This window comes from Streptomyces sp. NPDC002640, from assembly GCF_053592575.1.
The window spans coordinates 55,300-112,970 of the sequence record NZ_JBSFVZ010000010.1 but is presented as its reverse complement, the minus strand read 5'-3'; the positions used below and the strand labels follow the sequence as shown (position 1 = coordinate 112,970).

At 76.0% G+C, this 57,671-nt stretch carries 18 protein-coding genes (2 of these 18 only partly in view); 13 read left to right on the top strand and 5 right to left on the bottom strand.

Translation table 11 applies throughout. The features are described 5' to 3' along the window. The 5 genes from ACWD3O_RS15570 to ACWD3O_RS15550 all read left to right on the top strand — a co-directional run. On the top strand, positions 1-14,702 hold the 3' portion of the coding sequence (locus tag ACWD3O_RS15570) for a non-ribosomal peptide synthase/polyketide synthase (RefSeq protein WP_451416206.1). The gene continues 4,063 nt to the left of window position 1, outside the view; only the last 14,702 of its 18,765 coding nucleotides appear in the window; its start codon lies beyond the left edge, outside the window; the stop codon is at positions 14,700-14,702. 14 nt (positions 14,703-14,716) lie between these two features. Next, positions 14,717-35,260 (top strand): non-ribosomal peptide synthase/polyketide synthase, encoded by a 20,544-nt coding sequence (locus tag ACWD3O_RS15565; protein WP_451416205.1) that lies wholly within the window; start codon positions 14,717-14,719, stop codon positions 35,258-35,260. Positions 35,261-35,374: 114 nt separating this feature from the next. Next, positions 35,375-35,578 (top strand): MbtH family protein, encoded by a 204-nt coding sequence (locus ACWD3O_RS15560; RefSeq protein ID WP_451408881.1) that lies wholly within the window; start codon positions 35,375-35,377, stop codon positions 35,576-35,578. 123 nt (positions 35,579-35,701) lie between these two features. Further along, positions 35,702-36,232 (top strand): GNAT family N-acetyltransferase, encoded by a 531-nt coding sequence (locus ACWD3O_RS15555; RefSeq protein ID WP_451408880.1) that lies wholly within the window; start codon positions 35,702-35,704, stop codon positions 36,230-36,232. After that, complete coding sequence (locus ACWD3O_RS15550) at positions 36,229-37,080, top strand: thioesterase II family protein (RefSeq protein ID WP_451408879.1); 852 nt, start codon at positions 36,229-36,231, stop codon at positions 37,078-37,080. Before ACWD3O_RS15555 ends, ACWD3O_RS15550 begins: the two co-directional genes overlap by 4 nt. Here the strand turns inward: ACWD3O_RS15550 and ACWD3O_RS15545 are convergent. Together ACWD3O_RS15545 and ACWD3O_RS15540 are read right to left on the bottom strand one after the other, a co-directional pair. Further along, complete coding sequence (locus ACWD3O_RS15545) at positions 37,061-37,858, bottom strand: VOC family protein (protein ID WP_451408878.1); 798 nt, start codon at positions 37,856-37,858, stop codon at positions 37,061-37,063. The two genes, ACWD3O_RS15550 and ACWD3O_RS15545, sit on opposite strands and share 20 nt — an antisense overlap. 97 nt (positions 37,859-37,955) lie before the next feature. Further along, entirely contained in the window at positions 37,956-40,820 is a 2,865-nt protein-coding gene (locus ACWD3O_RS15540) for a glycoside hydrolase family 3 C-terminal domain-containing protein (protein WP_451408877.1), read from the bottom strand. A gap of 359 nt (positions 40,821-41,179) precedes the next feature. On the opposite strand from ACWD3O_RS15540, the gene ACWD3O_RS15535 reads away from it, so the two are divergent. From ACWD3O_RS15535 to ACWD3O_RS15515, 5 genes are all read left to right on the top strand, one after another. Continuing rightward, positions 41,180-42,868: an extracellular solute-binding protein gene (locus tag ACWD3O_RS15535; protein ID WP_451408876.1), complete on the top strand. Its 1,689-nt coding sequence runs from the start codon at positions 41,180-41,182 to the stop codon at positions 42,866-42,868. A 26-nt stretch (positions 42,869-42,894) separates the two neighbouring features. Continuing rightward, positions 42,895-43,950 (top strand): ABC transporter permease, encoded by a 1,056-nt coding sequence (locus tag ACWD3O_RS15530; protein WP_451416204.1) that lies wholly within the window; start codon positions 42,895-42,897, stop codon positions 43,948-43,950. After that, complete coding sequence (locus ACWD3O_RS15525; protein WP_451408874.1) at positions 43,947-44,927, top strand: carbohydrate ABC transporter permease; 981 nt, start codon at positions 43,947-43,949, stop codon at positions 44,925-44,927. The genes ACWD3O_RS15530 and ACWD3O_RS15525 overlap by 4 nt, the downstream gene beginning before the upstream one ends. Positions 44,928-45,167: 240 nt before the next feature. After that, the gene (locus ACWD3O_RS15520) at positions 45,168-47,153 is read left to right on the top strand and encodes a beta-galactosidase (protein WP_451416294.1); all 1,986 of its coding nucleotides are present in this window, start codon (positions 45,168-45,170) and stop codon (positions 47,151-47,153) included. Next, a complete protein-coding gene (locus ACWD3O_RS15515; RefSeq protein WP_451416203.1) occupies positions 47,150-49,390 on the top strand; it encodes a glycosyl hydrolase family 95 catalytic domain-containing protein in 2,241 nt (746 codons plus the stop codon). The genes ACWD3O_RS15520 and ACWD3O_RS15515 overlap by 4 nt, the downstream gene beginning before the upstream one ends. 114 nt (positions 49,391-49,504) lie before the next feature. Here the strand turns inward: ACWD3O_RS15515 and ACWD3O_RS15510 are convergent, their stop codons facing one another. Beyond that, entirely contained in the window at positions 49,505-51,559 is a 2,055-nt protein-coding gene (locus tag ACWD3O_RS15510; RefSeq protein WP_451416202.1) for a glycoside hydrolase family 31 protein, read from the bottom strand. A 98-nt stretch (positions 51,560-51,657) separates the two neighbouring features. Further along, positions 51,658-52,812 (bottom strand): LacI family DNA-binding transcriptional regulator, encoded by a 1,155-nt coding sequence (locus ACWD3O_RS15505; RefSeq protein ID WP_451408871.1) that lies wholly within the window; start codon positions 52,810-52,812, stop codon positions 51,658-51,660. 599 nt (positions 52,813-53,411) lie between these two features. Here ACWD3O_RS15505 and ACWD3O_RS15500 point away from each other — a divergent pair. After that, entirely contained in the window at positions 53,412-56,072 is a 2,661-nt protein-coding gene (locus ACWD3O_RS15500; protein WP_451416293.1) for a cellulose binding domain-containing protein, read from the top strand. A 90-nt stretch (positions 56,073-56,162) separates the two neighbouring features. Here ACWD3O_RS15500 and ACWD3O_RS15495 read toward each other — a convergent pair whose 3' ends face one another. Beyond that, positions 56,163-56,576: an organic hydroperoxide resistance protein gene (locus ACWD3O_RS15495; protein ID WP_356131637.1), complete on the bottom strand. Its 414-nt coding sequence runs from the start codon at positions 56,574-56,576 to the stop codon at positions 56,163-56,165. A 111-nt stretch (positions 56,577-56,687) separates the two neighbouring features. On the opposite strand from ACWD3O_RS15495, the gene ACWD3O_RS15490 reads away from it, so the two are divergent. Both ACWD3O_RS15490 and ACWD3O_RS15485 read left to right on the top strand, forming a co-directional pair. Then, positions 56,688-57,179, top strand: coding sequence for a MarR family winged helix-turn-helix transcriptional regulator (locus ACWD3O_RS15490; RefSeq protein ID WP_451408870.1), 492 nt, complete (start codon positions 56,688-56,690; stop codon positions 57,177-57,179). 402 nt (positions 57,180-57,581) lie between these two features. Continuing rightward, positions 57,582-57,671: the 5' portion of a glutathione S-transferase C-terminal domain-containing protein gene (locus ACWD3O_RS15485; RefSeq protein ID WP_451416201.1), read on the top strand. The gene runs 834 nt beyond the window's last position; the window shows 90 of its 924 coding nt (coding positions 1-90); its start codon is at positions 57,582-57,584; the stop codon falls past the right edge of the window.

Sequence of the window (57,671 nt, the reverse complement as noted above, 5' to 3'; positions counted from 1 at the left end):
CCGTCACCGGCCCCGCCGTCACCGCGGACACCGTGGTCCTCGCCGGGGAGGCGCTGCCCGCGCAGACCCTCCACGACCTGCGCCGCACGATGCCGGGCTGCGCGATCGCCAACCTCTACGGCCCCACCGAGGCCACCGTCTACGCCACCGCCTGGTTCGCGGGCGACGAGGCGCCCGAGCACGCGCCGCCGATCGGCAGGCCGGTGGCCCGCACCCGCGCCTACGTCCTCGACCACCTGCTGCGGCCCCAGCCGCCGGGCGCCCCGGGCGAGCTGTACCTCGGCGGCGAAGGACTGGCCCGCGGCTACCTGCGCCGCCCGGGACTGACCGCCGCCCGGTTCGTCGCCGACCCGTACGGCGCCCCCGGCGACCGCATGTACCGCACCGGTGACCTGGTGCGCCGCACCGCCGACGGCGAACTCGAGTATCTGGGCCGCACCGACGACCAGGTCAAGGTGCGCGGCTTCCGCATCGAACTCGGCGAAGTCGAGGAGGCGCTGCGCGGCTGCCCCGGCGTCGCCGAGGCCGCGGCCGCCGCACCGGCCGGCGACGGCCACCGCCGTCTCGTCGGCTACGTCGTCCCCGTACCGGGCGTCACGGTCGACTCGGAGACCGTCCGCAGGACCCTCGCCGGCACCCTGCCCGACCACATGGTGCCCTCGGCCGTCGTGGTGATCGACGCCCTGCCGCTCAACCCCAACGGCAAGCTCGACCGCGGCCGGCTGCCCGACCCGGCCCCCACCGGACGCGCCGCGGCCCACGTGGCGCCCCGCACGCCCACCGAGCGGACCCTCGCCGCCGTCTGGGCCGAGGTGCTGCGCGTCGAGCGGGTCGGCGCCGACGACAACTTCTTCTCCCTCGGCGGCGACTCGATCCTCAGCATCCAGGTCGTCGCCCAGGCACGGCAGGCGGGCCTCGCCCTCACCTCCCGGGACCTCTACCGCCACCAGACCGTCGCCGCCCTCGCCCGGTGCGCCGACGCCGCCGCCAAGGACCGCCCCGCCGAACCGGCCGCCGGAGCCGTGCAGGCCACCGGGGCCGCGCCGCTGACGCCGATCCAGCACTGGCTGTTCGACACGGCGGGCGAGCGGGCGGGCCACTTCGCGCAGACGCTCTCCCTGGAGGTCGGCGACGGCGTCGACGAGGCCGCCCTGGAGGACGCCCTCAACGACCTGACGGCCCACCACGACGCCCTGCGCTCCCGGTTCCTGCCCGGGGACGACGGCGACGGCGGCCACGGAGTGCGGTGGCGCATCGAGGAACACGCCCCCCGCCTCGTCCTCGCCCGCCACCGCGGGCCGGACACCGACCGGCCGCACCACGGCCCCTTCGACCTGACCCGCGGCCCGCTGCTGCGCGCCGTGCTCCACGACCGCGGCCCGGGCCGCGCGCCCGTGCTGCACCTCGCCGTGCACCACCTGGTCGTCGACGGCGTCTCCTGGCGCGTCCTCCTCGACGACCTCGACCGCGCCTACCGCGCCCGCCGGGACGGGCGGCACGGCGCCACCGCGCTGCCGCCCAGGACCTCGCCGCTGCGGCAGTGGGCCCAGCGCCTCGCCGCGTACACCGCCCAGGGAGGGTTCGCCGAGGAGGCTGCCTACTGGCGCGGCGCCACCTCCGGGGCGGGCCACGCCCTGCCCGCGGACCGGGAGGGCGCGAACAGCTACGCCTCCGCCCGCGCGGTCACCGTCCGGCTGACCGCCGAGGACACCGCCGCGCTGCTGCGCACCCTGCCCGAGACCTACCGCACCCGCGCCAACGACGTGCTGCTGGGCGCGCTCGGCCGGGTGCTGTGCGCCTGGAGCGGCCACGACCGGGTCCTGGTGGACGTCGAGGGCCACGGCCGTGAGGAACTCTTCGCCGACGTCGACACCAGCCGCACCGTCGGCTGGTTCACCACCCGCCACCCGGTCGCCCTCGCCGTGCCGCGGGACGCCGGCTGGGACACCGTGCTCAAGCAGGTCAAGGAGCAGCTGCGGGCGGTGCCCCGGAACGGCATCGGCCACGACGCGCTGCGCCACCTCGCCTCCGGCCCCGGCGCCCTGCCCGACGGCCCCACCGCCCAGGTCAGCTTCAACTACCTCGGCCGGTTCACGCCGCCCGGCGACCCCGACGGCCTGTACCGCGCCGTGTTCCGCCCGCTGGAACTGGACGCCGACCCCGACGCGCGACGCCCCCACCCCCTGGAGGTCGTCGGCCTGCTCGACGAGGACGCGCTGGAGTTCACCTTCTTCCACTCCGCCGAGCTGCACGACGAGCACACCGTCACCGCCCTGGCCCGGCAGTACGCCGACGCGCTCGCCGCGCTGGCCCGGCACGCCGCCCGCCCCGGCGCCGCCGGCCGCACCCCCTCGGACTTCCCGCTCGCCCGCCTCGACCAGGCCGCCGTCGACCGGATCACCGGCGACGACCCGGCCGGCGTGGAGGACGTCCACCCGCTCACCCCGACCCAGGCCGGGATGCTCTTCCACGGCATCTCCCAGGAGGACAGCGGGGTCTACTTCCACCAGCTCACCTTCGTCCTCGACGGCGTCCCGGGCCCGGAGGCGCTCGCCCGGGCCTGGCAGCAGGTGACCGACCGCACCCCGGTGCTGCGCTCCCACGCCGTCTGGCAGGACGTGCCCGAACCACTGCTGGTGGTGCGCCGCCGGAGTGCCGTGCCGGTCACGCACCTGGACTGGAGCGAGCTCGGGGAGGACGCCCGCGAGGAGCGGCTGACGCGCCTGCTGGACGCCGAACGCGAGCGCGGCATCGACCTCGGCCGGGCCCCGCTGCAGCGGCTGACGCTGGTGCGGCTCGCGGAGGGCAGCGTCCGGGTGGTGTGGTCGTTCCACCACCTCGTGCTCGACGGCTGGAGCCTCTTCCACGTCCTGTCCGACGTGTTCGCCGCCCTCTCCTCGCCGGACGGCGCGGCCGGACCCGAACGCCGGCCGTTCCGGGACTACGTGGCCTGGCTGCGGGACCGCGACCGGGACGAGGCCGAACGGCACTGGCGGGAGCGGCTGGCCGGCCTCGCCGAACCAACCCCCCTGCCCTACGACCGCGAGCCGCGCGAGAGCCACCGCGCCGAGTCCCGCGCGGCCCACCGCGCCGTCCTGCCCGCCGCGACCACCCGGGCCCTGCGGGAACGGGCCAGGAACGCCGGCATCACCCTCGGCACCCTGGTGCAGGGCGCCTGGGCGATCCTGCTCGGCCGCCACGCCGGCCGCGACGAGGTCGTCTTCGGCACCACCGTCTCCGGCCGCCCGCCCGAGCTCGACGGGGCCGAGGCCATGACCGGCCTGTTCATCGCGACCCTGCCCACCCGCACCACCGTGCCCCGCACCGGGACGCTCGGCGACTGGCTGCGCCGCCTCCAGCACGCGCAGGGCGAGGACCGCCGCCACGACGGCGTGCCGCTCACCCGCATGCAGGCGTTCACCGGCCTGCCCGAACGGACCGCCCTGTTCGACAGCATCGTCGTCTTCGAGAACTACCCGGTGGACGACCGCCTGGCCGCCGCCCACGGCCTGACGATGAGCGGCCTGCGCGGCGTCGAGACCACCAACTACCCGCTGAGCCTGGTCGTCGAGCCCGGAACCGAACTCTCCCTGACCCTGGGCCACGACCCCGCGCTCTTCGACGCCGCCACCGCCGAACGGCTCGCCGGCCACCTCACCGTCCTCCTCGAGGGCATGGCCGACGGCCTCGACGACGCCCCGGGCCGCCTCCCGCTGCTCACCCCCGCCGGCCGCGACCGGGCGCTCCACGACGGGCGCGGCCCCGCCGCCGCACCCGCCACCACCACCGCCGCCCTGTTCGCCGCGCAGGTACGGCGCACCCCGGACGCGGTCGCCGTGGACGCGGTCGCCGTGGACGCCGGCGCCGGCACCGTGACGCTCACCTACCGCGAGCTCGACACCCGCGCCCAGGCGTGGGCGGCCCGCCTGGCCGCGCTCGGCGTGGCGGCGGAACGCCCCGTCGGCGTGCTGATGGAACGCTCCGTGCCGCTGGTCGTCGCCCAGCTCGCCCTGGCGCGCACCGGCGGCGTGTACGTGCCGCTGGACGGGCGCGCGCCGCGGGAACGGCTGCGGCGGATGCTCGCCGAGGCCGGTGCGGACCTGCTGCTCACCGACGCGGCGCACGAGGCCACGGCGCGGGAGGCGCTGCCCGCGGGGCGCGTCGTCCGGGCGGACGGCCTCCCCGAGGGGCCCGGCGGCCCGCTGCCGGCGCCGCCCCACCCCGACAACGCGCAGTACCTGATGTTCACCTCCGGCTCCACCGGCGTCCCCAAGGGCGTCGCCGTGCGGCAGCGGGACGTGGCCGCGCTCGCCCAGGACAGCGCCTTCGCCGGGCACGACCGCGTGCTGGTGCACTCGCCGCACGCCTTCGACGCCTCCACCTACGAGCTGTGGGTGCCGCTGCTGCGCGGCGGCACCGCCGTGCTCGCGCCGCCCGCCGAGATCGACGCCGCCGTGGTCCGCCACGCGGTCGCCGAGCGAGGGGTGCGCCACCTGTGGCTGACGGCCGGCCTGTTCCGGCTGCTCGCCCAGGAGGACCCCGGCTGCCTGCGCGGCGTCCGCGAGGTGTGGACCGGCGGCGAGGCCGTGCCGGGCGCGGTGGCGCGCCGCGTCCTCGACGCCTGCCCCGGCCTGACCGTCGTCGACGGGTACGGCCCCACCGAGACCACCACCTTCGCCACCCGCCGCCCCTTCACCGCCGACGACCCGCTGCCCGCCGTGCTGCCCATCGGCCGCCCGCTGGACGGCACCCGGGTGTACGTCCTCGACGACGCCCTCCAGCCGCAGCCGCCGGGCGTCCCCGGCGAGCTGTACATCGCCGGCGCGGGCGTGGCCCGCGGCTACGCGGGCCGCCCCGGCGCGACCGCCGCCCGCTACCTCGCCGACCCGTTCGCCGGCCGGTCCGGAGAGGCCGGCGGCCGGATGTACCGCACCGGCGACATCGTCCGCCGGACCGCCGACGGCGAACTGCGGTTCGTGGGCCGCGCCGACGGCCAGATCAAGATCCGCGGCTTCCGGATCGAGCCCGCCGAGATCGAGGCCGCGCTCACCGCGCACCCGGCGATCGCCGAGGCCCTGGTGTCGCCGTACGAGCACGCCGGCGTCAAACGGCTCGCCGCCCACCTGGTGCCCGCCCCGGGCGCCGACGTCCCGGCCGCCGCCGACCTGCGCGACCACCTGTCGGCCGCCCTGCCCGACTACATGCTGCCCGCCGCGTTCGTCACCGTGCCGGAACTGCCGCTGACCGCGAACGGCAAGGTGGACCGCCGCCGCCTGCCCGACCCCGTCCTCCCGGCCCCGGGCGACGCCTACCGGGCCCCCGCCGACGGGGCCGAGCGGATCCTCGCCGACGTCTGGGCGGAACTGCTCGGCGTCGAACGGGTCGGCGCCGACGACAACTTCTTCATGCTGGGCGGCGACTCGATCCTCGGCATCCAGGTCGTCAGCCGGGCCCGCGCCGCCGGACTGGCCCTCACCCCCCGCGACCTCTTCCGCCACCCGACCGTCGCCGCCCTCGCGGCCGCCGCCCGCACCACCGGCGACACCGCCCCCGCCGTCGCCGGCACGGAGCCGGTCACGGGGGACGTCGGCCTCACCCCCGTCCAGCACTGGTTCCTCGACGGCGACCCGCGCCGCCCCGAGGTCTTCGACCAGTGCGTGACCGTCGAGACGCCCGGCGACGTCGACCCCGGCGCCCTCGACCGCGCGCTGCGCGCCCTGTGGACGCACCACGACGCGCTGCGCGCCCGCTTCACCCGGGACGCCGACGGCGCCTGGCGGCAGACCTGCGCCGCACCCGACGAGGAACCGCCGCCGCTGCTCGAGGTGCACGACCTGACCGGCCTCGACGAGGAACGGGCCCGGCAGGAGCGGGCCCGCGTCACCGACGCCGCGCACCACGGGTTCCGGCTGGAGAGCGGACCGCTGCTCACCGCCCGCCTGTTCACCGGGACGCCCGCCCCCCGGCTGCTGCTCGCCGTGCACCACCTGGTGGTCGACGGCGTCTCCTGGCGCATCCTCCTGGAGGACCTGGAGACCGCGTACTCGCAGGCCCTGACCGGGCAACCCGTCCGGCTGCCGGAGCGCACCACCTCCGTCGCCGAGTGGGCCCGCCGGCTGCGCGACCACACCGCGCGGGGCGGTTTCGCCGCCCGGCGCGACCACTGGGAGACGGCCGCCCGGCACTGCGCCACGCCGCTGCCGGTGGACGCCGACGGCGGCAACACGGTCGCCGACACCGCCACCGTCACCGTGCGGCTGGACCGCCGGCACACCGAGGCCCTGCTGCGCCAGGTGCCGGGCGTCTACCGCACCCGCGTCGACGACGTCCTGCTCACCGCCCTCGGCCGGGTGCTCGCCGACTGGACCGGGCGCGACGGCGTCGCCGTCACCCTGGAGGGCCACGGGCGCGAGGACGCGCTCTTCGACGACGTCGACCTCTCCCGCACGGTCGGCTGGTTCACCACCCTGTACCCGGTGGTCCTGAGCGTGCCGGAGGGCGACTGGGGCGCCGCCCTGAAGTCCGTCAAGGAGCAGCTGCGCGCCGTCCCGGACCGCGGCCTCGGCCACGGGGCGCTGACCCGCCTCACCCGCGACCTGCCGGCCACGCCCACCCCCGGCATCAGCTTCAACTACCTGGGCCGCTTCGACTGGAGCGCCCGCGACGGCGCCCTGGTGCGGTCCGTGCCCGGCGGTCTGGACGGCGCCGACGCCCCCGAGGCCGAACGGCCCCACCTGCTGGACGTCGTCGCCCGGGTGGAGGACGGCGAGCTGGAGATCGGCTGGCACCACAGCCGCGGCCGCCACCACCGGGAGACCGTGGACCGCCTGGCCCGGGGCATGGTGCGGGCCCTGGAGGAGATCGTCGCCCACTGCGCCCGCCCGGACTCCGGCGGACGCACCCCGTCGGACTTCCCGCTGGCCCGCCTCGACCAGGCCACCGTCGACCGGGTCGTGGGCGACGGCCGCGCGGTCGCCGACGTCCTCCCGCTCACCCCGATGCAGGCCGGCATGCTCTTCCACGGCCTGATGGACCCCGACAGCCGCACCTACCTGAACCAGGTCCAGTTCACCCTCACCGGCGTCACCGACCCGCGGGCCCTCGCCGACGCCTGGCAGGCCACCGCGGACGCCAACCCGGTGCTCCGCACCCGCCTGGTGTGGCAGGAGACCGCCGAGCCCCTGCAGGTGGTGCCGCACCACGCCGCCGTGCCCGTCGTCCACCACGACTGGACGGGCCGCGGCGAGGAGTGGTGCGCCGCGGAACTGGACCGGCTGCTCGCCGAGGACCGGCGGGCCGGCGTCGACCTCGCCGCCGCGCCCCTCATGCGGCTCGCGCTGATCAGGCTCGGCCCCGACCGGGTGCGGGTCGTGTGGACGTTCCACCACGTGCTGCTCGACGGCTGGAGCGCCGCCCAGGTCTTCGACGAGGTCGCCGAACGGTACGCGGCGTCGGCCGCCGGGCGCCGCCCCGACCTGCCCGAACGCGCGCCGTTCGCCGGCTACCTGGGATGGCTCGCCCGCCAGGACACCGCCGCGGCCGAACGCCACTGGCGCGAGACGCTGGCCGGGTTCACCGCCCCGACCGAACTGCCCCGCGACCGCCGCCCCGCCGAGGCGCACCGCGCCTCCTCCTCCGAGACCGTCCACGTCACCCTCGACGCGCGGGTCTCCGCGCGGCTCCGCGACATCGCCCAGCGGGCCGGACTCACCCTCAACACCGTGCTCCAGGGCGCCTGGGCGCTGCTGCTGTCCCGCTACGGCGGCGGCGACGACGTGGTGTTCGGCTCCACCGTCTCCGGACGCCCCGCCGACCTGCCCGGCGTGACCGGCATGGTCGGCCTGTTCATCAACACCCTGCCGACCCGCGTCCGCGTCGACGGCGGCCGCCGGCTGCTGGAATGGCTCGGCGACCTGCAGGCCGCCCAGTCGGAGTCCCGGCGGCACGAGTTCGTCTCCCTCGCGCAGCTGCGGAGCTGGAGCGACGTCCCCGGCGGCACGCCCCTGTTCGACAGCATCGTCGTCTTCGAGAACTACCCGTTCGACGGCGACGCGCTGTCCCGCCTGGGGCTCGCCCTCACCCAGGAACGCGACATCGAGCCCACCGAGTACCCGCTCGGCGTCGTTGTCGCCCCCGGCGACACCCTGTCCGTCTCCCTCGACCACGACCCGGCCGTCTTCGACCGGGCCACCGTGGAGAGCCTGGGCGCGAGCCTGCGCACCCTGCTGACCGAGATGGCCGCCGACCCCGACCGCCGCCTGGACGACCTGCCGCTGCTCGCCCCGGGCGAGGACCGCGCCCTGATCGAGCGGTACGCCGGGGCGCCGACCGGGGCGCCGACCGGGGGGACGGCCGGGGCGGACGCGCCGCGCCGCACCCTGCCCGACGCGTTCGCCGGGCAGGCGGCCCGCACCCCCGACGCGCTCGCCGTGCTCGCCGGGGACGAGGAGCTGACCTACCGTGAGCTCGACGAGCGCTCCAACCGGCTCGCCCGGCTGCTGATCGAGGCGGGCGCCGGACCGGAACGCTTCGTCGCGCTCGCCCTGCCGCGCACCGCCGAGCTGATCGTGGCGCTCCTCGCGGTCCTCAAGAGCGGCGCCGGCTACCTCCCCGTCGACCCCGGGCACCCGGCCGAACGCGTCGCCCTCCTCCTCGACGACGTGCGGCCCGCCGTCGTCGTGACCGGCACCGCCACCGCCGGACGGCTGCCCGACGGGCCCTGCCCGCGGCTGACCCTCGACGACCCGGAGACCGCCGCCCGCCTGGCCGCCGCGTCGCCCGGCCCGGTCGGCGACCACGAGCGGCGCGCTCCGCTGCTGCCGCAGCACCCGGCGTACGTCATCCACACCTCCGGCTCCACGGGCCGCCCCAAGGGCGTCGTGGTCGCCCACTCCTCCCTGCCGGCGCTGACCGACTGGGCCGCCGCCGAGTTCGCCGGGCGCGGCCTCGGCCACGTGGTGGCGTCCACCTCGCTCACCTTCGACGTGTCGGTGTTCGAGATCTTCGCCCCGCTGGTCACGGGCGGCACGGTGGAACTCGTCCGCGACCTGCTCGCCCTCGCCGAACGCCCCGGACCGTGGCGGGCCGGCCTGATCAGCGCCGTGCCCTCCGCGCTCGGCCGGCTCCTCGCCGAGGACACCGTCCACGTCGGCGCGGACACCGTCGTCCTGGCCGGCGAGGCCCTGCCCGCGCGCACCGTGCGGCAGGTCCGCGCGGCGGTGCCCGGCTGCCGGGTGCTCAACGTCTACGGCCCCACCGAGGCCACCGTCTACGCCACCGCCTTCACCTGCGACCCGGCCGACCCCGACCGCGAACCGCCCATCGGCCGCCCCGTCGGCGGCACCCGCGCCTACGTGCTGGACGCCCGGCTGCGCGCGGTGCCGGCCGGCGCCCCGGGCGAGCTGTACCTCGCCGGGACCGGCGTCGCCCGCGGCTACCTTCACCGCCCGGGCCTGACCGCCGCCCGCTTCCTCGCCGACCCCTACGGGCCGCCCGGCGCCCGCATGTACCGCACCGGCGACCTGGTGCGCCGCGCCGCCGACGGGGAACTGGTCCACCTCGGGCGGACGGACGACCAGGTCAAGGTGCGCGGCTTCCGTATCGAACTCGGCGAGGTGGAGGCCGCGCTGGCCCGCCACCCCGACGTGGCCGCCGCGGCCGCCCGGGTCGTCGACCACGAAGGACACCGGCGACTGGTCGGCTACGCGGTCCCGCACCGCTCCACCGGGGCCCTGGACCCGGCCGCGGTCCGCGACCACCTCGCCGGCACGCTCCCCGCCCACCTGGTGCCCTCACTCGTCGTCCCGCTGGAACGGCTGCCGCTCGGAGCCACCGGCAAGCTGGACCGGCGGGCCCTGCCCGAGCCGGTGTGGTCCGCCCCGGACACCGCCGGATCCTCCCGCCCGCCCCGGCCCGGCGCCGAGCAGACCCTCGCCGCGATCTGGTCCGAGGTGCTCGGCGTGCCCGAGATCGGCGCCGAGGACAACTACTTCGCGCTCGGCGGCGACTCCATCCTCGGCATCCAGGTCGTCTCCGCCGCCCGCCGCGCCGGGCTGCGCCTGACGCCGCGGCACCTGTTCACCCACCCCACCGTCGCCGACCTGGCCGCGGCGGCCGAGCGGGCACCCGCCGACGCCGGGACCGCCGCCGAACAGGGCCCGGTCGCCGGCCCGACGCCGCTCACGCCCGTCCAGCACTGGCTGCTCGACACGCTCGGCGGCGACCCCGCCGACTTCACCCAGTCGGTCTCCTACCACGTCGACCCCGCCACCGACCCGGACCTGCTGCGGGCCGCGCTCGCCGCCGTCCTGGACCACCACGACGCGCTCCGCATGCGCTACGAACCGGACGCCGCCCCCGGACACCGCCAGCACGGCACGGAACCCGGCGCCGCACCGCACCTCGAGGTGCACGACGCGCCGCCCGAGGAGGTCGCCCCGGCCCTCGCCGCCGGCTTCGACCTGCGCACCGGCCCGCTGCTGCGCGCCGCGCTGTGCCGCCCCGGCGACGGGAGGCGGCCGGTCCTGCTCCTCGCCGCCCACCACCTGGTGGTGGACGCGGTGTCCTGGCGCATCCTCCTGGAGGACCTGGACGCCGCCTACCGGGCGCTGCGCGCCGGGGACACGCCCGACCCGGGGCCGAAGACCACCTCGTTCCGCGCCTGGGCGACCCGCCTCGCCGCGCACACCGCGGCCGGCGGCTTCGACGCCGAACTCCCGTACTGGCGCGGCGTCGACACGACCGCCCTGCCGACCGACCGGGACGGCCGGAACACCGTCGCCGACGAGGAGTCCCTGACCGCCGCCCTGGACGAGGAGGACACCCGCCGCCTGCTCCAGGAGGTCCCCGAGGCGTACCGCACCCGCGTCAACGACGTGCTGCTGTGCGCCCTGGGCCGGGTCCTCGCCCGCTGGACGGGCCGCGACCGGGTGGCCGTCGCCCTGGAGGGCCACGGCCGTGAGGACCTCTTCGACGGCGTCGACCTCTCCCGCACCGTCGGCTGGTTCACCGCCCTGTACCCGGTCGCCCTGGACGTGCCGCGCTCCGCGGACACCGGCGGCGCGCTGAAGTCCGTCAAGGAGAACCTGCGGGCCGTCCCGCACGGCGGCATCGGCCACGGGGCCCTGCGCCACCTGCGCGGGACGGACGGGGGGAGCGCCCTGCCGCGGCTGCCGCAGATCTCCTTCAACTACCTGGGCCGGCAGGACTGGCAGACCACCCCGGGCGGCCTGCTGCACTCCCCGTACGACGGCCTGGCGGGCGGCATGGACCCGCGGGCGCCGCGCCCGCACCTCGTCGACGTCCTCGGCCGGGTCACCGACAAGCGGCTGGAGTTCACCTGGTCGTACTCGCGCGAGGTGCACCACCGCGACACCGTGGCCCGGCTCGCCGCCGAGACCGTCGAGGAACTGCGCGCCCTGGTGCGGCACTGCGCCACCCCGGGCGCCGGCGGCCGCACCCCGTCCGACTTCCCGCTGGCCCGCCTCGACCAGGCCACCGTGGACCGGCTGGCCGGCACCGGACGCGACGTCACCGACATCCACCCCCTCACGCCCACCCAGGCGGGCATGGTCATGCACGCCCTGGACGAGCCCGGTGAGGGGCTGTACGTCGAGCAGATCACCTTCGTCACCGACGGCGTGCGCGACCCGGCGACGCTGGCCGCCGCCTGGCAGCACGTCGTCGACCGCACGCCCGTCCTGCGCACCTCGGTCGTCCTCCACGGCGTTCCCGAGCCGCTGCAGGTCGTGCACCGCGCCGCCCGGCTGCCCGTCGCCCACGAGGACTGGTCGCACCTGACGGGGGAGGAGCGGGAGGAGCGGCTGGCCCGGCTGCTGGCCGAGGACCGCGCCCGCGGCATGGCGCTGGAACCGGCGCCGCTGACGCGGATCGTCCTGGTCCGGCTCGGCCCGGACGAGGTGCGCGTGGTGTGGACCTTCCACCACCTGCTCCTGGACGGCTGGAGCGTCTTCCACGTCCTCGGCGACGTCCTGACCGCCCACGCGGCGCTCGCCCGCGGGGAGGAACCGCGCCTGCCCGACCGCAGGCCCTTCTCCGACTACGCCGCCTGGCTCGCCGCCCGCGACACCGCCGGCGCCGACGAGCACTGGCGGCGCGTCCTGGGCGACCTGACCGCGCCCACGCCGCTGCCGTACGACAGCAGGCCCGCGCCGGGGGCCCCGGCCCGCTCCGGCACCTGGCTGTCGCACCACCTCGGCGAGGAGGACAGCGCCCGGCTGCGGGAGTTCGCCCGCCGCCACCGCCTCACCCTGAACACCGTCGTGCAGGGCGCGTGGGCGCTGCTGCTGTCCCGGCTGAGCGGCACGCATGACGTGTGCTTCGGCACCACCGTCTCCGGCCGCCCCGCGGACCTGCCCGGCGCGGACACCGTCACCGGGCTGTTCATCACCACCCTGCCCGCCCGGGTCGCCGTCGACGGCCGGGCCCCGTGCGCCCGGTGGCTCGAGGAGCAGCAGCGGGCGCGCGCCGAGGACCGGCGCTTCGAGCACCTGCCGCTGACCCGGATGCTCGCGGCGAGCGGACTGCCCGACGGCACGCCGCTCTTCGACAGCCTGATCGTCTTCGAGAACTACCCCGTCGGCGACGCGACGGCCGGAGCGCAGGGCGTCCGGGTGCGCGACCTGGACGCGCGGGAGGCCACCAACTACCCGCTCACCGTGGTGGTGTCGCCCGGCGACCGGCTCGCCGTCGAACTCGGCTACGACCCGCGCTACTTCGAGGAGACCACCGCCGCCGCCCTGGCCGGACGGCTGCTGCACCTGCTGCGCCGCCTCGCCGACGCCGACGGCTCCACCCCGCTCGACGACCTCGACGTCCTGCCGCCGGAGGAACACGCCCGGGCGCTCGACGGACCCGCGCGGCCCGACCTCGCGCCGGTGACCCCGGCGACGCTGCCCGCCCTCGTCGAGGCGGCCGCCGACCGGTGGCCCGACGCGCCGGCCCTGAGCGCGCCCGGCCTGGAACTGACCTTCGCCGACGTCGAGGCACGGGCCGACCGGCTCGCGCACCGGCTCATCGCGCGCGGCGCGGGTCCCGGCACGCTCGTCGCGCTCGTCCTGCCCCGCTCGGCGGAGATGGTCCTCGCCCAGCTCGCGGTGGCCAAGACCGGCGCGGCCTTCCTGCCGGTCGACCCCGGCTACCCCGAGGAGCGGATCGCGCTGATGCTGAGCGACGCCGCACCCGCCCTCACCCTCCACGCCGAGGAGGTCGACGCCCTGCTCACGGCTCCGGGGGGAGCCGCGTCCGGCGACGTCCCGGGCCACCGGCCCACCGACGCCGACCGGACCCGCCCCCTCGACCTCGACGACCCGGCCTACGTCATCTACACCTCCGGCTCCACCGGCACCCCCAAGGGCGTCGTGGTCACCCACCGCGGCCTCGCCGCCTTCGCCGCCGCCGAGGCCGCGCACTACCGGGTCGGCCCGGGCGACCGCGTCCTGGCGTTCGCCACCCCCAGCTTCGACGCCTCCGTGCTGGAACTGTGCATGTCCCTGCCGCACGGGGCCCGGCTGGTCGTGCCGGAACCCGGTCCGCTGCTCGGCGTGCGGCTCGCCGAGGTGCTGCGCGAGCGGCGCATCACCCACACCCTGCTGCCGCCGGCCGCGCTCGCCACCGTGCCGCCGGACACGCCCGGCACCCTGCCCGACCTGAAGACCCTGGTGGTCGGCGCCGACGCGTGCCGGGCCGAACTGGTCGCCCGGTGGGCCCCGCACCACCGGATGGTCAATTCCTACGGCCCCACCGAGGCCACCGTCGTCGCCACCTGGTCGGACCCGCTGCGGCCCGACGGCACGGCCCCGCCCATCGGCCGCCGCCTCCCCGGCACCCGCGCCCGCGTGCTGGACGCGCGCCTGCGTCCCGTCCCCGACGGGGTGCCCGGCGAACTGTGGCTGGCCGGGGACGGCCTGGCCCGCGGCTACCTCGGCCGGCCCGGCCTGACCGCCGCCCGGTTCACCGCCGACCCGTACGGCCCGCCCGGCAGCCGCATGTACCGCACCGGCGACCTGGTCCGCCGCGACGCCCGCGGCGAACTGCACCACCTCGGCCGCACCGACCACCAGCTCAAGCTGCGCGGCCACCGCATCGAGGCCGGCGAGGTCGAGGCCGTCCTGGTGCGCCACCCGTCCGTCCTGGACGCCGTGGTCAGCGTCCGGGAGGACGAGCCGGGGCTGCCCCGGCTGGTCGCCCACGTCCTCGCCGCCCCCGGCGCGCAGCCGCCCGCCGCCGCGGCCCTGCGCGCCCACGTCGCCCGGACGCTGCCCGGCCCCATGGTGCCGTCGGCGTACGTGGTGATGGACCGCTTCCCGCTGACCGGGAACGGCAAGACCGACCGGGCCGCCCTGCCCGCGCCCGAACCCGGGCCCGAGCAGCCGCGGGCGACCGGACAGGTCGCCCCGCGCACCCCCACCGAGGAGGCGCTCGCCGCCATCTGGGAGGACACCCTGGACACCCCCGTGGGCGCCGAGGACGACTACTTCCTGCTGGGCGGCGACTCCCTGCGCGCCCTGCGGATCGTCACCCGCGCCAACGACGCCTTCGGCGTCACCCTCACCCCCCGCGACGTGCTGGTGTCCCGCACCGTCGCCGCGCTGGCCGAGCTGGTGGAGGACCAGGTGCTCAGCGAACTCGAGGCCGCCGCCCGTGGCGCCGGCGCATCCGACGAACTCCCGAACGAGCGGTGAAGGACCCCACCACCATGACGTCTTCGAAGCAGAACCGCGCCGACGCCCTCCCCGACGACCTCCGCGAGGCGCTGCGCCGCCGGCTCGCCGGAGGGGCCGCCGCCGGGTCCGCCGCCACCTCCCGGCGGGCGATCCCGCGCGCCGACCGCACCCGCCCGCTGCCGCTCTCCCACGCCCAGCAGCGCCTGTGGTTCCTGGACCGCCTGCGCCCCGGCGACGCCCGCTACAACAGCGCCGTCGCCCTGCGGCTCACCGGCGCACCGGACCACGACGCGCTGAGCCGGGCCCTGGACCTGGTGACCGCCCGCCACGAGGCGCTGCGCACCACCTTCGAGGAGGGCGAGGACGGCCGCCCCGTCCAGCGCGTCCACGAACCCGCCCCCGTGCCGCTGCCGGTGCGCGAGGTCACCCCGGCGGAGACGGAGTCCGCCCTGCTCGCCGAGTACGCCCGCCCCTTCGACCTGCGCACCGGACCGCTGCTGCGCGCCCTGCTGCTCCGCGAGGCCCCCGACGCGCACGTGCTGCTGCTGACGGCCCACCACATCGTCACCGACGGCTGGTCGATGGGCGTCGTCCTCGAGGAGCTCTGCACCGCCTACGAGGCGCTCGCCCACGGGGAGCCGGTGGACCTGCCGGCGGTGGCCGCCCAGTACCCGGACTTCGCCGTGTGGCAGCGCGAACAGCTCTCCGGCGACCGCCTCGAGCGCGAACTCTCCCACGGGGCGGGGCGGCTGCGCGGCGCCGTGCCGCCCGCGCTGCCGCTGGACCGGCCCCGCCGCGGCGAGGAGTCCGGCGCGGGCTCGGTGCACGCCTTCACGGTCCCCGCCGACGTCACCGCCCGGCTGCGCGCCCTCGCCGCCGAACAGCACACCACCCTGTTCACCGCCCTGACCGCGGCCTGCCAGGCCCTGCTGGCCCGCTGGTCCGGGCAGGACGACATCACGGTCGGCTCCCTCACCCCGGGCCGCCCCCGCACCGAACTCGAGCGGGCCGTCGGCTTCTTCGCCTCCACGGTCGTCCTGCGCACCCCGGTCGACACGGCCGGCTCCTTCCGCGACCTGCTGGCGGCCGCCGCGGACACCGTCAACGACGCGTTCGCGCACGGCGACACGCCGTTCGACCGGCTGGTCGAGGCCGTCGGGGCGCCCCGCGAGGCGGGCCGCAACCCGCTCTTCGACGTGATGGTGCTGCTGCACCCTGCCCCGCCCGCCGCCCCCGCCGTGCGCGGCCTGGCCACCGCGCCGGTCACCGTGCCCCGGCGGGCCGCGACCTTCGACCTCAGCGTCGAGTTCGTGCCGGACGGCGAGGCCCTGACCGGGCTGCTGGAGTACCGCACCGACCTGTTCGACGCGGACACCGCCCGCCGGACCGCCGACCAGCTGGTGCGCCTGCTCACCGGGGCCGCCGCCGAACCCCACCGCCCCCTGGGCACGCTCCCGCTGCTCTCCGAGGAGGAGGTGCGCCGGGTGGTCCGGGAGTTCAACGACACCGCCCACCCGGTCCCCGCCGCACTCCTGCCCCGGCTCTACGAGGACCGCGCCGTCCGCACCCCGCACGCCACCGCCCTGGTGGCCGGCGGCGAACACCTCGACCACGCGACCCTCGACGCCCGCGCCGGCCGCCTCGCCCGCCACCTGATCGCCCGCGGCGCCGGCCCCGAGCGGCTGGTCGCCCTGCGCCTGCCCCGGACCGCCGACATGATCACCGCGATCCTCGCGGTGTGGAAGGCGGGCGCCGGCTACCTGCCCCTCGACCCCGCCCTGCCCGAGGACCGCGTCCGGTACCTCCTCGAGGACGTCCGCCCGGCCCTCGTCCTCGACGAGGCCGCCGTCCGCGCCGCCCTGAGCGAGGAGCCCGCGGAGACCTCGGAGCCCGTGGCCCGGTTCCCGGAGCCCGACCCCGAGCACACCGCCTACGTCATCCACACCTCCGGCTCCACCGGCCGTCCCAAGGGCGTCGCCGTCTCCCACCGCTCCCTGGCCAACCTGCTCGCCGCGCACCGCGCGGGCTTCGTCGCCGACGCCGGCGGCGGGCCGCTCACCGTGGCCCTGACCGCCTCCTTCTCCTTCGACACCTCCCTCGAGGGCGTGCTGCTGATGGCCGACGGCCACCCGCTGCACCTCGTCGACGAGACGACCCGCAGGGACCCGGCCGCCCTGGTGGAGTACGTCGTCCGGCACCGGATCGACTTCCTCGACCTGACCCCCTCCTACCTGCGCCAGCTGCTGCCCGCCGGTCTCCTCACCGACCCGCGCCACCGCCCGCGGGTGCTGATGATCGGCGGCGAGGCCATCGGCCCCGCCCTGTGGCGCGAACTGGCCGCCCACCCGGACGTCGCCGCCTACAACTTCTACGGCCCCACCGAGTGCACCGTCGACGCCCTCGCCTGCCGCGTCACGGGCGAGGACCGCCCGCTGGTGGGCCGGCCGCTGCCCAACACCCGGGCGTACGTCCTCGACGACCGGCTGCGGCCGGTGCCGCCCGGCGTCGGGGGCGAGCTGTACCTGGCCGGGGAGCAGGTGGCGCGCGGCTACTTCGGCCGGCCCGGCCTGACCGCCGCCCGCTTCCCGGCCGACCCGTTCGGCCCGCCCGGCAGCCGCATGTACCGCACCGGCGACCTGGCCCGCTGGACCGGCGACGGCCGACTCGACCACCTGGGCCGCGTCGACGACCAGGTGAAGGTGCGCGGCCACCGCATCGAGCCCGGCGAGGTCGAGGCGGCCCTCCTCGACCTCCCCGAGGTGGCGGCCGCGGCCGTGACCGCCGCGGCCGACGACCGCGGCCACACCCGGCTCGCCGCCTACGTCGTCCCCGGCGGAACGGACACCGCCGGAACCGACCCCGCCGGAACGGGCACCGCCGGAACGGGCGCCGCCGGAACCGACCCCGCCGGAACGGACACCGCCGGAACGGGCGCCGCTGAAACGGGCTCCGCCGGAACGGGCTCCGCCGGAACGGGCGCCGCGAAGCCCACGGACGGCGCCCTCACCGGCGCCGCGCTGCGCGCCGCCCTGCTCCGGGTGCTGCCCGAGCACATGGTGCCGTCCGCCTTCACCGTCCTCGACGCCCTGCCGCTCACCACCAGCGGCAAGCTGGACAAACGCGCCCTGCCCGCGCCCGACTTCGGCGGCGGCACCGCGCGCGGCGAGCACGTCGCCCCGCGCACCCCCGCCGAGGAGACCCTGGCCGCGATCTGGGCCGAGGTGCTGGGCGTGGCCCGTGTCGGCGTCACCGACAACTTCTTCGAACTGGGCGGCGACTCCATCCTCAGCATCCAGGCCGTCTCCCGCGCCCGCGCGGCCGGTCTGCCGCTGTCGTCGCAGGACGTCTTCCGCCACCAGACCGTCGCCGACCTCGCCGCCGCCGCGGCCGGGCGTGCCCCCGCCGCCCCGGCGCCCAGGACCCCGCACCCCACCGGCCCCGCCCCGCTGACCCCCGTGCAGGAGTGGTTCCTCGCCACCCACGGGCCCCTGCGCCACTTCAGCATGTCGGTCCTCCTCGACCTGCCCCACGACCTCGACGGGACGGCCCTGGAGCGGGCGGTGGAGGCGGTGGCCGACCGCCATCCCGCGCTGCGCACCCGGTTCGCCCGCACCGACGGCGTCTGGCGGCAGCACCCGGGGGAGGGCCCGGCCACCGGCCTGCTCACCCGCCACGACCTGTCCGCCGCGCCCGACCCGGCCGCCGCCCTGGAGCAGGCCGCGGACGCCGCCCGCGCCGCCCTCGACCCGGAGACCGGCGCCCTGCTGCGCGCCGCCCTGCTGCTGCCCGCCGCGGCGGGGGACCGCCCGCGGCTCTTCGTGACCGCCCACCACCTCGCGGTGGACGGCGTTTCCTGGCGCGTCCTGCTCGCCGCCCTCGAACAGGCGTACCGGCAGGCCGCGGCCGGTGAACCGGCCGCCCTGGAACCGGAGGCCGTGCCGTTCGCCGCGTGGGCCGCGCACCTGGCCGAACGGGTCCGGGCCGGCGACCTCGACGCCGACCTGGCCCACTGGACGGCCGAGACCGCCCAGGAACGCACCCCGCTGCCCGTCGACCGGCCCGGCGCCCCGCGCGCCGCGTCGGTGCGCACCGTCCGCGCGAGCGTCGACCCGGCCACCACCGAGGCGCTGCTGCGGCGCGTGCCCGGCGTCTACCGCACCCGGGTCGACGACGTCCTGCTGAGCGCGCTGGGCCGGGTGCTCGCCGACTGGGCGGGCGCCGGACGCGTCACCGTCCTGCTGGAGGGCCACGGACGCGAGGAGGTCGGCGAACCGCTCGACCTGTCGCGCACCGTGGGCTGGTTCACCGCCCAGTACCCGGTCACCCTGGCCCCCGCCGGACCGGCCGGCTCGCCCGACTGGGGCGCCACCCTCAAGGCCGTCAAGGAGAAGCTGCGGTCCGTTCCCCGCCGCGGCCTGGGCTTCGAGGCGCTGGCCCGCCTCGCCCCCACCGACGACCCCGCCGTCCGCGCGCTGCGCGGGACACCGCCGCCCCAGGTGTCGTTCACCTACCACGGCCGCTGGGAGACCCCCGGCTCGGGCGACTTCGCCCAGACCGCGCAGGTCCCCGGCCGGGAGACGGCTGCCGACGAGCCCCTGGACCACCTCCTCGACGTCTCCGCCGCCGTCGTCGACGGCACCCTCGAGATCACCTGGCACTACAGCGAGGACGTCCACGACGAGCGGACCGTGCGCCGGCTCGCCGACGGCATGACCGGCGCGCTAGCCGCCATCGCCGAGCACTGCGCCCGCCCCGGCGCCGGCGGCCGCACCCCCTCCGACTTCCCGCTGGCCCGCCTCGACCAGGCGGCCGTGGACCGGCTGGTGGGCGACGGGCGGGGCGTGGAGGACGTCCTGCCGCTGACCCCGCTGCAGGAGGGCATGCTCTTCCACCGCCTGGTCGGCGGCCCCGACGACGTCTACCTGGACCAGGCGTCCCTGCTGCTCCAGGGGGTGGCCGACCCGCGGGCCCTCGCGCTCGCCTGGCAGCGCGTCACCGACCGCACCCCCGCGCTGCGCACCTCCGTGGTCTGGGAGGACGTCCCCGCGCCCCTGCAGATCGTGCACCGGCACGCCGAGGTGCCGGTCACGCACCTGGACTGGCGGGAACTCGACCCCGCCGAGCGCGCCGTCCGGCTGGCCGAGCTGTGCGAGCGGGACCTCGCCCGCGGCATCGACCTCACCACCGCCCCGCTGACGCGGCTCACCCTGATCCGGCTGCCGGACGCCGGGCTGCGGCTGGTGTGGACCTCCCACCACCTGATCCTGGACGGCTGGAGCCTGGCCCAGGTCCTCACCGAGGTGTGCGAGGAGTACGCCGCCCTCACCACCGGGAGCGAGCACCGCCCGCCGGTGCGCCGCCCGTTCGGGGACTACGTGCGCCTGCTCGCCGAGCAGGACGACGGAGCCGCCCGCGACCACTGGCGCGGGGTGCTCGCCGGGTTCGCCACGCCCACCCCGCTGCCCGCCGACCGCCCGCAGGTCCACGGCCACCAGGCCAGGTCGGCCGCGATGCACACGGCCGGACTCTCCGACGAGGTCTCCGAACGGCTGGCCCGCACCGCCCGGGAGGCCGGCCTCACCCTCGGCACCGTGGTGCAGGGCGCGTGGGCGCTGCTGCTCGCCCGGTACGCCGGCGAGGACGACGTGGTGTTCGGCACCACCGTCTCCGGCCGTCCCGACGAGCTGCCCGGCGCCGAGTCCATGGTCGGCATGTTCATCAACACCCTGCCCACCCGCGTCCGGGTGGACGCCCGCCGCCCGGCCGCCGACTGGCTGCGCGAGTTGCAGCGGGAACAGGCCGAGGCGCGCCGCCACGCCGCGGTGTCGCTGGCCGAGCTGACCGCGCTGAGCGACGTGCCGCCGGGCAGCCCGCTCTTCCACAGCATGGTCGCCTTCGAGAACTACCCCTTCGACGAGGCCCGCACGGCCGGCGCCGGGGTGCGCCTGGCCGAGGTGTCCTCCCGGGACGCCACCAACTACCCGCTGGTCCTGCGCGCCTTCCAGGGCGAGCGGATCGGCTTCGACCTCGCCTACGACCCCGCGCTGTTCGACGCCGCGACCGTCCGCGCCCTCGCCGGGCGGCTGAGCCTGCTGCTGACCGGCATCGCCGCCGACGCCGGCCGCCCGCTGCGCGAGCTGCCCTGGACCACGCCCGCCGAACGACGCCGGCTCACCGGGGGCGACGACGGGACCGCGCCCGGGACCCTCCCCGACGCGGCCCCCGCGGTCCTTCCCGGTGCCGCCCCGGGCTCCCTCCCCGGGACCGTGTACGGCCGTCCCGCCGAGACCCTGGTGGACCTCTTCGAGGCGCGGGTCGCCCGCACGCCCCGCGCCGTCGCCGTCACCTGCGCCGGCGAGCACCTGGACTACGCGGCCCTGGACGCCCGCGCCAACCGGCTCGCCCACCGCCTCGCCGAGGCCGGCGCCCGCCCGGAGCGCTTCGTCGCCCTCGCGCTGCCCCGCGGCCTCGACCAGGTGGTGGCGATCCTCGCGGTGCTCAAGACCGGCGCCGCCTACCTGCCCGTCGACCCCACCGCGCCCGAGGAGCGCCTGACCGGGATCCTCGACGACGCCCGCCCGGTGCTCCTGGTCACCACCGCCGAGGCGGCCCACCGGGCCCGCGGCGGCGTGCCCGTGCTGCCGCTGGACGCCCCGGAGGTCGCCGCCGACCTCGCCGCCCGGCCCGCGACCGGCCCCCGCCCCGCGACGCGGCCGCTGCCGGAACACCCCGCCTACGCCATCTACACCTCCGGCTCCACCGGCCGCCCCAAGGGCGTCGTGGTGCCCCACGCCAACGTGGTGCGGCTGTTCGGCAGCACCGCCCACTGGTTCGGCTTCGACGAGCACGACGTGTGGACGCTCTTCCACTCCTACGCCTTCGACTTCTCGGTGTGGGAGCTGTGGGGCGCGCTGCTGCACGGCGGCCGGCTCGTCGTCGTCCCCGACGACGTGGCGCGCTCCCCGGAGGACTTCCTGCGGCTCCTCGCCGACGAACAGGTCACCGTCCTCAACCAGACCCCCTCCGCCTTCTACGCCCTCCAGCGTGCCGACGCCGAACACCCCGCCCACGGCGCCCGGTTGGCGCTGCGCACGGTGATCTTCGGCGGCGAGGCCCTGGACGCCACCCGGCTGGGCCCCTGGTACGCACGGCACCCGCAGGACGCGCCGCGCCTGGTGAACATGTACGGCATCACCGAGACCACCGTCCACGTCACCCACGCGCCGCTGGACGGCGCGGCGCACGCCGCCGAGGCCGCCGCCGGTGCCATCGGCGTGCCCATCCCCGACCTGCGGGTGTACGTCCTCGACGACACCCTGGCCCCGGTGCCGCACGGCGCGGTCGGCGAGATGTACGTGGCGGGGCAAGGGCTCGCCCGCGGCTACCTGAACCGGCCCGGCCTGACCGCGGTGCGGTTCCCGGCCGACCCGTACGGCGCGCCGGGCACCCGGATGTACCGCACCGGCGACCGGGCCCGCCTCCGGGCCGACGGCACCCTCGCGTACCTGGGCCGTGCCGACCAGCAGGTCAAGATCCGCGGCTACCGCGTGGAACTCGGCGAGATCGAGGCCGCGCTGCACACCCACCCGGGCGTGGCGGCGGCCGCCGTGAACGTCCACGAGGACGCCTCGGGCACGCGCCGGCTCGTCGCCTACTTTGTGGCCCACGGCGGCGGTGACCGGCCCGCCGACGGGCAGGCCGCCGACGGGCAGGCGGGCGACGGGCAGGCCGCCGACGGGCAGGCGGGCGACGGCCGGCCCGGTGCCGAGCACGCGGGTGCCGGGGAGGACGGTGCCGCCGCCGTGTCCCCGGACGCCGCCGCGCTGCGCGCGCACCTCCAGCAGTCGCTGCCGTCGTACATGGTGCCCGCCGCCTACGTGCCGCTGGCGGCACTGCCGTTGACCGTCAACGGCAAGCTGGACCGGCGCGCGCTGCCCGCCCCCGGCCCCGACGGCTACGCCGCCCGCGGCGACCGCGTCCCGCCGCGCACCCGGGCGGAACACCTGGTCGCCGCGGCCTGGGCGGACGTCCTGGACATCGGCCCGGACGGCGGGATCGGCGCCGAGGACGACTTCTTCACCCTCGGCGGGGACTCCCTGCTCGCCGTGCGCGTCACCGCCCGGCTCCGCACCGCCTTCGGCGCCGACGTGTCGCCCCGGCTGCTGTTCACCCACCCCACCGTCGCCGCGCTGGCCGCCGCGCTCGGCGACCCCGGGGACAGCCCCACCGCCGACCCGATAGCGGCCCTCGCGCCGGACACCCCGGCCCCGCTGTCGTACGCGCAGCAACGCCTCTGGTTCCTCGACCGGTTCGAGCCGGGCTCCACCGAGTACACCACCCTGTCCGTGCTGCGGCTGCGCGGACCGCTCGACGAGAAGGCGCTGCGCTCCGCCCTGGACGCCCTGGTGGCCCGGCACGAGACCCTGTGCACCGTCTTCGCCGACCAGGACGGCGACGGCGACGCCCGGCAGGTGGTCCTCCCGCCGCGGCCGGTGGAGCTGCCCGTCGACGACCTGGCCGGAGACGGCGACGGCGCCCTCGACGCGCTGCTGGACCGCGAGGCCGCCGAGCCCTTCGACCTCACCACCGGCCCGCTGTTCCGCGCCCGCCTCGCCCGCCTCGGCCCCGACGACCACGTGCTGGTCCTCGCCGTGCACCACATCGTCACCGACGGCTGGTCCGTCGCCGTCCTCGGCCGCGACCTGAGCGAGCTGTACACCGCCGCCCAGCAGGGCCGCACCCCGCGGCTGCCCGAACTCCCCGTCCGCTACGCCGACTTCGCCGCCTGGCAGCGCGCCCGCACCGAGGAGGCGGAGCGCGACCTGGCCCACTGGCGGCAGGTCCTGGACGGACTGGAGCCGCTGGAGCCGCCCACCGACCGGCCCCGCCCCGCCGTCCGCACCCGGGACGGCGCCCTCGTCACCTTCGAGCTGCCGGCCGCGCTCACCGACCGGCTGCGCGAGACGGCCCGTTCGGCCGACGCCACCCTCTTCATGACCCTGCTGACGGCCTGCCAGGTCCTGCTGTCCCGCTGGACGGAGCAGGAGGACGTCGCCGTCGGCACCGTCACCGCCGGACGCGACAGGGCCGAACTGCACGACCTGGTCGGCATGTTCGTCAACACCCTGGTCCTGCGCGCCCGCATCCGCCCCGACCTGTCCTTCCGCGCCCTGCTGGAGCAGGCCAGGGAGGTCGTCCTGGACGCCTTCGCGCACCAGGCGGCGCCCTTCGAGCACCTGGTGGACGCGCTGGGGCCGGACCGGGACACCAGCCGCACCCCGCTCTTCCAGGTCATGGTCGCCCTGCACAACCTCGGCGCCGAGGCCCCCGAGCTGCCCGGCCTGGACGTCGAACCGGTGACCCCGCCCGTCCGGAACGCCACCTTCGACCTGGCCTTCGACTTCGTCGAGCACGACGGGGGCGTCACCGGCCACCTGGAGTACAGCACCGGCCTGTTCGACGAGGAGACCGCGCGCGGCCTCGCCGCCCGCCTGCGGCTGCTGCTGGAGGCGGCGGCCGAGGACCCGGAGCGGCCGGCGGGCGCACTCCCGCTGCTGACCGACGCGGAACGGCGGCAGGTCCTGCACGCGGGGCAGGGCGCCCCGCAGGCCCTGCCCGACACCACCTTCACCGCGCTGTTCGAGGAGCAGGCCGCGCGGACCCCGCACGCCACCGCCCTGGTCGCCGGCGACGCCACGCTCGACCTGGCCACCCTCAACGCCCGCGCCAACCGGCTCGCCCACCACCTGGTCGCCCTCGGCGCCGGCCCCGAGGAGATCGTCGCGGTGCGCCTGCCCCGCACCGCCGACCTGCCGGTCGCCGTCCTGGCGGTGCTGAAGGCCGGAGCCGCCCCGCAGTGCCTCGACCCGGACCTGCCCGCCGAACGCGTGACGGCCCTGCTCGAGGACACCGGGGCGCGCACCGTGCTGACCCCCGAGACCCTGCGCGCCGTGGAGTGGGAGCGGCTGCCCGACCACGACCCCACCGACGCCGACCGCCGCGGCCCGCTCGACCCGCGCCACACGGCGTACGTCATCCACACCTCCGGCTCCACCGGACGGCCCAAGGGCGTCGCCGTCGAGCACCGCCAGCTGGTCAACCTGTGCCTCGACCACCGCGACGGTCTCCTCGCCCCGCACACCGCGGGCGGCCGCCGGCTGCGCGCCGCGCTCAGCGCCTCCTTCTCGTTCGACACCTCCTGGGAGGGCCTGCTGCTGCTCGCCCTCGGCCACGAGGTGCACCTGCTCGACGAGGACACCCGCCGTGACCCCGACGCGTTCTGCGCCCTGGTCGCCGACCGGCGGCTCGACTTCGTCAACGTCACCCCGTCGTTCCTGCGCGAACTCCTCGCCGCCGGGCTGCTCGCCCCCGGCCGTCACCACCCCGGGCTGCTCCTCGTCGGCGGAGAGGCCGTCGACACCGCCACCTGGCGGCAGCTCGTCGCGGCGGCCGGCCTCGGCGTGACCGCCTACAACATGTACGGCCCCACCGAGACCACCGTCGACGCCACCTACGCCCGCTGCGCCGACAGCCCCGGCCGGCCGGTGATCGGCCGCCCCGGCCGCAACCTGCGGGCCTACGTCCTCGACCGCGGCCTGCGCCCGGTGCCGCCGGGCGTGCCCGGCGAGCTGTACCTGGCCGGGCCGCAGGTGGCCCGCGGCTACCTGGGCCGCCCCGGGGCGACCGCCGCCCGCTTCCTGCCCGACCCGTTCGCCGGGACGGCCGGGGACGGCGCCCTCCAGCCCGGAACCGGGCGGGGAGCGAGGATGTACCGCACCGGCGACCGCGTCCGCCGGGACGCCAACGGGCAGTTGGAGTTCCTCGGGCGGACCGACGAGCAGGTCAAGATCCGCGGCTTCCGCATCGAGCCCGGCGAGGTGGAGGCCGCGCTCCTGGCCCACCCCGACGTCGCCGACGCCGCCGTGGCCGCCCGCGAACACGCCGGCCGCACCCTGCTCGTCGCCTACCTCGCGCCCGCCGCGGACCGCGTCCCGCCCGCCGACGAGCTGCGGGTCCTGCTGCGCCGCACCCTGCCCGACCACATGGTGCCCGCCGCCTACGTGCCGCTCGCGCGCATCCCGCGTACCAGCGGCGGCAAGACCGACCGGCGCGCCCTGCCCGCTCCGCCCGTCCAGCCCGACACCACCACCCCCTACGTCGCGCCGCGACCCGGCGTGGAGGAACGGCTCGCGGCCCTGTGGGCGGAGGTCCTCGGCGTCGAACGGGTCGGCGCGCAGGACAACTTCTTCGCCCTGGGCGGGGACTCGATCCTCAGCATCCAGATCGTCTCCCGGGCCCGCCGGGCCGGTCTCGCCCTCACCACCAAGGACGTCTTCCGCCACCAGACGGTCGCCGAACTCGCCCTGTGCGCCGGCGACCCCGGCGACCCGGCGGCGACCGGCGCGGCGGCGGAGGCACCGACCGAGGCCCCGCTCACCCCCATCCAGCGCTGGTACCTCGACGGCCGCCGCCCCGGTGACCGGCTCCGCTTCACCATGACGCAGCGCTTCGCCGTCGCCCCGGACACCGATCCGGACGCACTGCGGCAGGCCGTCGAGGCTCTGGTGGCCCACCACCCGGCCCTGCGCACCCGCTTCCGCCGCACGCCGGACGGCTGGCGCCAGGAAGTCCTCCCTGAGGCCCCGCACCAGGTGTTCACCCATCACGCCGGCCCGGTGGGGGAGGCACGGATCCAGCAGGTGGTGGACGACGCGCAGGCCTCCCTCGACCCGATCGAGGGGCGGACGGTGCGCGCCCTGCTCCTCGACGGCGACCCGCGGCAGCTCGTCCTCACCGTCCACCACCTCGCCGTCGACGGGGTCTCCTGGCGCATCCTGCTCGCCGACCTCGAGACCGCCCACCGCGCCCTCGCGGAGGGACGGCCCGTCGCACTCGACCCGGTGGGCACCGCGTACACCACCTGGGCCACCCGGCTGGAGCGGCACACCCGCTCCGGCGCGCTGGACACCGACCTCGCCCACTGGGAGGCGGCCACCGGCACCGCTCCGGCCGATCCGCCGGCCGGCCGGAGCGGCCCCAACACCCACGGCACCGCCGCCACCCTCACCGTCGCCCTGGACGCCGAGGAGACCGACGCGCTGCTGCGCCGCGTCCCCGACGCGTACCGCACCCAGGTCAACGACGTGCTGCTCAGCGCCCTCGGCCGCACCCTGGCCCGCCGGTGCGGCGGCGACACCGTCCTGATCGGCGTGGAGGGCCACGGCCGCGAGGACCTCTTCGACGACCTGGACCTCTCCCGGACGGTCGGCTGGTTCACCGCCGAGTTCCCCCTCGCGCTGACCGTCGACCCCGACGCCGGCTGGCACGACACCCTGCGCTCGGTCAAGGAGCAACTGCGCGCCGTGCCGCGTCACGGGATCAGCCACGGCGCCCTGCGCCACCTGGTGCCCGGCAGCCCGCTCGCCCACGGCCCGCGGCCCTGGATCGGCTTCAACCACCACGGCCGCTGGGACACCGGCGGCGGCCCCGGCGACGGCCTGCTGCGGGCGCAACTGCCCCCGGCGGGCCGCGACACCGACCCCGACGAGGAACGCCCCTACCTGCTGGACGTCACCGGAGTCGTCCAGGACGGCCGCCTGGAACTCGGCTGGACCTACCCTGCGGCCGTCTACGACGAGGCCGTCGTGCGCCGCCTCGCCGAGGAGACGCTCACCGCGCTGCGGGAGATCGTCGCCCACTGCGCCCGCGAGGGCGCCGGCGGCCGCACCCCCTCCGACTTCCCGCTCGCCCGCCTCACCCAGCGGCAGCTCGACCACCTCGTCGGCGACGGGCGCCGGGTGGCCGACGTGCTGCCGCTCACCCCGCTGCAGTCCGGCATGCTCTTCCACGGCCTGGTCGACACCGCCGACGCCTACGTCGACCGCATCGCCGTCCGCCTCTCCGGAGTCGCCGACCCGCGGGCCTTCGCGGAAGCCTGGCAGGAGGTCGCCGACCGCACCCCCGCCCTGCGCACCAGCGTCCACTGGCAGGGCCTCCCGCACCCGGTCCAGGTCGTCCACCACCGCGTCCACCTGCCCGTCACCCACCGGGACTGGCGCCGCCTGACGCCCGCGGAGCGGGACGAGGCGACGGCACGGCTGCTCGCCGAGGACCGCGCCGCGGCCCTGGACCTCACGCGGGCGCCCCTCACCCGCCTCACCCTGGCCGCGCTGCCCGGCGACGAGGTGCTGCTCCTGTGGTCCACCCACCACATCGCCCTCGACGGCTGGAGCAGCGGCCAGCTCCTCACCGAGGTGTGCGAACGGTACGCCGCCCGCACCGGCGGCCCCGCCGCCGCGCCGCCCGCCCGCAGGCCGTTCGCGGACTTCCTGCGCTGGCTGGCCGAACGCGAGGAGAACGACGCGGCCGCGGCCGAACGGTACTGGGCCGGGGTGCTCGACGGCTTCACCGAGCGCACCCCGCTGCCCTACGACCGCACCCCCACCGAGGCGCACCGGGCCCGCTCCGCGGCCACCGTCCACCGGGAGCTGGACGAGGACCTCTCGCGGCGGCTGCGGGAGGCGGCGGCCCGCGCCGGGATCACCGTCAGCACCGTGGTCCAGGGCGCCTGGGCGCTGCTCCTGGCCCGCGGTGGCGGGCGTGACGACGTCGTCTTCGGCACCACCGTCTCCGGCCGCCCGGCCGAACTGCCCGGCGTGGAGACCATGATCGGCATGTTCATCAACACGGTGCCCACCCGCGTGCGGGTGCCGTCCGGCGGCGTGCGGGACGGCGGCGTGCGGGAGTGGCTGCGCGGTGTGCAGGAGGAGCAGAGCGAGGCGCGCCGGCACGACTTCCTCGCGCTGCCCCGCATCCAGGCCACCGGCCGGATCCCCTCCGGCAAGCCCCTGTTCGACAGCATGGTGGTCTTCGAGAACTACCCGGTCGACGAGTCCGCCGCCGCCCGCACCGGCGTCGTGGTCGAGGAGGTGCGGCCCGAGGACGCGACCTCGTTCCCGCTGTGCCTGCGCGCCCACCTCGGCGACCGCCTCGGCCTCGACCTCGCCTACGACCCCGACCTGTTCGACGCCCCGACCGCCGAACGCGCCGCCGCCCGGCTGTCCGTCCTGCTCACCCGGCTCGCGGACGGACTCGAGGCGGACACCGGCGTCGACGGCCTCGCGGCGGTCACCGACGAGGACCTGCGGACGCTCGAGCACTGGAACACCACCGCGCGCAGCGTCCCGCCGGGCAGCCCGGTCGACCTGTTCGCCGGCCAGGCGCACCGCACCCCCGACGCCGTCGCGGTCGACGACGGACGACGCGGCATCACCTACCGGGAGCTGGACGCCTGGTCGGACCGGCTGGCCGCACGCCTGCTCGCGGACGGGGTCGCCCCGGAGGACCGCGTCGCCCTGCTCATGGACCGCCGCGCCGAACTCGTCGTGGCCCAGCTCGCCGTGCTCAAGGCGGGCGGCGCCTACCTCCCGGTGGACTCCCGCGCCCCCGAGGAACGGCGCCGCGCCCTGCTCGCGCAGGCCGGAGCCACCGTCCGGCTGACCGCCGAGGACGTCACCGCCTGCGCCGCGCAACGGCCCGGCACGCCGCCCGCCGCCCTGCCGCCCGCCGACCCCGACCGCCTCGCCTACGTCATGTTCACCTCCGGCTCCACCGGTCTGCCCAAGGCGGTCGCCGTGCGGCACCGGGACGTGGCCTCCCTCGCCACCGACAGCCGGTTCGGCGGCGGCGTGTGCGCCCGGGTGCTGCTGCACTCGCCGGTGGCCTTCGACGCGGCGACCTTCGAGGTGTGGGCCCCGCTGCTGACCGGCGGTACCGTGGTCGTCGCCCCGGACGGCCCCGTGGACGCGGCACTCCTGCGCCGCCTGACCGCGGGCGGCGGCCACCGCGAGCACCCCTCCGGCGGCCACCGCGAGAACCCCTCCGGCACCGGCTCCGGCAGCCCCCGCGGCGAACGCGCCGACCGCGGCGGCCTGACCGCGCTGTGGCTCACCGCGGGCCTGTTCCGGCTGCTCTCCCAGGACGCCCCCGACTGCTTCGCCGGCCTGCGCCAGGTGTGGACCGGCGGCGACGTCGTCCCCGCGGCGGCCGTGCGCCGCGTCCTGGCCGCCTGCCCCGGCCTGACCGTCGTCGACGGCTACGGCCCCACCGAGACCACCACCTTCGCCACCTCCCACGCCCTCGCCGACGCCGACGCGGTACCCGGCACCGTGCCGATCGGCCGGCCGCTGGACGACCTGCGCGCCCTCGTGCTGGACGCCCGGCTGCGCCGCGTCCCGCCCGGCTGCCCCGGCGAGCTGTACCTCTCCGGGGAGGGCGTGGCCCGCGGCTACCTCGGCCGGCCCGGCGCCACCGCCGCCCGCTTCCTCGCCGACCCCTACGGCCCGCCCGGCGGCCGCATGTACCGCACCGGCGACCTCGTCCGGCGGCGCCTGTCCGACGGCACGCTGGAGTTCCTCGGCCGCGCCGACGACCAGGTGAAGATCCGCGGCTTCCGCGTCGAACCCGGCGAGGCCGAGGCCGCGCTGGCCGCCCACCCCGGCGTCGCGGACGCCGCCGTGGTGGCCCGCGAGGACGGGGCCGGTGCCAAGCGGCTGGTCGCCTACGTCGTCGGCGAGGCCGGCGAGGTCCCGGACGGCCTGCTGGAGTCCGCCCGCCGCACCCTGCCCGACTACCTGGTCCCCTCCGTCGTCGTCCCGCTCGCGGCCCTGCCGCTCAGCGCCAACGGCAAGGTGGACCGTGCGGCGCTCCCCGCCCCCGCCGACGCCGCGCGCCGCCCCGACCGCGCCCGCCTCGCCCCCCGCACGGAGGCGGAGCGACGCACCGTCGAGGTCTTCGCCCAGGTGCTCGGCGGTGAACGGCCCGGTGCGGAGGACGACTTCTTCCTCCTCGGCGGCGACTCCATCCTCAGCATCCGCCTGGCCGCACGCCTCGCCGAGGAGTTCGGGACCGACGTCTCCCCGCGCGCGGTCTTCGACCACCCGACCCCGGCCGCCCTCGCCGCCCTGCTCACCGGACCCGGTACGGCCGCCCCCGCGCGGCCCGGCCCGACCCCGGTGCCGCGCGACCCGGCGCCCCCGATGTCCTACGCGCAGCAACGCCTCTGGTTCCTGGAGGAGTTCGCGCCCGGCGGCGCCGAGTACGTCACCGCGCTCGCGCTGCGCCTGCGCGGCCGCCTGGACACCGGCGCCCTCACCCGCGCGCTGCGCGCACTGGTGGCCCGGCACGAGTCGCTGCGCACCACCTTCGACTCCGCCGACGGCCACGGCGTGCAGATCGTCCACCCGCCGCAGGACGTCCCGCTGCCCCTGCACGACCTGTCCGCGCTGCCCGAGGCGGAACGGGCCGCACGGACGGCGGACCTCGTCGCCGCCGAACGCACCCGCCCCTTCGACCTGCGCCGCGGCCCGCTGCTGCGCACCGCGCTGGTGCGGCTGTCCGGCGACGAACACGTGCTGGCCCTGGTGATGCACCACATCGTCACCGACGGCTGGTCGAACTCCGTCCTGACCGGCGACCTGTTCCACCTCTACCGCGCCGAGACCGGCACGGGCGGCGGCGCGGGCACCGGTACGGGCGCGGGCTCCGACGCGGGCGTGGGGGAACTCCCGCCGCTGCCCGTCCAGTACGCCGACCACGCGCACTGGCAGCGCACCGCGCCCGGCGCCGCCGCCGAGGAGCACCTGGCGTACTGGAAGGAGCAGTTGGCCGGCGTCGAGCCGCTCGACCTGCCCACCGACCGGGCCCGCCCGCCGGTGCGCACCTCGGACGGCGCCGCCACCGGCCTGGTGCTGCCCCCGGACACCGCCCGCCGGCTGGCCAGGACCGGGCAGGAGCGCGGCGCCACCTTGTTCACCACCCTGGTCGCCGCCACCCAGGCCTATCTGGCCCGGCTGTCCGGCGGGCGGGACATCGCCGTCGGCACCGTCACCTCCGGCCGCGACCTGCCCGAGACCCAGCGCCTGGTCGGCTTCTTCGTCAACACCCTGGTGCTGCGTTCCCAGGTGCGGCCCGAGCAGTCCTTCCCCGACTTCCTCACCGAGGTCCGGCGGACCGTCCTCGACGCCTTCACCCACCAGGACGCGCCCTTCGAGCAGGTGGTGGACGAGGTGCGGCCGGAGCGCGACACCAGCCGCACCCCGCTCTTCCAGGTGATGGTCGCCCTGCAGAACACCCCTCCCGCCCGGCTCGACGTCCCCGGCCTGGAGATCACCGACGTCGCCACGGGGCTGCAGCACGCCGCGTTCGACCTCTCCTTCGAGTTCGCCGAGACGGACGACGGCGCCCTGCACGGCCTGCTCACCTACAACACCGGCCTCTTCGACGCCGCCACCGCCGAGCGCATGGCCGGCCAGCTCACCACCCTGCTGACCGCCCTCGCCGAGGACCCGCACCGGCCACTGGGCGCCCTGCCGCTCACCACCGGCGCGGAACTCGAGGCCCTGGTCGAGCGGGGACGCCCCACCGCCCGCCCGGTACCGGCCGCCACGCTCCCCGACCTGTTCGCACGGCAGGCCGCCCGCACCCCGGACGCGGTCGCCCTGGCCGAGGGCGGGAGGACCTGGACCTACGCGGAGACCGACCGGGCCGCCAACCGGCTCGCCCACCGGCTCATCGGCTGCGGCGTCGGCCCCGAGACGGTGACGGCCCTCGCCCTGCCCCGCGGCGCGGCCTCGGTCGTCGCCCAGCTCGCCGTCACCAAGGCCGGCGGCGCCTTCCTCCCCGTCGACCCGGCCTACCCGGAGGAGCGGCGCCGGTTCATGCTCCGTGACGCGGGCGCGGCCCTCGTCCTGGACGACCCCGGCGAGGTCTGGTCCGGCGACGGCCCGGACACCGCGCCCACCGACGCGGACCGCACCGCCCCGCTCACCCCCGCCCACCCCGCCTACGTCATCTACACCTCGGGCTCCACCGGCACCCCGAAGGGCGTCGTCGTCACCCACACCGGCCTCGCCGCCTTCGCGGCGGGCGCCGCCGAACGGTACGCCGCCGGACCCGGCGACCGGGTGCTGCAGTTCGCCTCGCCCAGCTTCGACGCCTCCGTCCTGGAGCTGTGCGTCTCCCTGCTCACCGGCGCCACCCTGGTGACCGGCGAGGAGGGGCCGCTGGTCGGCGAACGGCTGGCCGAGGTGCTCGCCGGACGGCGCGTCAGCCACACGCTGATCCCCCCGGCCGCCCTCGCCACCCTCCCGCCGGGAACCGCCCAGGCCCTGCCCGGGCTGCGCACCCTGATCGTCGGCGCGGAGGCATGCCCCGCCGACCTGGTGGAACGGTGGGCCCCCGGCCGCCGGATGATCAACTCGTACGGGCCCACCGAGGCCACCGTGGTCGCCACCTGGACCGGCCCGCTCACCCCCGGCGCGGGCGCCCCGCCCATCGGCGGCCCGGCCGGCGCCACCCGCGTCCACGTCCTCGACGCCGCCCTGCGGCCCGTCCCGCCCGGAGTGCTCGGCGAGCTGTACGTGGCCGGCCCCGGTCTGGCCCGCGGCTACCTCGGCAAGCCCGGCACGACCGCCTCCCGCTTCCTCCCCGACCCGTTCGGGGCGCCGGGGGAGCGGATGTACCGCACCGGCGACCTGGTGCGGTGGGACGCCGACGGGCAGCTCCGGTTCGGCGGCCGCGCCGATGCCCAGGTCAAGCTCCGCGGCTACCGCATCGAGCCGGGCGAGATCGAGGCCGCCCTGCGCCGCACCGGCCGGGTGCGCGACGCGGCGGTCGTCGTCCACGACGACGCGGCGACCGGCACCGCACGCCTGGTGGCCTACCTCGTCCCCGCCGAGCAGCCGCCGACGCCGCACGACCCGCGGGCGCCCCACGACCCGTGGGCCCCGCACGACCCGCAGGAGCTGCGGGAGGAGCTGGCGCGGCAGCTGCCCCCGCACATGGTGCCGTCGGTCTTCGTACCGCTCGACCGCCTCCCGCTCACGCCCAACGGCAAGCTGGACCGGCGCGCCCTGCCCGCCCCCGGCCCCGCCACCGCGCCCGCCGGGCCCCGCACCGCACCGCGCACCGACACCGAACGGCGCGTCGCCCGGATCTGGGCCGACGTCCTCGGCGTGCCGGAGGTCGGGACCGACGACAACTTCTTCCACCTGGGCGGCGACTCGATCCTCAGCATGCAGGTCGTCTCCCGGCTGCGCGGCGCGGGTCTGCACGTGACCACCCGCGACCTGTTCGCCCACCAGACCGTCGCCGCGCTGGCCGCCGCGGTCCGCGAGGATCCCCACGGCGGCGGCGACGCCGGCCCTGTCAGCGGCGACGTGCCGCTCACCCCCATCCAGGAGTGGTTCCTGACCACCCCGCGCGCCGCGCACCACCACTTCAACCAGTCACTCCTCCTCGAACTGGGCGGCGCCCCCGACCCGAAGGCCCTGGAGACCGCCCTCGCCGCCCTGCTCACCCACCACGACGCGCTGCGCATGCGCTTCACCCGGGACGCCGACGGCTGGCACCAGTTCAACCCGCCGCCCGCCGACCCCCCGGAGGACCTCCTCGTCCAGCACGACCTGACCGGGCTGACCGCCGCCGAGGCCGACACCGCGATGGAGCGGGCCGCCGACGCTCTGCACGCCGGGTTCGACCTGGAACGCGGACCGCTGCTGCGCGCCGCCCTGTTCACCGGCGCCGAGGACCGCCCCGCGTTCCTCCTCCTGGTCGCCCACCACCTCGTCGTCGACGCCGTCTCCTGGCGGATCCTCCGCGACGACCTGGAGACGGCCTGGCGGCAGGCGGCCGCCGGCGAACCGGTCACCCTGGGGGAGCGCACCACCTCCTACCTGGACTGGGCCCGCGGACTCGCCGCCCACGTCGCCGACGGCGGCCTGGACCACGAGATCCCGCACTGGGAGGACGCCACCGCCGCCGACCCCCTGCCCGGCCCCGCGGCCACCGAGGCCGGCGCGTCACAGGCGCTCACCGTCGAACTCGACGAGACCGACACCGAGGCCCTGCTGCGCTCCGCCCCCGCCGCCTACCGCACCCGGGTCAACGACGTCCTGCTCGCCGCCTTCGCCCTCGCCCTGGCCCGCTGGACCGGCCGGGAGCGGGTCCGCCTGGACCTGGAGGGACACGGCCGTGAGGACCTGCTGGACGGCGTCGACCTGTCGCGCACCGTCGGCTGGTTCACCACGGTCCACCCCGTCGCGCTGCGCGTCGACGACCCGGACGACCTGGGCCCCGGCCGCGACTGGCGGGCCCTGGTGAAGTCGGTGCGACGCCAGTTGCGTGCCGTGCCCGGCAACGGCCTCGGCTTCGGCGCCCTGCGGACCTTCGGCCCGCCCGCGGTGCGGCAGCGGCTCGGCGGCTCCCCGGCGCACGGCCAGGTGGTCTTCAACTACCTCGGGCAGTGGGACGCGCGCCCGTCCGACGGCACCGGCGGGGACACCGGCGCCGACCCCGGGCCGGTCCGCGCCGCCCACGGCGGCTTCGGCCAGGACCACGACCCCCGCGACGGCGGCTCCCACCTGCTGGAGGTGGTCGGCGCGGTGCAGAACGGCCGGCTCGCCTTCACCTGGCACCACCGCCCCGCCGTGCACGACACCGACACGGTGCGCCGTGTCGCCCGCGAGTTCACCGCGGCGCTCGGCCACATCGCCCGGCACGCACGGGGGGTGCGCTGAGGTGCGCGCCGCCCGGGCCCGCTGCCCGCCCGCCGGGCAGGCCCCGGCCCACCAGGCGTGCAATTGCGCCAACTACTCCCGAAACCCCCCGCATTGACGACGGAAGGCAGAAAAATGGACGAGAACACCCGCTACCAGGTGCTGCGCAACGACGAGGACCAGTACTCCCTCTGGCCCGTCGACATCGAGGTGCCCGCCGGCTGGCAGCCCGTCGGCAAGGAGGGCACCGAGGCCGAGTGCACCGCCTACGTCGACGAGGTCTGGACCGACATGCGCCCGCGCAGCCTGCGCGAGCGCATGGAGAACACCGGTTCCTGACCCCGTGCCGCCGGTGGGGCGCGGAGGCAGGCCGCCTCCGCGTCCCACCGGGCCCGTCCCGTCCCTCCCGCCCCGCCGGGCGTCGCCCGCCGTCCGCACCCGCCGCCGAGACGAGGAGACCTCATGCCCATGCCCGCCCTGCGCACCGAGCGCCTGGAGTTCCTGCCCTACCGCCCCGAGCACGAGGACGGCTTCGTCGCCCTGCTCCGCGACGAGGAGGTCTGCCGCTGGATGGGCCAGGAGAGGGTGCCCGAGGAGGACATCCGGCGGATCTTCCGCGCCATCCTCACCGACGTCTACCCGACACGGCTGTTCGACGTGTGGGGCGTGTGGCAGGGGCAGGAGCACATCGGTCACGCCGAGGTGAAACGGACCGGCAACGTCGATGGACACGAACTGATCCTCGCCCTCGCGCCCGGCTACTGGGGCAAGGGCCTGGGCACCGAGGCGGTCCGCGGCCTGATCCGGCACGCCGCCGACAACCTCGGGCTCGACAAGGTCTACGGGATGGTCGGCGCGCAGAACACCGCCAGCCTCGCCATGTCCCGCCGCCTCGGCTTCGTCCCCGTGCGCGACGTCGTCGGGGACGACGGCACGACGACACGGATGCTGATGCTCCCGGTCACCCCCTCCGGCCAGGACGCCCCGGCGTGACCTGGGACCCGGACGTCCGCGGGGACCGCCCCGACCTCCGCGTCCCCTGGTTCCGGCACCACCGGACCGGGCGGCCGCGGCTGCGGCTGGTGTGCTTCCCCCACGCCGGGGGCACCGCGGCGGTCCACCGCACCTGGCCGCGCCGGCTGCCCGAGGAGGTGGAGGTCCTCGCCGTCCAGTACCCGGGACGGCAGGACCGCCTCACCGAGCCGTGCGCGCGGTCCATGACCGAACTCGCCGACGCCGTCACGGCCGCCCTCGGCCCCTTCCTGGACCTGCCGGTGGCGCTTTTCGGCCACAGCATGGGCAGCGCCGTCGCCTACGAGGTGGCGCTCCGGCTGCGGCGAGTGCCCGGCGCGCGGACCGTCGCGCTGCTGGTGTCGGGGCGGCGCGCACCCCACCTGGGAAGCCGGGTGCCGGTCCCGCTCGACGACGCCGGCCTGCTGGAGTCCGTCCGGCGGCTGGGCGGGCCGGACGCGTGGGCCTACGAGCATCCCGACATGGGCGAGGTGCTCATGCCGTCGCTGCGCGGCGACCACCGGCTGCTGGACGCCTACCGCCCCGACCCGCCGGCCGAGCGGCTGCGCGTCCCCGTCACCGCCTACGGCGGCGACCGCGACCCCGTCTGCCCGGTGACCGACCTGGACACCTGGGCGGAGGTCACCGACGCCGGACTCCGGACGGTGGTCCTCCCCGGCGGCCACTTCTACCTGCGGGAGCGGGAGGAGGAACTGCTGGCCGACCTCTCCTCCCGCCTCACGCCGCACGCCGCGCCGGATCCGGCCCGCGCCGGACCGTTCCGGGACGGGCGCGGGCCCGGAGCGGAGGTCAGCCCTCCGCGGGGGTGAGGACGACGAAGTCCGCGGTGGACGGGTCGAGGCAGACGGCCATCCGGCCGACGCCCTCCGCGGTCTCCGGCCCCATCTGGATGCTGCCGCCGTTCTCGGTGATCCGGGCGACCGCGGCGTCGCAGTCGGTGACGTTGAAGACGGGGTGCCAGTACGGGCGGCCGTGCGCCAGGCCGAGGTGCTCGGCGGGGAGCTCCATGACACCGCCGTGCATCCGCTCCTCCGGGAGCCCGGCGGGGGTGATCATGGAGTAGGTGCCTCCGCCGCCCGGCAGGTCCATGTCGCTGAACCGCCAGCCGAGGACCTCGCCGTAGAACTCCTTGGAGGCGGCCGCGTCGCTGGTGTACAGCTCGGTCCAGGAGAGCGAACCCGGCTGGTCGACCAGGTCGACGCCCTTGGTGGTGCCCGGCTGCCAGACGGCGAACTGGCCCCCCAGCGGATCGCTGTACTGCGCCATCCGGCCCCACTCGTCGAGGTCCCGCGGGGGCACGCGCACGGTGCCGCCCGCGCGTTCCACCGCCGCCGTGGTGGCGTCCGCGTCGGTGACGCTGTAGTAGATCATCCAGGCCGGACGCGCGCCCTCCTCGGTGAGCTTGCCGAGGCCGGCGACGATCTTGCCGTCCTTCCGGAACATGCCGCCTTCCATGCCCTCGCCCTCGCCCATGGACTCGTAGTCCCAGCCGAGCAGGGCCCCGTAGAAGGACGCGGCGGCCTGGACGTCGGGTGCGCCGAGGTCGAGCCAGCAGGGGGAACCGGGGGCGAAATCGTTGGTGATCATGACGATGGTCCCTTCGCGGATTCCGTACGGATCCAGCCTGGCACGGGGGACCGGGAGCCGCCTGTCAGCCGGAGCGCCGCGGAGGGCCGCCGCCTGCTCAGGCGCGCTCGCGGGCCGAGAAGGTGATCCGGGCGAGCCGCAACGGCCCCCGCAGCCGCAGGCGCAGGTCGTGCACCCCGGCCGGAACGCCCGGCGCGAGGGGCGCGCTCAGGGTGACGTAGGCGTAGGGGTCCTTGGTGGGCTCCGGCGGGGACAGGGTGGCGAGGGCGGGCCCGTCGTCGACCTGGAGGGCGACGGTGCCCTCACCGGACACCTCGACGGACACCTCGTCCGCGCCGTCGCCGAAGTCGCAGCCGCGGAAGAGCAGGTCGCCCACTCCGGTCCCGGCCGTCGTCACCGCGTCGCCGGCCACCTTGGTCCGGTCGACGATCTCCGTGCCGTTCTGCTCGTCGTAGCACGCGGCGTCGAGGCCGTGCACGAGGACGGGGCGCGGACGGGCGGGCTCGCCGGGGAGGCGCACCACGCACCGCAGACGGACGTCCTCGCTGGAGGCGCCGGCCAGCAGCTCGTAGTCGCCCGGCTCCACCCGGAGGCGGCCGAGAGCCACGTCCCACACGGCGAAGGCGGAGAGCGGCACCTCGAAGGAGAGGGCGGCCGTCTCCCCGGGCGCCAGCGTCACGCGGCGGTGGGCGACCAGCTCCCGGCGCGGACGCGGGACCGAGGGGTCCACGGCGCGGACGTAGAGCTGGGCCACCTCGTCGGCGGTGCGGTGGGCAGAGGTGTTGGTGACGGTGAACGCGACCCGCACGGCGGTGGCGTCCGGGCGGGCCGTCAGGCCGTCGTACGCGAAGGAGGCGTAGGACAGGCCGTGCCCGAAGGGGAACAGCGGGGCGCCCCGGAAGTACAGGTAGGTCTGGCGCGAGCCGATCACGTCGTAGTCGAGGAGGGGCGGCAGGTCGGCGTCGTCGGCGTACCAGGTCTGCGGCAGCCGGCCGGCGGGGGAGACGTCGCCGGCCAGCACCCGGGCCAGGGCGGTGCCCGCGGCCTGCCCCCCGTGCGCGGTCCACAGCACGGCCGGGACGTCCGCCACGTCCAGCGCGTAGGGGTAGGAGGAGGTCAGCGCCAGCACGGTGGCGGGACAGGCGGCGCGGGCGGCGCGGAGCAGCCGCTCCTGCTGGGCGGGGAGCCGCAGCGTGGTCCGGTCCTCGGTCTCCCGGCCGTTGACGTGCGGGTCGTTGCCAGCGACCACCACGACCACGTCCGCGGCGGCCGCGGCCCGGGCCACCGCCTCCTCGCCGCGCTCGGTGACGACCAGGTGGAAGACCTCGGGGGTCCCGTCCGCCACCCGCACGCCGTCGGCGTCGGCCCGCACGGTCAGGCCGGTCGCCAGGTGGCGCAGGAGGTGCCCGTCGCCGTGCGGTTCGAGCCGGAAGGTCTCCCGGACGACCCACCCGCCCGGCTGGTCGGCGGAGGCGCGGACGAAGCCGTCCTCCGCCGCCGAGAGGTGACGGCCGTCGGGCGCGCGCAGCGTCAGCACGCCGTCCCCCCAGTCGACGAGGGCGAACTCGGTGCCGGTGGCCGCGGTGGTGAGCGGCGGCAGGTCGGTGCGCCCGGCGAGCAGTGCCGGGTCGAGGGAGCCCTCGGCGTCGTCCGCGGGCGGTGCGGCGTCGTCCGGGGCGGGCGGCACGTGCAGGAACGCGCCGGAGGAGGTCCGCAGCACCACCCGGTCCGCGCCCTCCGCGAACTCCACGTTCCCTTGCCCGAACCGTGTCCGCAGGCCGTCGAGCGGCGTGGAGCGGTGCAGGAGGGAGCCGCTGTACCAGTCCAGCTTGCACTCGTCGGCCAGCAGCCCCACCACCGCGATCCGGGCGCCGGGCGCGACCGGCAGCACGCCGTCGTTGCGGAGCAGGACGACCGCCTGCTCGGCCGCCTCCCGCGCCAGCTCCCGGTGCTCCGCCGTGTCGAAGGCGTGGTCCCCGGCGTGCGGCCCCGCGTCCGGGTCGAACTCGCCGAGCCGCAGCCGCACCGACAGCTGGCGGAGCACTGCCCGGTCGATGTCGGCCTCGGTGACCAGCCCCAGCTCCAGGGCGCGTGTCAGCCGGGCGACGGTCGGCGCGCTGTCCGTCCCGTGGTCGGTGAAGCTGTCCACGCCGGCGCGCAGGGCCGCCGCGACGGCCTCCTCGTGGGTGTCGTAGTAGTCCTCGAAGTCCACCAGGTTCGACGGCGCGCCCGCGTCCGAGCAGACCAGCAGGTCCTCGCCCGTCCAGGTCCGCAACGGGTCGTCCAGCAGCGGGGACACGTGGTTGGGGCGGCCGTTGACCAGGTTGTACGCCGGCATCACCCCGGCCACCGCGCCCGCCCGCACGGTGTCGCGGAAGGCGCGCAGGTCGTACTCGTGCAGCACCCGGGGCCGCACCGAGCTGGAACTGGTGTTGCGGTCGGTCTCGTTGTTGTGCGCGAGCCAGTGCTTGAGCACGGGGGCGGTGCGCCAGTACACGGGGTGGTCGCCGCGCAGCCCGCGGGTGTAGGCCGTGGCGATCGCCGAGGTCAGGTACGGGTCCTCCGCGTAGCCCTCCTCGTTGCGGCCCCACAGCGGGTGGCGCAGGAGGTTGACGGTCGGCGCCCACACGTTGAGCCCCAGCCGGTCGTCGTCCCGGCGCATCGCCCGGATCTCCCGTGACACCGCCTCGCCCACCCGGCGCACCAGCGCCGGGTTCCAGGTGGCCCCGAGGCCCACGGCCTGCGGGAACACGGTGGCCGGACCCGCCCAGGCCACCCCGTGCAGCGCCTCCTGGCCGGTGCGGAAGGCGGCGACGCCCAGGCGCTCCACGGCCGGCGCGTACTGGTGCAGGAAGCGGATCCTCTCCTCGAGGGTCAGCCGTGACAGGAGGTCCTCGGCGCGCCGGGCGAACGGCAGCAGCGGATCGCGGAACGGCGGCCCGGACGGAGTGGATGCGGTCACGTGGAGTTCCCCCAGCGGCTGGGCGGGCGAGGACCTTTCGAAGCGCTTCGATGCTCGGTGGAGCCCTCCACGGGTGTCAAGGGAGCGACCTCGGCCGGATCCCCCGCATCGCCGACACAGCGGTGAGCAGGGCGTGTCGCGGCGGCCCGAACCCGGCTGCCGCGAATATCGACACCAGTCTTGTGCGCCCCTGGGTGTTCACCTAACCTCGCTCCACATCGAAGCGCTTCGACGACCGGGTCCGCGCTCCCCGCATGCCCTCCCGCCGGACGAGCGCCTCCGTTCAGCCAGTTCCGCCGAAGACACCGCAGCCGACGGCCACCGCCGGGTGTCCTGGTGCGCCACGAAGGGTTGACGCAATGACGCCGCACGCCGCCCCCACGCCCGCCGGTCCCAGCCGGAGGAGCTTCCTCGCCTCCACCGCCGTCGTCACCGCGGCGGTGGCCGGAGGGGCACCGCTCCTCGCCGCCTGCGGCGGCGGGCGGCAGGAACGCAAGGAGGGCGCCACCTCCGGGAAGGACGCGCAGAAGCTCCTCCCCGCCTTCGTGGCCTCGAACGTCGTCACACCGGACCTGCCGGCGAAGAACGGATCGGCGGCCGGCTTCACCCGGGCGATCCCCTCGGCCGAACTGAAGACCTCGGTCGCCCGCAAGCTGGGCAGCGGCGGGAAACTGACCGTCATGTCGCCCTTCTGGGGCACCCCGCCCCCGGGCGACAACCCGTACTACCGGGCGATGGACGAGGCGGCCGGGGTGCGGGTCACCTGGCAGAACCAGGACGGCGTCACCTACGACCAGAAGCTGGGCGCGGTCCTCGCCTCCGACACCGTCCCCGACGTCGTGGTCGTCCCCGGCTGGAACCTGATGGGCCGCATACCCAGTGCCATCAACGCCAAGTTCGCCGACCTCGGCCCCTACCTCTCCGGCGACAAGGTGAGGGACTACCCGAACCTCGCCGCCGTGCCCACCGAGGCCTGGCAGCGCGGCATCTTCGGCGGCCGGCTCCGCGGCATCCCCATGCCCGCCCCGTACGTCACGGACATCGCGCCCCTCTACCGCAAGGACGTCTTCGACGCGGAGGGGTACGACATCCCCACCAGCCCCGACGCGTTCCTGTCCTGGGCCCGGGAGGCCACCGACGCCAGGTCCAAGCTCTGGGCCTGCGACGACATGAAGTGGAGCGCGTTCACCTTCTTCGGCGTCCTCCCCGGCAGCGACAAGGCGCTCTGGTGGAACCTGGACGGCGACCGGCTGGTCAACCGCGTCGAGACCGAGGAGTACCTCGAGGCCCTGGAGTGGACCCGCAAGCTCTACGCGGCCGAGGTGGTCCACCCGGACGCCGTGCAGGGCAAGGCCGGCGGCCAGCCCGGCGACCGCTTCACCGCGGGCGAGGTGCTGGTCTACAGCCAGAACATCTCCGACTGGTGGGGCAAGACCGCCGAACAGCGCACCCGCCGCGACGACTTCGAGATGGCCGCCTTCGACATCTTCGGGGCGGACGGCGGCGACCCCACCCTCTGGGCGGTCCAGCCCGCCAACATCTTCACCTTCGTCTCCGGCCAGGCCACCGAGCAGCAGATCAAGGACTTCCTCGCCCTGTGCAACTTCTGCGCCGCGCCCTACGGCACCGAGGAGTTCATGCTCACCGCCTACGGCGTGGAGGGCACCCACTGGGAGATGAAGGACGGCCAGCCGGTCAAGACCACCCGGGGTGTCAACGAGGTCAACGGCGCCTACGACTACACCGGCAACCCCGCCCCCTACATCGCCTATCCGGACCTGCCCGACATCACCCGGGCGATGGTCGAGTGGCAGCAGCGCATGGGCGCCTTCACCAGGAAGTCGTCCTTCTTCGGCCTCACCGTCACCGAGCCGGCCCGCTGGTCCAACCTGGCGGACGGCTTCGAACAGCTCGAGGACGACGTGGTCCGCGGCCGCAAGAAGATCAGCGACGTCCAGCAGGCGGTGTCCGACTGGCGGAGCAAGGGCGGCGACGGACTGCGCGACTGGTACCGCAAGCTGCTCGACGACAACGGCTCGGCCCGCTGACCGGACGCCGACGCGAGGAGAAGGCCGTGTCGCACAGCACCGTGCCGAGGAACACCGCGCAGGCGCGGACCCCCGAGGAGCCACGGCCGCCCACCGGCGGCCCGGGCCGCCGCGGCGGACGCCGCCGCGGCGGGAAGGACCGCGAGGACGGCGGGAGGCCGAACCGGCGGCTGCGCTGGCGGCGCGACCGCGCCCTGATCCTGATGACCGTGCCCGCCCTGCTGCTGGTCCTGGTCTTCAACTACATACCGATCCTCGGCAACGTGGTCGCCTTCCAGGAGTACGACCCGTACCTCAGCGAGAACGGCTTCGTCGCCGTCCTGGAGAGCCCGTGGATCGGCCTCGAGCAGTTCGAGCGGATCTTCGCGGACTCGGCCTTCTGGCACGCCGTGCGGAACACCTTCGTGCTGTTCCTCCTGCAGCTCGTGCTCTACTTCCCGATCCCCATCCTGCTCGCGCTGCTCATCAACAGCGTGGTCAGGCCCCGGGTGCGGGCCGTCGCCCAGGCGATCATGTACCTCCCGCACTTCTTCTCCTGGGTGCTCGTCGTCACCGTCTTCCTGCAGATCTTCGGCGGCGCGGGCATCATCGCGCAGACCCTCCGCCAGCACGGCTACGAGGGCTTCGACCTGATGACCGACCCGGAGGTCTTCAAGTACCTGGTGACGCTGCAGACCGTCTGGAAGGACGCCGGCTGGGGCATCATCGTCTTCCTCGCCGCCCTCTCCGCCGTGCCCCACGAGCTCTACGAGGCGGCCGCCATGGACGGCGCCGGACGCCTGCGGCGCCTGTGGCACGTCGCACTGCCCGCCCTGCGCCCGGTCATCGCCCTGCTGCTGGTGCTGCGCGTCGGGGACGCCCTCACCGTCGGCTTCGAACAACTGCTGCTGCAACGCCAGGCCGTGGGCGTCGAGGCGTCCGAGGTCCTCGACACCTACGTCTGGTGGAACGGCATCCGCAACCAGGACTTCGGCTACGCCGCCGCGGCGGGCCTGATCAAGGGGGTGGTCGGCCTGGCCCTGGTGCTGACAGCCAACAAGGTGGCCCACCTCATGGGCGAGCAGGGGGTGTACCGGAAATGACCGCCGTCCGCGACACGACACCCGGCCGGGGGCCCGCGGGGACGCGCCCCGATCGAGGACCCGCCGGGAAGCGCCCCGGCCGGTGGGCCGCTCCGCCCCGTCCCGCCTGGGAGGAGAAGCCGACCCGGGCCGGGCAGGCGGGCAAGGGCCTGGTGCTCGGCCTGGCCTGCCTGGCGATCCTCTTCCCGCTGTGGATCGTCGTGGTCACCAGCCTCCAGACGAAGGAGACCATCGACGCGGCGGGCGGCCTGGTGGTGATCCCCGAGAGCCTCACCTTCGTCGCCTACCAGGAACTGCTGGGCGGCGGCCAGGTCCAGCGCGCCACCCTCGTCAGCGTGGGCGTCACCGTGGTCGGCACCCTGTTCAGCATGACGGTGTCCGTGCTGTGCGCCTACGGACTCTCGCGCAGCGGCTCCCTCGGCCACCGCTGGATCCTGATGACCCTGCTGGCCACCATGTTCTTCGGCGCCGGCCTGATCCCGACCTACCTGCTGGTCCAGGCGCTGGGTCTGACCGACACCTACCTGGCGCTCATCCTGCCCAGCGCGGTCAGCGTCTTCAACATCCTGGTGCTGCGGGCGTTCTTCATGAACATCTCGGCGGAACTCGTCGACAGCGCACGGATCGACGGGGCGGGGGAGTGGCGCATCCTGTTCCGCATCGTGATCCCGCTCTCCCGCGCGGTGATCGCCGTCATCGCCCTGTTCTACGCGGTGGGGTACTGGAGCGCCTGGTTCAACGCGTCGATCTACCTGACCGACCAGGAGATGATGCCGCTGCAGAACGTGATGATCCAGCTCGTGCAGAAGGAGGAACGGCCGGTCGGTCTGTCCGCCCAGATCAACACCGGGGAGCTGTCCCCGCTGGCCATCCAGATGGCCGTGATGGTTCTGGCGCTGCTGCCGGTCGCGGTGCTCTCCCCCCTGGTCCAGAAGCACTTCAAGAAGGGGATGCTCACGGGCGCGGTCAAGGGCTGAGACGCCGCACCGGGCCTTCCCGGCCCTTGCCGCCGGCCCCCTCCACCCGGCCTTCCCGGACCCTCCGCCGGCCCTTCCCGGCCCCTTCCACCGGCCCTTCCCCGCCCTTTCCACCGGACCCCTCCACCGGCCCATGCGGCCGGCCCCTTCTCCGGCTCTTCCTCCGGCCCCTGCCGCGGGCTCCTTCTCCGGCCCGTCCGCCCGCCCCCGCCGCTCCCCGACAAGGAGGTCCCCGTGGACGTGTCCCCCTCCGCCCGGCCCACCCCGGCCGACGTCACCCGCGGCCGTCTGCTCTTCGGCGGCGACTACAACCCCGAACAGTGGCCCGAGGAGACCTGGCACGAGGACGTGCGCCTCATGCGGGAGGCCGGGGTCAACTCCGTCACCGTCGGCGTCTTCTCCTGGTCCCGGCTCGAACCACGCCCGGGTGAACGGGACTTCGGCTGGCTGGACCGGGTGATGGACCTGCTGCACGGGGCCGGCGTCGGCGTCGTCCTGGCCACCCCCACGGCCTCGCCCCCGCCCTGGCTCGGCCGGCTCCACCCGGACACCCTGCCCCGCGACGAGGACGGGCACCCGGAACGGTGGGGCGGACGCCAGCACTTCTCCCACTCCAGCGCCACCTACCGCCGCCACGCCGCCGCCATCACCGAGGCCCTGGCCGCGCGCTACGCCGGCCACCCCGCCCTGACTCTGTGGCACATCAACAACGAGTACTGCACCTACGACTGGGGCGACGAGGCCGCCGCCCGCTTCCGCACCTGGCTCCGCCACCGCCACGGCACCCTGGACGCCCTCAACGAGGCCTGGGGGACCGCCTTCTGGAGCCAGGGCTACGGCGACTGGGCCGAGGTGCTGCCGCCGCGCCGCACCCACTACCTGAAGAACCCCGCCCAGGTCCTCGACTTCCGCCGCTTCACCTCCGACATGCTCCTGGAGTGCTTCACCGCCGAACGCGACATCGTCCGCCGCCACACCCCGCACGTGCCGGTCACCACCAACGTCATGCCGCTGTGGGAGGGCGTGGACGCCTGGCGCTGGGCGCGGGAGCAGGACGTCGTCTCCGTCGACCTCTACCCCGACCCCCGCGACCCGCTCGGCGCCCAGTACGGCGCGCTGGTGCAGGACATGACCCGCTCGCAGGCGGGCGGCGGGCCGTGGATGCTGATGGAACAGGCCGCCGGGGCGGTCGCCTGGCGCGGCGTCAACCACCCCAAACCCCGCGGCCTCAACCGCCTGTGGTCCCTGCAGGCCGTGGCCCGCGGAGCCGACGCCGTCTGCTACTTCCAGTGGCGCCAGTCCCGGCAGGGTGCCGAGAAGTTCCACTCCGGCATGGTCGGCCACGCGGGCGAGCACGGCCGCACCCACCAGGAGGTCCGGGGGATCGGCGCGGACCTGGCCCGCATCGCCCCGCACGTCGTCCCCGGCCGCGTCACCGCCGAGGTCGCCGTGCTGCACGACTGGCACTCCTGGTGGGCCGGCGAGCACGAGGGCCGGCTCTCCCGCGAGGTGACCCTGCCCGACGTGCTGCGCGCCTGGCACCGCGCCCTGTGGGAGGCGCACCTCACCACCGACTTCGCCCACCCGGAGCACGACCTGACCCGGTACCGGATGATCGTCGTCCCGCAGCTCTACCTGCTCACCGACGCGGCCGTCGACAACCTCCTCGCCCAGGTCCGCCGCGGCGCCACCCTGGTCTGCGGCTTCCTCACCGGCGTCGCCGACGAGGACGACCGGGTCCGCCCCGGCGGCATGGACGCCCGGCTGCGCGAGCTGTTCGGGATCCGCACCCTGCACGAGTGGTGGCCGCTGGAGGCGGGGGAGACGATCCCCTGCGAGGGCTTCCGCGGCACCCTGTGGTCGGAGGAACTCGAGGGCGACGGCACCGCCGACGCGACCGTGCCCTACCGCGGCGGCGAACTCGACGGCCTGCCCGCGGTGCTCCGCAAGGGCACCGCCTGGTACGTGTCGACTCTCCCCGAACCCGCCGCCCTGCGCGACCTGCTGACCCGGACCGCCGCCGGGGCCGGTGTCCGCCCGGTCCTCGACGGACTGCCGGAGCGGGTGGAGGCGGTGCGCCGGGGCGAGGTGCTCTTCCTGCTCAACCACGGAACGGAACCCGTCACCGTGGAGGTGCCCGGAACCCACCGCGACCTGCTGACCGGGACCACCCTCACCGACCGGGTCACCCTCGCACGGCACGGCGTCGCGGTGCTGCGGCCATGAGCGCCGGGCCCGTCCACGGCGCCACCGGTCCTGTCCACGGCACCTGGGAACCGCGCCCCGCCGCCCGCTGGGAGGACGCCTTCCTGGCCGGCAACGGCCACCACGGCGCACTGGTCCACGGCGACCCCCACGACGAACGGGTGATCGTCACCCACCACGCGCTGGTCCGGCCGGACCCCGACGGCCAGGACGCCCGGGACCGCCTGCCGCCCCGCCTGGCCCACCTCCTCCCCGCCGTCCAGGACCGCCTGCTCGCCGGCGACCTCCACGCCGCCGACGACCTCACCGACGGCCGCCCGCTGCGCTGGATCCGACCCTTCCACCCGGCCTTCCAGGTGCGGCTGCGCCGACCGGACGGCCCTCACCACGGCTACCGACGGGCCGTCGACTTCACCACCGGGGAGGTGCGCGTGGACTGCGGCGGCCGCACCGACCGCCTGTTCGTCTCCCGCGCCGACGACGCCGTCGTCCAGCACCTCACCGCCCCCGGACCCGCCCTCGAGATCTTCCTGGACCACCGCCTGTCCGGAGCCCCCGCCGCGGCGGACGTGCGCCACCACCGCGCCCTCACCCCCGAGGGGGCCCTGCTCGGCCTGCGGGTGCGGTACCCGGGCAGCGCACGGGCCTACACCGGCGTCACCCTGGTCGCCGCGGCCGGCGGAAGCGTGACGGCCACCCCCGAGGGGGTCCTGGTGCAGGACGCGCGGGAGGTGCTGCTGCTCACCCGGGTGCGGCGGCACACCGGGGAGGCGGACGTCCCGGCCGAGGGACGGTCCCTGCGCGCCCTGACCGCCCTGACCGCCGGGCATGCCGACCCGTACGCGGCCCTGCTGGCCCGCCACCTGACCCTGCACCGCACCGCCTACCGCCGGGTCTCCCTCGACCTCGCCGCCGATCCCGCCGAACGCGCCCTGTGCGGCAGCGCGTTGCTGCGCCGACCGGACAGCCCCGCCCTGGCCGAGCGGCTGTTCGCCGCCGGCCGCCACCACCTCCTCTCCTCCAGCGGCCTCAACCCGCCCCGGCTGACCGGACTGTGGACCGGCGAGTGGGACACGGCCTGGTCCGGCGGCTTCACCACCGACGCCAACCTCAACCTCCAGACCGCCTCCGCCACCGCGGCGGACCTGCCCGAGGTCACCGAGGCGCTGGCCTCGCTCGTCCACCGCCAGCTCCCCGACTGGCGGGACAACGCCCGCGCCGTCTTCGGCACCCGGGGGGTCGTCGCCCCGGCGCACACCGACGGCGAGTCCGGGCACGCCTACCACTTCGACCGCGACTACCCGCTCCACCTGTGGACGGCCGGCGCCGACTGGCTGGTCAAGTCCCTCGTCGACCACGACGAGGCCCGCGGCGCACACGACCCGCGGACCACCGCCGTCCTCGCCGAGATCGCCTTCTTCTACGAGGACTTCCTCACCCGCACCGACGAACGCGGCCGGTGGGCCGTGGTCCCCTCCTACTCGCCCGAGAACCGGCCCGAGGGCGGCGGCCCGGGCGCCGTCAACGCCGCCATGGACCTCTCCGCCGCCCGCCACGCCCTGCTGACGGCCGCGGACCGGCACCCGGAGCACGCGGCCCGCTGGCGCGCCGTCGCCGCCCGGCTGCCGCCGCACCGGACCAACGCCGACGGCGCCCTCGCCGAATGGGCCCGGCCCGGCCTGCGGGACGCCTACGACCACCGGCACCTGAGTCACCTCTACGGCGTCTGGCCCCTCGACGAGATCGACCCCCACGACACCCCCGCGGCGGCCCGCGCCGCCCACCGCGCCCTCACCCTGCGCGGCGCGGAGAACGACTCCGCCCACGGCCACCTGCACCAGGCGCTGATCGCGGCCCGCCTGGGGGACGGCCGGCGGGTGGCCGCGGCGCTCGCCCGGGTGCTGCACGGGGACCATTTCCACGCCTCGCTGATGAGCTCGCACTACCCGGGCCGCGACGTCTACAACGCCGACGCCGCCCACGCCCTGCCCGCCGTGCTGATCGAGGCGCTGGTGCGGTCCACCCCCGACCGGCTGGTCCTGCTGCCCGCCCCGGTCCCCGCGTACCCCGCCGGCGCCCTGCGCGGCGTGCGCACCCGTTTCGGCGCGACCCTCGACCTGACCTGGTCCCCCCAGGGCGGCACGGCCGTCCTGCGACCCTCCCGCACCCACCGCGTCACCCTGAGCACCCCGTCCGGCACCACCGTCCTCGACCTCGCCGCCGACCAGGACCGGGTCGTCACCCTGGCCGCACCCTGACCCGCGTACCGCCACGACACGCGGCCGCCCCAGGACTGCCGAAGGCCCGCCCCTCGCCCGGCGAAAGGGGGCCGTCGTGCGCGGCGGGGAGCCCTGTGGAGCGCCGGTGCCCGCCTACGGCTCGCGGACCGGGAGGCTCGCCCCGTCCCGCAGGAACAGCGGCAGGCGGTCCAGCGGCGCCTCGACCGTCACGGACGTGCCGCCCGGGTACACCTCACCCGTCCACGCGTCCGTCCAGAGCGCGCCCGCGGGAAGGTACGCCTCACGCTCGGTGGCTCCCGCCTCCAGGACCGGCGCCACCAGGAGGTCCCGGCCGAAGAGGTACGCGTCGTCCACCGACCACGCGGCCTCGTCGCCGGGGAACTCCAGGAACAGCGGCCGCATCACCGGCAGCCCCTCCTCGTGCGCCTCCCGCATGACCCGCAGGACGTAGGGCTTCAGCCGCTCGCGCAGGCGCAGGTACCGCGCCAGGATCACACCGGCCTCCTCCCCGTAGGACCAGACCTCGTTCGGCCCGCCGGTCATGTCCGGCCCCAGCGGCATGCCCGGGTCGCGGAAGCCGTGCAGCCGCATCAGCGGGGACAGCGCGCCGAACTGGAACCACCGGATCATCACCTCGCGGTAGGCGGGATCGTCCGGGTCGCCGCCGTGGAAGCCGCCGATGTCGGTGTTCCACCAGGGGATCCCGGAGAGCGCGGTGTTGAGGCCCGCGGCGATCTGACGCCGCAGGGTGGCGAAGTCGGTGCCGATGTCGCCAGACCACAGCGCGGCCCCGTACCGCTGACTGCCCGCCCAGGCCGAGCGGTTGAGGGTGATCACCTCGTCCACGCCGGAGGCCGTCAGCCCCTCGTGGAAGGCCCGGGAGTTCTCCGCCGGGTAGAGGTTCCCGACCTCCAGGCCCGGACCCGCCCAGTAGCGCAGGTTCTCCGGGAAGCCCGGCTTCAGTTCCGGCTCGCAGGCGTCCAGCCAGAACGCCGTGATCCCGTACGGATTCAGGTAGTTCTCCTTGATCCGGGACCACACGAACTCCCGCGCCTCCGGATGCGTGGCGTCGTAGAAGGCGACCTGGACCGGGGTGGCGACCTCCTTGTCCGGCCAGTCGGCGTGGGCCATCGGCCCGTACTGGGTGCCGATGAACAGGCCGCGCTGCTCCATCACCGGATGGTTCTCGCTCAGCGGCGACACCGACGGCCACACCGACACGACCAGCTTGACGCCGAGTTCGTCCAGTTCGCGGACCATGGCAGCCGGGTCCGGCCACTCCTTGGGGTCGAACCGCCACTCGCCCAGGTGCGTCCAGTGGAAGAAGTCGCAGACGATCGCGTCCAGCGGCAGGCCCCGCCGCTTGTACTCCCGTGCCACGGACAGGAGTTCGTCCTGGTCGCGGTAGCGCAGCTTGCTCTGCCAGAACCCGGCCGCCCACGCGGGCAGCATCGGGGTGCGGCCGGTCGCCGCGCTGTACCGGCGCTGGGCGTCGGCCGGCTCGCCCGCGGTGATCCAGTAGTCGATCTGCCGGGCCGAGTCCGCCACCCACCGGGTCCCGTTGTGGGCGAGCTCGACCCGTCCGACGGCCGGGTTGTTCCAGAGCAGGGTGTACCCGCGGCTGGAGGTGAGCACCGGGACGCCGACCTCGGCGTTGCGCTGCACCAGGTCGACGACCAGGCCCTTCTGGTCCAGCCGGCCGTGCTGGTGCTGGCCCAGACCGTACAGCCGCTCGTCGTCGTAGGCGGCGAACCGCTGCTCCAGCCGGTGGTGGCCGTTGCCCACGGCGGTGTACAGCCTCGGGCCGGGCCACCAGAAGTGCGCGCGTTCCTCGGCGAGCAGTTCCGCCCCGTCGCCGGTGCGCAGGAACCGGACCATGCCCTCGGCGTCGACCTCCGCCGTCAGCGCGCCCACGGTGAGGCTGCCGCGGCCGTCCCGCACACGGACGGCGCCCTCGGCGGGCGGGGCCTCGGGCAGCAGGGCCCCGGGCAGATCCGGCAGCACCGGCCCGCCCAGCCGGGCACGCACCCGGACGGCGTCGGGGCCCCAGGGCTCGATGCGGACGGTCTCCTGGCGGCCGCTCCACTCGAGCGCGCCGTCCCGCTCGCGCAGCGTGCCGACGGTGGGGGAGGACTGGGCCAGGCTGACCTTGGGCTGTGTCAGCTGTGTCTCGGCGTGCTGGGTCACGAGGCGTGCTCCTGGAGGAGTGGAGACATGGACGTGGCGCCCTGCGGGCGGACGAGCGGAAGCCGGAGGCGGAAGAGGACAGACGGAGGGAGGCGGCGCTACGGATGGGTGTGGGCCGGGCCGGAACTCGCCCGGACGGTCAACTCCGGCGCGAGGAGCACGACCTCGTCCTCGGCCCGCCCCCGGAGCTTGGCGACCAGGTGCTCCACCGCACGCCGGCCCATCTCCTGCGCCGGGATGGCGACGGAGGTCAGCCGGACCGAGCCCTGGACGGCCACCTGTTCGGGGCAGATCGCCACCACCGAGACGTCCTCCGGCACGGCCCGCCCCCGCTGCCGCAGCAGGGCCAGCAACGGCTCGACCGCCGACTCGTTCTGCACGACGAACCCGGTGGTGTCCGGACGTTCGTCGAGGATGCGGGCCAGGGTCACGGCCGTCGAGTCGTACCCTCCCGCGCACGGCCGGTGCAGGAGCCGCAGGCCCAACTCCCTCGCCCGTCCGCGGAGTCCGTCGAGGGTGCGCTCGGCGAAGCCGGTGTGCCGCTCGTAGACCGCCGGCGCCTCGCCGATGACCGCCACCTCACGGTGCCCCAGCGTGGCCAGATGCTCCACGCACAGCGCGCCGGTGGCCCGGAAGTCCAGGTCGACGCAGGTCAGGCCCGCGGTGTCGGCGGGCAGCCCGATCAGCACCGCCGGCTGCACCATCGCCGGGTCGGGCGCACCGGGGGAGGCGGCGCCCGGAAGCGCCGCGGCCGACGGGGCCACGCCCGACGATGCCGCGCCCGCCGTTTCCGCGCCCGCCGAGCCCGCGCCCGACGGGGTCGCGCCCGCCGAGCCCGCGCCCCCACCGCGGAGCAACGGCAGCCGCTCGTCGTCGAGTTCGACGTCCATCAGGATCATGCCGTCGGCGAGACCGCTGCTGGTGACACGGCGCACCGCGTCGGGGCCCTCCTCGCCGGTGAGCAGCAGGACGTCGTACCCGTGGGCGCGGGCCGTGGTGGCCACCGCGATCGCGATCTCCATCATCACCGGTACGTACATGTCGGTGCGCAGCGGCACCATCAACGCGATGATGTTCGACCTGCTGCTGGCCAGGGCGCGCGCGCCGGCGTTGGGGTGGTAGCCCAGCTCGCGGATGCTGCGCTCGACCCGCTGCCGCGTCCCCTCGGAGATGGACCGCTTGCCGCTGAGGACGTAACTCACCGTGCTCGCCGAGACTCCGGCGTGCTGGGCGACCTCGGCGAGGGTGACCATCCAGCTCTCCCAGCATTGTGAAGCGCTTCGACCCGGCGCGTGGCAGGTCCGCGAGATGTGCGGGTGGTCAGACAGTAGCCCCAGCGACGGTGGGTGTCCAGAGTCAGTCGAAGCGCTTCGACGATCGACCCCACGCCCCGGTCGGACGCCGTGACCTGCGGGTGCCGCCGTCGAACGTCTTCGACGGTGCGGACGTCTTGACTCCGTGTCGGACGGCCCTCGACAGTGGGAGCGCTCCCAGTCGCACGGCGTCGTCCGGCGCGGGCCCCCGCCCGTGCCTCCCGTGCCCGTGCCGGGAGGCACCACCCGTACGCCGGGCCGGGCGGGCGACCTCCGCCGCGTGCCCGGCGGGTTCCGCCCCGCACTCCCCATCCATCTGCCCCGGCCCTCCCGCGGGCGGCGGCACCGCCATGGCCAGGAACGAGCCGCCGCGGTGTCCGCCGCGGGCTCCCGCCGCGGGGGCGGCCGGCGCGTCGAGGAAGGAACGACCAGTGCACGAGTCCCCTCCCGCCACGGGCGGAGCGCTGCCCCCGAGCGCGCTGCCCCCGGGCGCCTCCCGGGCCGGCCGCCCACGGCCGGCCCACCGCACCGCGCGAAGACTGGGCGGCGTCCTCGCCGCCGCCGCGGGCCTGCTGTGCGCCCTGGTGCCGGCCGCCGCCGCCCGGACCGACGCCACCGTCGGCCCCGGCGCCGCGCCCCGGGCGGCCGCCACCACGGCCGACTGGAAGAACGTCCGCATCGACGGCGGCGGCTTCGTCCCCGGCATCGTCTTCAACCGGTCCGAGCCGGACCTCGCCTACGCGCGCACCGACATCGGCGGCGCCTACCGCTGGGTGGAGTCGACCAAGAGCTGGAAGCCGCTGCTGGACCACGTCGGCTGGGACGACTGGGGCCACACGGGCGTGATCGGCCTCGCCTCCGACAGCGTCGACCCGGACAAGGTCTACGCGGCGGTCGGCACCTACACCAACGACTGGGACCCCGGGAAGGGCGCCGTGCTGCGCTCCTCCGACCGGGGCGAGACCTGGGCCAAGGCCGACCTGCCGTTCAAGCTGGGCGGCAACATGCCCGGCCGCGGCATGGGGGAGCGGCTGGCCGTCGACCCGCACCGCAACAGCGTGCTCTACCTCGGCGCGCCCAGCGGCAACGGCCTGTGGCGCTCCACGGACAGCGGCGCGACCTGGTCGAAGGTCACCTCGTTCCCCAACCCGGGCACCTACGTCGCCGATCCGGGCGACACCAGCGGCTACAACAGCGACATCCAGGGCATCTCCTGGGTCACCTTCGACGAGACCACGGGCAGCCCGGGATCCGCCACCCGGACCATCTACGTCGGCGTCGCCGACAAGGAGAACAACGTCTACCGGTCGACCGACGCCGGCGCCACCTGGTCACGGGTGGCCGGCCAGCCGACCGGGCTGCTCGCGCACAAGGGCGTCCTGGACGCGGAGAACGGCTACCTCTACCTCCCGTACAGCGACACCGGCGGCCCGTACGACGGCTCCACCGGACAGGTCTGGCGCTACGACACCGGCAGCGGCGCGTGGACCGACATCAGCCCGGTGCCCGCCGCCGAAACGCACTTCGGCTACAGCGGGCTCAGCGTCGACCGGCAGAACCCCGGCACGGTGATGGTGACCGGCTACAGCTCCTGGTGGCCGGACACCCAGATCTTCCGCACCACCGACAGCGGGGAGACCTGGACCAGGGCCTGGGAGTACAGCTCCTACCCGAACCGCGCCAACCGCTACACCATGGACATCTCCTCGGTGCCCTGGCTCGACTGGGGCGCCCACCCGACACCGCCGGAAGAGACCCCGAAGCTCGGCTGGATGACGGAGGCGCTGGAGATCGACCCGTTCGACCCGGACCGGATGATGTACGGCACCGGCGCGACGATCTACGGCACCGAGAACCTCACCGACTGGGACAGCGGCGGCAAGCCCGTCATCGAGCCGATGGTGAAGGGCCTGGAGGAGACCGCGGTGCTCGACCTGATCGCCCCGCCCTCCGGCGCGACCCTCATCAGCGGCCTGGGTGACATCGGCGGCTTCCGCCACACCGACCTGTCCGCGGTCCCGGCGACGATGTTCCAGTCGCCCAACTTCACCTCCACCACCAGCCTGGACTACGCCGAGACGAACCCGAACACCGTGGTCCGGGTGGGCCACGTGGAGAGCGGCGCCCACGTCGCCTTCTCCTCCGACAACGGCGCCAACTGGTGGGCCGGCGCGGACCCGTCGGGGGTGACCGGCGGCGGCACCGTCGCCGTGGCTGCGGACGGCGGCCGTTACGTGTGGAGCCCCGAGGGCGCGGGCGTGCACACCGGCTCCGGCTCCTCCTGGACGGCGTCCACCGGCATCCCCGCGGGGGCGCTCGTCGAGTCGGACCGGGTGGACCCGAAGAAGTTCTACGGCTTCAAGGGCGGCGCCTTCTACGTCAGCACCGACGGCGGCGCCACCTTCACCAAGCGCGCCTCGACCGGGCTGCCGGCCGAGGGCGACGTCCGCTTCAAGGCGGTACCCGGCCGCGGCGGCGACATCTGGCTGGCCGGCGGCAAGGAGGGCGGGACGTACGGGCTGTGGCACTCCACCGACTCCGGCGCCACCTTCACCAAGGTGGGCGGCGTCCAGGAGGCCGACACCGTCGGCTTCGGCAAGGCCGCCCCCGGCGCGGCCTACCCGGCCCTCTACAGCAGTGCCCGGATCGACGGGGTCCGCGGGATCTTCCGCTCCACCGACGCGGGCGCCACCTGGGTCCGGATCAACGACGACGACCACCAGTGGGGCTGGACGGGCTCCACCATCACCGGCGACCCGCGCACCTACGGACGGGTCTACGTCTCCACCAACGGCCGGGGCATCGTCTACGCGGACACGGCCGCGATCCCCGCGCCCACGGACCCCACCGACCCGCCGGACCCGACCGACCCGCCGGACCCGGCGGGCGACTGCGCGGTGGACTACCGCGTCACGAACCAGTGGCAGGGCGGCTTCCAGGCCGAGGTCCGGCTCACCAACACCGGTGGGACCGCCTGGAAGGGCTGGAAGCTCGGCTGGTCCTTCCCCGACGGGCAGCGCGTCACCCAGCTGTGGAACGGCTCCCACACCCAGAGCGGCGACCGGGTCACCGTCACCGCCTCGTCCTGGAACGGCCAGGTGGAGCCCGGCCGTTCGGTGACCGTCGGCCTCACCGGCACCTGGACCGGGAGCAACGGCGCGCCGGACGACTTCACCCGGGACGGGGCCGCCTGCGGCTGACCGCCCGGCGCGGCCCCTCCGGCCGCACGGACGCCGATGCCCCGCCCGGGAACGTCTGGGCGGGGCATCGGCGCGCGGGGAGGCCGCGGCTCACTCGATGACGAGCTCGACCGGGATGTTGCCGCGGGTCGCGTTGGAGTAGGGGCACACCTGGTGCGCCTGCTCCACCAGCGTGCGGCCCGTCTCCGCGTCCACGGACTCCGGGAGCTCGATCCGCAGGGTCACCGCCAGGGCGAAGCCCGGGCCGTCCTTGCCGATCGACACCTCGCCGGTCACCGCGGCGTCGGAGACGTCCACCTTGGCCTGCCGGCCCACCGCGCCGAGTGCGCTGGCGAAGCAGGCCGCGTAACCGGCGGCGAAGAGCTGCTCCGGGTTGGTGCCCTCGCCGTTGCCGCCGAGCTCGCGCGGCGGCGCGAGCTGGACGTCCAGCTTTCCGTCGGACGCCACGGCGCGGCCCTCGCGGCCGTGGGTGGCGGTGGCTACGGCGGTGTACAGCGCGTCCATTGCGAAACCCCTCTTCGTCCAGGCGGCGGGACCGGGCGGTGCCGCCGCCATCAAGTGAAGCACGCAATTAAATTGTGCGCAATCAAAATGTGGGCGGGCTACCCTGGCCCCATGGACACCCCGCACGCCGGCGGCCCCGCCGACCGGGAGAGCGAGCCCGGCCTCGACGACGCCCTGCTCCTCGACAGCCAGATCTGCTTCTCCCTGAATGCCGCCTCCCGCGCGTTCACCGCCGTCTACCGCGTCGTCCTCAAGGACCTCGGGCTCACCTATCCGCAGTACCTGGTCATGCTCGTGCTCTGGGAGGAGGGCGCCACACCCGTCAAGAGCCTGGGCGAGCGCCTGCGGCTGGACTCCGGCACCCTCTCGCCCCTCCTGAAGCGCCTCGAGGCGGCCGGTCTCGTCCACCGGCGGCGCTCCGCCGCCGACGAGCGCTCCGTGCACATCCACCTCACCCCCGAGGGCGCCGCCCTGCGCGACCGTGCCCGCCAGGTCCCCCACCGCATCGCCGCCGCGACCGGCTTCGACCGCGAGGAGGCGCGGACCCTGCGCACGCTGCTCGCCAAGCTCACGGGCGCCCTCGACGAGGCCGCCCTCCGCTAGCGCGGCCCCCGGCTTCCCAGCCGGTGAGACGGTCGGTCGCCCGGGTGCCAGGTGTCTTGACGCGCTCCGCGCAGGGGCAGACACTCCCTGCAAGGAACCTGGTGAACCGGTGGGGAGTCATGGGCCGTTGCGTGCCGGACCGAGGGAGCGACACCGTCCGTGTCGCCGTCCGGCCGCTGCCCCTGCTGACCTCCCGCCGCCACATCGATCTGATGCGTGTGTGCAGCGCGGCGGGACGCCCGCGCCACGGCGTCACCGCCCCCGGCCACGCCTGACCCGCCGTACCGGACCATGTCCCGGGCCGCGTCGCACCGCCGCGCGCCCCGGACACCCGCGGACGCCGTCGCACGCCCGCGCACGGCGCCGCCCCGCGCACCCCAGACCGAGTCTCCAGGGAGACGTATGTCCTCCGCGTTCCCGCTCCCCGCCACGTCCCGTTTCCGCGGCAGGATCGGCCGCGACGCCCGCAGCGGCTACTACGCCGCGGCCCGC

What these genes read in the sequence shown, in the direction of transcription:
- ACWD3O_RS15565 (WP_451416205.1), top strand. Translation starts at nt 14,717, where the DNA reads ATGACGTCTTCGAAGCAGAACCGCGCCGACGCCCTCCCCGACGACCTC.
- ACWD3O_RS15560 (WP_451408881.1), top strand. Translation starts at nt 35,375, where the DNA reads ATGGACGAGAACACCCGCTACCAGGTGCTGCGCAACGACGAGGACCAG.
- ACWD3O_RS15555 (WP_451408880.1), top strand. Translation starts at nt 35,702, where the DNA reads ATGCCCATGCCCGCCCTGCGCACCGAGCGCCTGGAGTTCCTGCCCTAC.
- ACWD3O_RS15545 (WP_451408878.1), bottom strand. Translation starts at nt 37,858, where the DNA reads ATGATCACCAACGATTTCGCCCCCGGTTCCCCCTGCTGGCTCGACCTC.
- ACWD3O_RS15535 (WP_451408876.1), top strand. Translation starts at nt 41,180, where the DNA reads ATGACGCCGCACGCCGCCCCCACGCCCGCCGGTCCCAGCCGGAGGAGC.
- ACWD3O_RS15525 (WP_451408874.1), top strand. Translation starts at nt 43,947, where the DNA reads ATGACCGCCGTCCGCGACACGACACCCGGCCGGGGGCCCGCGGGGACG.
- ACWD3O_RS15515 (WP_451416203.1), top strand. Translation starts at nt 47,150, where the DNA reads ATGAGCGCCGGGCCCGTCCACGGCGCCACCGGTCCTGTCCACGGCACC.
- ACWD3O_RS15505 (WP_451408871.1), bottom strand. Translation starts at nt 52,812, where the DNA reads ATGGTCACCCTCGCCGAGGTCGCCCAGCACGCCGGAGTCTCGGCGAGC.
- ACWD3O_RS15495 (WP_356131637.1), bottom strand. Translation starts at nt 56,576, where the DNA reads ATGGACGCGCTGTACACCGCCGTAGCCACCGCCACCCACGGCCGCGAG.
- ACWD3O_RS15490 (WP_451408870.1), top strand. Translation starts at nt 56,688, where the DNA reads ATGGACACCCCGCACGCCGGCGGCCCCGCCGACCGGGAGAGCGAGCCC.